Annotated in this window: 47 protein-coding genes and 1 pseudogene; 20 read left to right on the forward strand and 28 right to left on the reverse strand. The window is 66.4% G+C overall.

The annotated features are described in order from the left end of the window. The 4 genes and pseudogenes from glnA to Q0082_RS08575 all read left to right on the forward strand — a co-directional run. Nucleotides 1-269: pseudogene (glnA, locus tag Q0082_RS08560) on the forward strand (glutamine synthetase); the annotation flags it as partial. Nucleotides 270-463: 194 nt separating this feature from the next. After that, nucleotides 464-946, forward strand: coding sequence for a CHAP domain-containing protein (locus tag Q0082_RS08565; RefSeq protein WP_298191551.1), 483 nt, complete (start codon nucleotides 464-466; stop codon nucleotides 944-946). A 50-nt stretch (nucleotides 947-996) separates the two neighbouring features. After that, a complete protein-coding gene (locus Q0082_RS08570) occupies nucleotides 997-1,968 on the forward strand; it encodes a cupin domain-containing protein (RefSeq protein WP_298191553.1) in 972 nt (323 codons plus the stop codon). Beyond that, on the forward strand, nucleotides 1,965-2,699 hold the full coding sequence (locus Q0082_RS08575) for a class I SAM-dependent methyltransferase (RefSeq protein ID WP_298191554.1): 735 nt from the start codon (nucleotides 1,965-1,967) through the stop codon (nucleotides 2,697-2,699). Before Q0082_RS08570 ends, Q0082_RS08575 begins: the two co-directional genes overlap by 4 nt. A gap of 7 nt (nucleotides 2,700-2,706) precedes the next feature. On the opposite strand, the gene Q0082_RS08580 is transcribed toward Q0082_RS08575, so the two are convergent. Next, a complete protein-coding gene (locus Q0082_RS08580; RefSeq protein ID WP_298191556.1) occupies nucleotides 2,707-4,998 on the reverse strand; it encodes an EAL domain-containing protein in 2,292 nt (763 codons plus the stop codon). 239 nt (nucleotides 4,999-5,237) lie between these two features. On the opposite strand from Q0082_RS08580, the gene Q0082_RS08585 reads away from it, so the two are divergent. Beyond that, complete coding sequence (locus Q0082_RS08585; RefSeq protein WP_298191558.1) at nucleotides 5,238-6,662, forward strand: aldehyde dehydrogenase family protein; 1,425 nt, start codon at nucleotides 5,238-5,240, stop codon at nucleotides 6,660-6,662. A 70-nt stretch (nucleotides 6,663-6,732) separates the two neighbouring features. On the opposite strand, the gene Q0082_RS08590 is transcribed toward Q0082_RS08585, so the two are convergent. From Q0082_RS08590 to Q0082_RS08615, 6 genes are all read right to left on the reverse strand, one after another. Then, on the reverse strand, nucleotides 6,733-7,365 hold the full coding sequence (locus tag Q0082_RS08590; RefSeq protein ID WP_298191560.1) for a LysE family translocator: 633 nt from the start codon (nucleotides 7,363-7,365) through the stop codon (nucleotides 6,733-6,735). A gap of 102 nt (nucleotides 7,366-7,467) precedes the next feature. Further along, nucleotides 7,468-11,724, reverse strand: a complete 4,257-nt coding sequence (locus Q0082_RS08595; protein ID WP_298191562.1) for a translocation/assembly module TamB domain-containing protein — start codon at nucleotides 11,722-11,724, stop codon at nucleotides 7,468-7,470. Then, nucleotides 11,724-13,865 carry a BamA/TamA family outer membrane protein gene (locus Q0082_RS08600; RefSeq protein ID WP_298191563.1) on the reverse strand — a complete coding sequence of 714 codons (2,142 nt, stop codon included), beginning with the start codon at nucleotides 13,863-13,865 and terminating at the stop codon, nucleotides 11,724-11,726. The genes Q0082_RS08595 and Q0082_RS08600 overlap by 1 nt, the downstream gene beginning before the upstream one ends. Before the next feature lie 49 nt (nucleotides 13,866-13,914). Continuing rightward, the gene (locus Q0082_RS08605; RefSeq protein ID WP_298191564.1) at nucleotides 13,915-14,766 is read right to left on the reverse strand and encodes an arginyltransferase; all 852 of its coding nucleotides are present in this window, start codon (nucleotides 14,764-14,766) and stop codon (nucleotides 13,915-13,917) included. Between the two features lie 201 nt (nucleotides 14,767-14,967). Continuing rightward, a complete protein-coding gene (locus tag Q0082_RS08610; RefSeq protein WP_298191566.1) occupies nucleotides 14,968-16,218 on the reverse strand; it encodes a threonine ammonia-lyase in 1,251 nt (416 codons plus the stop codon). A 50-nt stretch (nucleotides 16,219-16,268) separates the two neighbouring features. Then, entirely contained in the window at nucleotides 16,269-16,628 is a 360-nt protein-coding gene (locus Q0082_RS08615; protein WP_298191568.1) for a hypothetical protein, read from the reverse strand. Nucleotides 16,629-16,736: 108 nt separating this feature from the next. Here Q0082_RS08615 and Q0082_RS08620 point away from each other — a divergent pair, with 108 nt between their 5' ends. Genes Q0082_RS08620 through Q0082_RS08630 form a run of 3 tightly spaced genes read left to right on the forward strand, consistent with a single transcriptional unit; the run spans nucleotide 16,737 to nucleotide 20,305 of the window. Beyond that, nucleotides 16,737-17,657 carry an NAD(P)-dependent oxidoreductase gene (locus Q0082_RS08620; RefSeq protein WP_298191570.1) on the forward strand — a complete coding sequence of 307 codons (921 nt, stop codon included), beginning with the start codon at nucleotides 16,737-16,739 and terminating at the stop codon, nucleotides 17,655-17,657. Continuing rightward, nucleotides 17,657-19,366 carry an amidohydrolase gene (locus Q0082_RS08625; RefSeq protein ID WP_298191572.1) on the forward strand — a complete coding sequence of 570 codons (1,710 nt, stop codon included), beginning with the start codon at nucleotides 17,657-17,659 and terminating at the stop codon, nucleotides 19,364-19,366. The genes Q0082_RS08620 and Q0082_RS08625 overlap by 1 nt, the downstream gene beginning before the upstream one ends. Before the next feature lie 9 nt (nucleotides 19,367-19,375). After that, nucleotides 19,376-20,305 carry a glutathione S-transferase family protein gene (locus Q0082_RS08630; protein ID WP_298191573.1) on the forward strand — a complete coding sequence of 310 codons (930 nt, stop codon included), beginning with the start codon at nucleotides 19,376-19,378 and terminating at the stop codon, nucleotides 20,303-20,305. Between the two features lie 165 nt (nucleotides 20,306-20,470). Here Q0082_RS08630 and Q0082_RS08635 read toward each other — a convergent pair whose 3' ends face one another. The 10 genes from Q0082_RS08635 to Q0082_RS08680 form a co-directional block, all read right to left on the reverse strand. After that, entirely contained in the window at nucleotides 20,471-22,552 is a 2,082-nt protein-coding gene (locus Q0082_RS08635; RefSeq protein ID WP_298191575.1) for an endo-1,4-beta-xylanase, read from the reverse strand. An 85-nt stretch (nucleotides 22,553-22,637) separates the two neighbouring features. Beyond that, nucleotides 22,638-23,420: a twin-arginine translocase subunit TatC gene (gene tatC, locus Q0082_RS08640; protein ID WP_298191618.1), complete on the reverse strand. Its 783-nt coding sequence runs from the start codon at nucleotides 23,418-23,420 to the stop codon at nucleotides 22,638-22,640. Continuing rightward, nucleotides 23,420-23,872: a Sec-independent protein translocase protein TatB gene (tatB, locus tag Q0082_RS08645; RefSeq protein ID WP_298191576.1), complete on the reverse strand. Its 453-nt coding sequence runs from the start codon at nucleotides 23,870-23,872 to the stop codon at nucleotides 23,420-23,422. The genes tatC and tatB overlap by 1 nt, the downstream gene beginning before the upstream one ends. 32 nt (nucleotides 23,873-23,904) lie before the next feature. Next, a complete protein-coding gene (gene tatA, locus Q0082_RS08650; RefSeq protein ID WP_298191578.1) occupies nucleotides 23,905-24,150 on the reverse strand; it encodes a twin-arginine translocase TatA/TatE family subunit in 246 nt (81 codons plus the stop codon). Between the two features lie 57 nt (nucleotides 24,151-24,207). Next, nucleotides 24,208-24,819 (reverse strand): SMC-Scp complex subunit ScpB, encoded by a 612-nt coding sequence (gene scpB, locus Q0082_RS08655; RefSeq protein ID WP_298191580.1) that lies wholly within the window; start codon nucleotides 24,817-24,819, stop codon nucleotides 24,208-24,210. Beyond that, on the reverse strand, nucleotides 24,816-25,625 hold the full coding sequence (locus tag Q0082_RS08660) for a ScpA family protein (protein WP_298191619.1): 810 nt from the start codon (nucleotides 25,623-25,625) through the stop codon (nucleotides 24,816-24,818). The genes scpB and Q0082_RS08660 overlap by 4 nt, the downstream gene beginning before the upstream one ends. Then, entirely contained in the window at nucleotides 25,625-26,644 is a 1,020-nt protein-coding gene (nagZ, locus tag Q0082_RS08665; protein WP_298191582.1) for a beta-N-acetylhexosaminidase, read from the reverse strand. Before nagZ ends, Q0082_RS08660 begins: the two co-directional genes overlap by 1 nt. 73 nt (nucleotides 26,645-26,717) lie before the next feature. Continuing rightward, nucleotides 26,718-27,521, reverse strand: coding sequence for an SPOR domain-containing protein (locus tag Q0082_RS08670; RefSeq protein ID WP_298191584.1), 804 nt, complete (start codon nucleotides 27,519-27,521; stop codon nucleotides 26,718-26,720). A 4-nt stretch (nucleotides 27,522-27,525) separates the two neighbouring features. Next, nucleotides 27,526-29,289, reverse strand: a complete 1,764-nt coding sequence (gene argS, locus Q0082_RS08675) for an arginine--tRNA ligase (protein WP_298191586.1) — start codon at nucleotides 29,287-29,289, stop codon at nucleotides 27,526-27,528. Nucleotides 29,290-29,376: 87 nt separating this feature from the next. After that, the gene (locus tag Q0082_RS08680; RefSeq protein WP_298191588.1) at nucleotides 29,377-30,063 is read right to left on the reverse strand and encodes a hypothetical protein; all 687 of its coding nucleotides are present in this window, start codon (nucleotides 30,061-30,063) and stop codon (nucleotides 29,377-29,379) included. Between the two features lie 164 nt (nucleotides 30,064-30,227). On the opposite strand from Q0082_RS08680, the gene ispH reads away from it, so the two are divergent. The 3 genes from ispH to rnhA are packed head-to-tail and all read left to right on the forward strand — an operon-like array spanning nucleotide 30,228 to nucleotide 32,645. Beyond that, on the forward strand, nucleotides 30,228-31,214 hold the full coding sequence (gene ispH, locus Q0082_RS08685; protein WP_298191620.1) for a 4-hydroxy-3-methylbut-2-enyl diphosphate reductase: 987 nt from the start codon (nucleotides 30,228-30,230) through the stop codon (nucleotides 31,212-31,214). A 10-nt stretch (nucleotides 31,215-31,224) separates the two neighbouring features. Beyond that, nucleotides 31,225-32,205 (forward strand): homoserine kinase, encoded by a 981-nt coding sequence (gene thrB / locus Q0082_RS08690; RefSeq protein ID WP_298191590.1) that lies wholly within the window; start codon nucleotides 31,225-31,227, stop codon nucleotides 32,203-32,205. Continuing rightward, nucleotides 32,202-32,645, forward strand: a complete 444-nt coding sequence (rnhA, locus tag Q0082_RS08695; RefSeq protein WP_298191592.1) for a ribonuclease HI — start codon at nucleotides 32,202-32,204, stop codon at nucleotides 32,643-32,645. Before thrB ends, rnhA begins: the two co-directional genes overlap by 4 nt. A gap of 24 nt (nucleotides 32,646-32,669) precedes the next feature. Here rnhA and Q0082_RS08700 read toward each other — a convergent pair whose 3' ends face one another. From Q0082_RS08700 to Q0082_RS08710, 3 genes are all read right to left on the reverse strand, one after another. After that, nucleotides 32,670-32,855 (reverse strand): DUF1508 domain-containing protein, encoded by a 186-nt coding sequence (locus Q0082_RS08700; RefSeq protein WP_298191593.1) that lies wholly within the window; start codon nucleotides 32,853-32,855, stop codon nucleotides 32,670-32,672. A 77-nt stretch (nucleotides 32,856-32,932) separates the two neighbouring features. Next, nucleotides 32,933-34,045 carry an FAD-dependent oxidoreductase gene (locus tag Q0082_RS08705; protein ID WP_298191594.1) on the reverse strand — a complete coding sequence of 371 codons (1,113 nt, stop codon included), beginning with the start codon at nucleotides 34,043-34,045 and terminating at the stop codon, nucleotides 32,933-32,935. A 4-nt stretch (nucleotides 34,046-34,049) separates the two neighbouring features. After that, on the reverse strand, nucleotides 34,050-35,021 hold the full coding sequence (locus Q0082_RS08710) for an alpha/beta hydrolase (protein WP_298191596.1): 972 nt from the start codon (nucleotides 35,019-35,021) through the stop codon (nucleotides 34,050-34,052). A 104-nt stretch (nucleotides 35,022-35,125) separates the two neighbouring features. Between Q0082_RS08710 and Q0082_RS08715 the strand changes: the two genes are divergently transcribed. The 7 genes from Q0082_RS08715 (at nucleotide 35,126) to Q0082_RS08745 (ending at nucleotide 42,492) form a co-directional block, all read left to right on the forward strand. Continuing rightward, on the forward strand, nucleotides 35,126-35,614 hold the full coding sequence (locus Q0082_RS08715; RefSeq protein WP_298191598.1) for a prepilin peptidase: 489 nt from the start codon (nucleotides 35,126-35,128) through the stop codon (nucleotides 35,612-35,614). A gap of 59 nt (nucleotides 35,615-35,673) precedes the next feature. Then, on the forward strand, nucleotides 35,674-36,732 hold the full coding sequence (gene cpaB / locus Q0082_RS08720) for a Flp pilus assembly protein CpaB (protein ID WP_298191600.1): 1,059 nt from the start codon (nucleotides 35,674-35,676) through the stop codon (nucleotides 36,730-36,732). A gap of 55 nt (nucleotides 36,733-36,787) precedes the next feature. Then, complete coding sequence (locus Q0082_RS08725; RefSeq protein WP_298191602.1) at nucleotides 36,788-38,404, forward strand: type II and III secretion system protein family protein; 1,617 nt, start codon at nucleotides 36,788-36,790, stop codon at nucleotides 38,402-38,404. 14 nt (nucleotides 38,405-38,418) lie between these two features. Then, nucleotides 38,419-39,090, forward strand: a complete 672-nt coding sequence (locus tag Q0082_RS08730) for a CpaD family pilus assembly protein (protein WP_298191604.1) — start codon at nucleotides 38,419-38,421, stop codon at nucleotides 39,088-39,090. Nucleotides 39,091-39,093: 3 nt separating this feature from the next. After that, nucleotides 39,094-40,422, forward strand: coding sequence for a pilus assembly protein CpaE (locus Q0082_RS08735; RefSeq protein ID WP_298191605.1), 1,329 nt, complete (start codon nucleotides 39,094-39,096; stop codon nucleotides 40,420-40,422). Nucleotides 40,423-40,501: 79 nt separating this feature from the next. Then, complete coding sequence (locus tag Q0082_RS08740; RefSeq protein ID WP_298191606.1) at nucleotides 40,502-41,473, forward strand: type II secretion system F family protein; 972 nt, start codon at nucleotides 40,502-40,504, stop codon at nucleotides 41,471-41,473. 8 nt (nucleotides 41,474-41,481) lie between these two features. Continuing rightward, nucleotides 41,482-42,492: a type II secretion system F family protein gene (locus Q0082_RS08745; RefSeq protein ID WP_298191607.1), complete on the forward strand. Its 1,011-nt coding sequence runs from the start codon at nucleotides 41,482-41,484 to the stop codon at nucleotides 42,490-42,492. Nucleotides 42,493-42,581: 89 nt separating this feature from the next. Here the strand turns inward: Q0082_RS08745 and Q0082_RS08750 are convergent, their stop codons facing one another. The 6 genes from Q0082_RS08750 to Q0082_RS08775 form a co-directional block, all read right to left on the reverse strand. Next, the gene (locus Q0082_RS08750; RefSeq protein ID WP_298191608.1) at nucleotides 42,582-43,601 is read right to left on the reverse strand and encodes a fumarylacetoacetate hydrolase family protein; all 1,020 of its coding nucleotides are present in this window, start codon (nucleotides 43,599-43,601) and stop codon (nucleotides 42,582-42,584) included. Continuing rightward, nucleotides 43,598-44,056, reverse strand: a complete 459-nt coding sequence (locus Q0082_RS08755) for a MarR family winged helix-turn-helix transcriptional regulator (RefSeq protein ID WP_298191609.1) — start codon at nucleotides 44,054-44,056, stop codon at nucleotides 43,598-43,600. Before Q0082_RS08755 ends, Q0082_RS08750 begins: the two co-directional genes overlap by 4 nt. 65 nt (nucleotides 44,057-44,121) lie before the next feature. Next, entirely contained in the window at nucleotides 44,122-44,772 is a 651-nt protein-coding gene (locus Q0082_RS08760) for a TetR family transcriptional regulator (protein ID WP_298191610.1), read from the reverse strand. Further along, nucleotides 44,769-45,638 carry a crotonase/enoyl-CoA hydratase family protein gene (locus Q0082_RS08765; RefSeq protein WP_298191611.1) on the reverse strand — a complete coding sequence of 290 codons (870 nt, stop codon included), beginning with the start codon at nucleotides 45,636-45,638 and terminating at the stop codon, nucleotides 44,769-44,771. The genes Q0082_RS08760 and Q0082_RS08765 overlap by 4 nt, the downstream gene beginning before the upstream one ends. Nucleotides 45,639-45,759: 121 nt before the next feature. Next, nucleotides 45,760-46,545 (reverse strand): SDR family NAD(P)-dependent oxidoreductase, encoded by a 786-nt coding sequence (locus tag Q0082_RS08770; RefSeq protein WP_298191612.1) that lies wholly within the window; start codon nucleotides 46,543-46,545, stop codon nucleotides 45,760-45,762. 124 nt (nucleotides 46,546-46,669) lie between these two features. Further along, nucleotides 46,670-47,842 (reverse strand): acetyl-CoA C-acetyltransferase, encoded by a 1,173-nt coding sequence (locus tag Q0082_RS08775; protein ID WP_298191613.1) that lies wholly within the window; start codon nucleotides 47,840-47,842, stop codon nucleotides 46,670-46,672. Between the two features lie 176 nt (nucleotides 47,843-48,018). Between Q0082_RS08775 and Q0082_RS08780 the strand changes: the two genes are divergently transcribed. Next, nucleotides 48,019-49,680: a DUF5597 domain-containing protein gene (locus Q0082_RS08780; RefSeq protein WP_298191614.1), complete on the forward strand. Its 1,662-nt coding sequence runs from the start codon at nucleotides 48,019-48,021 to the stop codon at nucleotides 49,678-49,680. 294 nt (nucleotides 49,681-49,974) lie between these two features. Continuing rightward, nucleotides 49,975-50,667, forward strand: coding sequence for a hypothetical protein (locus tag Q0082_RS08785; protein WP_298191615.1), 693 nt, complete (start codon nucleotides 49,975-49,977; stop codon nucleotides 50,665-50,667). Nucleotides 50,668-50,795: 128 nt separating this feature from the next. On the opposite strand, the gene Q0082_RS08790 is transcribed toward Q0082_RS08785, so the two are convergent. Further along, a complete protein-coding gene (locus tag Q0082_RS08790) occupies nucleotides 50,796-51,752 on the reverse strand; it encodes an acyl-CoA dehydrogenase family protein (RefSeq protein WP_298191616.1) in 957 nt (318 codons plus the stop codon). Beyond that, nucleotides 51,752-52,453, reverse strand: a 702-nt coding sequence (locus tag Q0082_RS08795; RefSeq protein ID WP_298191617.1) for an acyl-CoA dehydrogenase family protein, incomplete at its 5' end; no start/stop codon positions are given. The genes Q0082_RS08795 and Q0082_RS08790, both read right to left, overlap by 1 nt.

Below are 52,453 nucleotides of genomic sequence, written 5' to 3' on the forward strand. Positions count from 1 at the left end.
ACGGGATCAAGAACAAGATCCACCCGGGCGAAGCCATGGACAAGAACCTCTACGATCTGCCGCCGGCCGAACTCGCCGAAGTGCCGACCGTCTGCGGTTCGCTCCGCGAAGCGCTCGATGCCCTTGCCGCCGACCACGACTTCCTGCTCCAGGGCGGCGTGTTCACCAAGGACCAGATCGAAGCCTACATCGAACTCAAGTGGCCCGAAGTGATGCGCTGGGAAACCACGCCCTCGGCGGTCGAGTTCGACATGTACTACAGCGCCTGATCTTCAGATCAGCGTTGCCAGAAAGGGGCGTCCGGGAAACCGGGCGCCTTTTTCTTTGGCCCGCAAGCCGGTCGTCCTGTGCTGTGATTTTTTCCACAGCTCCACATGGACTCGGGATGAACGGTGATTGCTGCAGGATGAACGGAAGGCTCGCGGACTCCTCGAATCGCCGCTGATCCTTAGAGATGCTGCACATGCACAAGAACGTGGTCGCAGCCCTTCTCGCCCTCCTTTCGATGTTCGCCCTGCCCTCGGCAGCGCAGGCCCGCCTGCAGTGCGTGACCTATGCGCGGCAGGTTTCCGAGGTGCAGATCAGCGGCAACGCGCGCGATTGGTGGGGCAATGCTGAAGGCCGCTACGCGCGTGGCCATGCGCCCAAGGTCGGTGCCGTGCTCGCTTTCGCCGGTACGCGTGCGATGCCTTATGGCCATGTCGCAGTGGTCCACAAGGTTGTCGATGATCGCCACATCCTGATTGATCACGCCAACTGGTCGCGCCCCGGCATGGTCGAACGCGGCGTGATGGCAGTGGATGTGTCTGCCGCCGGCGACTGGAGCGAAGTACGCGTCTGGTACGCACCGACTCGCTCGCTGGGCCTGCGCCCGAGCGCGGCCAAGGGCTTCATTTATCCGCGCACCGTCACTGCGAGCGCCGAGACGGCTGCCAGCGCCGGCTGATACCGTTTCCGGGTAGGCAAGCCCCTCCCGATTTGCCAACACCTGCGCTCATGTTCAAACCGCTTCTTGCCGCAGCCGCGCTGCTGTGGTGCTCTGCCGCTGCTGCCGAGCCCGTCGCCACCGATCCGATGCCACCCGCCGCGCGCGCGATCATCGATCACTATCACATGCAGAACATTCCCCACGAAGGGCCGTGGTTCCTGCAGACCTTCAAGAGTGACGACGTGATCGAAGGCGCGCTGGCCGAACGCTATCCCGGCAAGCGCTGGGCCTATACCGCGATCTACGCCGTGTTCACCCGCAGCGATTTCTCCGCAATGCACCGGCTCGCGACCGACGAGCTCTGGCACTTCTACGGCGGCAGCGCGGCGCAGATCCTGCTGCTCTATCCCGATGGGCGCGGCGAGGTGAAGCTCTGGGGCAGCGATGTCCTGAAGGGCGAGGAGCCGCAGATCATGGTCCCACGCGGCACCTGGATGGGCGCGCGGCCGATCGGCGATCCCAAGACGGCGTGGAGCTTCGGCGCGAACACGCTTTCCCCCGGCTTTGAATATGCTGACTACGAGCCCGGCTACCGCGACGAACTGGTCAAGCTCTATCCGAAGTTTGCGGCGCAGATCACCGAGTTGACGCGCGACGAATCCGCCCGCCGGCCGGCAAGCGCAACCCCGAAGCCCGCGCTAGTGCCGCCGATAGCGGTCGAGGAACTCGTCGGCCGCACCGCGCCGCAGCGCTCCGAGGCGATCAGTGTCGCCCGCTTCACGCTGCAGAAGGGCGCGGCGATGCCGATGATGGTGACGCGCGAAGGCCACGAAGTCATGGTCGTGAGCGCGGGCAAAGGCCGGGTGACGATCGGCGACAAGGCGCAGGACGTGACGCAAGGTTCGGTGGTCCTGCTGCCGCCTGGCGTACCGCACAGCATCGCGGCCGAAACGCGGCTCGAATTCACGGTCAGCGTTGCCCCGGCCTGGCAGGCCTCGGACGTCACCGTGCTGCCCGAAGCAGAGGGCAATCGGCCATGAGCGCCCAGCAGCAGCATTACGACGCGCTGCTCGCCGAGCTTTATAGCTGGATGGCGGGCAGGCCCTTTGCCGAGACAGTCGCTGAACAGGAAGCGCTGCTGCGCGATCTCGGTGTTATTGCACCAGGGCGCTGTCTCGATCTCGGGTGCGGCTCAGGCTATCAGGCGCTGGCACTGGCGCGGCTCGGGGCGAGTGAGGTCCATGCGCTCGATACCAGCACAAGGCTCCTCGCCGAGCTTGAGGGCTACGCTGCGGGCCATCCGGTCACCGGCCACCTCGCCGATATCACCGCGTTCGAGACTGCAGCTCCCGGCCCTTTCGACACGATCGTTTGCATGGGCGATACCCTTCCGCATCTTGCCAGCACCGCGGATGTCGAACGCATGCTGCGTGCCGCTGCCGCACACCTTGCGCTTGGAGGCTTGCTCGTCCTGTCCTGGCGCGACATGGTGCAGCCGCCGCAGGGGCTCGACCGCTTCATCCCCGTGCGGATGACCGACGATCGGATCATGCTCTGCTTCGTCGAGGATACGGACGAGGGTGTGATGGTGCACGATCTCGTGTTCGAGAAAGGCGCGGCGAACTGGACCTTGGCGAAAAGTGCCTATCCCAAGCTCAAGCTGCCGGAAGGCGACGTCCGCAGGGTTCTGGTCGATGCTGGACTGGTTGTCGGCGAGAGGAGATCAGTCCGAGGGATGACAGTGCTGACAGCACACAAGCCAGCAAGCTGATGCGCAATCAGGACGCCCGCCGCAGCAGCGCTTCGGCATCGCGCAGCGCAAGCAGGCTGCGCGCTTCGGGGGCGGGCAGTGCGGCCCAGAACAGGTAGCCCTGCACCAGTTCGCAGCCCGCCGCCTGCACCAGCAGGCGCTGCACTTCGGTCTCGACACCTTCGGCCACGACCTTCATGCGCAGCGTCTTGCCCAGCGTCACGATGGCGCAGAGGATCGAGTGGGCATCGCGGTCACGCTCGATGTTCGAGACGAACGAGCGGTCGATCTTGATCCGGTCGAACTGGAACGAGCGCAAGTACGAGAGCGAGGAATACCCGATTCCGAAATCGTCGAGTGCGACGCGGATGCCCATGCGGTTGAGTTCGCGCAGCACGCCGATCACATGCGCGCTGCGATCGAGCATGACGCCTTCGGTCACCTCGAACACCAGCCTCTGCGGGTCCATGCCGGTTTCTTCGAGCAGCCCCGCCAGCATCGGCAGGAAATCGCCCGCCATGATCTGCAGCGGCGAGAGATTTACCGAGATGTCGCAGTCCGGCCAGTCGCGGCACTCGGTGAAGACATGGCGCAGCACCCAGGTGCCGAGCGGGATCATCAGGCCGCCCTGTTCGGCGATCGGCACGAAGAGATCCGGGCGGATCTCGCCGCGCTCGGGATGGTTCCACCGCAGCAGCGCCTCGAAGCCCAGAATCACGCCGGTGCCGGTATCGACCACCGGCTGATAGGCGACAGAGAGCTCGCCGCGGCTGATCGCGAGGCGCAGCTCCATTTCCATTTCCCGGCGCAGTTTGACGCTGGCGTCCATATCCGGCGTGAAGCGGCGATAACGGCCCCGCCCGCGCTGCTTGGCGCGGTAGAGCGCGATATCCGCGCGGCGCAGCAGTTCGCCAGGATCCTCGCTCTGCTCCGGCCCCCAGCTGAGCCCGCAGCTGACCGAGACTTCGAGCGTGTTGCCCGAGATGATGAAGGGCTGGCGCATGAGCTGGATAATCTTGCTGCCGAGCCGGTCAGCCGCACGCGCGCCATCCTCGCTGGCGTGGAGCAGCACGAATTCATCGCCGCCGAAGCGCGCGAGAAAGGCCTCGCGCGGGAGCGCCCCGCGCAGGCGGTGGGCGACCTGGCGCACGAGTTCGTCACCGACGTGGTGGCCCATCGTGTCGTTGACCAGCTTGAAGCCGTCGATATCGATATAGGCAACAAACAGATTGCCCTGTGCCTCGCCCTCGATGAATTCGCTGAGGAGGCTGCGCAGGCGCTGCATGTAGTAGACACGGTTAGGCAGGCCGGTCATCGCATCGTGCAGCGCATTGTGCTGGGCCTGTGCCTCGCTCGCCTTGAGCTCGTTCGCCGTGATGCGCATGCGCCGAACGATCACCGCGCCGCCTGCGACCACACCGAGGAAAAACAGGATGAACGTGGCGAGCACCGGCGCGGTGCGCTGGACGATCTTCGGGCCGGGCACCTTCGCGGTCCACGTGATCCAGCCGATGTGATCGCCGAAGGCGGTGCTCAGCGGAACGGCGTTGGCCACGCCGATCCGCGCCTCGTCCGGCACGTAGCTGATATCGCGCAGCACGAGGTCGCTGCCCATCTTGTTAAGAATCGACCCATCGAGATAGCGCAGCGTGGCGACATAGTTGGGCTCGCGCCGCAGCAGGCTGTAATCATTATCGGGCACGATCGCGATGACCGAGAGGAAGGCCGGGCGGCCATGGCGCAACACCGGGGTTGCCGCCCAGCGGTTGAGCGGCTGGCCCGACGCAGCGACTGGCCAGTCGATATCCGCGAGTTTCTTCATCCCGGCGATCCGCCCGCCGAGCGGCACGTTGTGCTTGGCGCGCCCGATCATGTCCTCGACATGCCAGCGCACTTCCTGATAGCCGACATCGCTGGTCGGCCTTCCCTGCGCCCAGCCGTGGATCAGCGAGCCATCCGGGCGGACAAGGAACATCGCGTCGGTTTCGAGGTTGTTCCACACGAAATCGCCGAGGAAATGGTTCGCCCACGCCTCGTTGTCCGCCAGCACGGCATTGCGCATGGCATCGTCCCAGGTCAGCTGCACCTTCTGCGCGGCCACGATCGAACTGCCGAGCTGATCGAGATAGCGAGTGACCAACACCCGCTCGTCCTCGCGCGCGAGTTCATCGGCAATGCGGGTGGATCGGGAGAAAACGGCGACCAGCAGCGCGGACAGGGCAATCAGCGCAAGGAACGTCGCGAGCGCGATCCATCCGGTGCGCAGATTGCGCACCGACGATCGCACCCCGAGGCCGCGGCTGAAGTGATCCAGACCCATCGGATCACGCTTAAGCGGAGGAAGGAAAGAAACGGTTAGCGCCGGTTACGCAATGCGGAGGCTAGTGCTTCGAATCTGGTGCAATTCCGGCACCCTTGAAGGGTTAGCATGGCCTTTCCGGCCAATCGTTGCCAGCCGAGCGGGGGATGCGCCAAATCCGTTGCAATTGCGTACCGGACCCGCCATCGTCTCCGGGATCCGCAAACCTTTTGCCTATCCAACATCTCGGGAGAACAACGATGCGCGAGCATCTGCAGCACTACATCAACGGCGCGTGGACCCCCAGCGAGGGCGGCAAGCGCCATGAAGTCATCAATCCGGCAACCGAAGAGCCCTGCGCTGTCATCACGCTCGGCAGCCAGGCGGACGTCGACAAGGCCGTCGCCGCTGCCAAGGCCGCCTTCCCCGCTTTCGCCGCCACGCCAGTGGAAGAGCGCAAGGCGCTGCTCGAGCGCATTCTTGCCGAATACAAGAAGCGAATTCCCGATTTCGCTGCCGTGATCAGTGAGGAAATGGGCGCGCCGATCAGTTTCGCAGGCACCGCGCAGGTAGGCGCCGGCATCGGCTACATTCTTGGCACGCTCGAGGCGCTCGAAGGCTTCGAGTGGGAATCGCCTGTCCCCGGCGCCAACGCGCGCTTCGTGCATGAGCCGATCGGCGTCGTCGCGGCGATCACGCCGTGGAACTGGCCGCTCAACCAGATCTGCGCCAAGATCGCGCCATGCATCGCCGCAGGCAATACGATCGTGCTCAAGCCTTCAGAGGAATGCCCTTCCAACGCGGTGATCATCGCCGAAGTGATGGATGCTGCAGGCGTCCCTGCCGGCGTGTTCAACCTCGTTCAGGGTGACGGCCCGGGTGTCGGCGTGGCGCTCACGGTCCACCCCGATGTCGATATGGTGAGCTTCACCGGCTCGACCCGCGCCGGCATCCAGATCGCCAAGAACGCGGCCGACACGGTCAAGCGCGTGCATCAGGAACTGGGTGGCAAGTCGCCCAACCTCATCCTCGAGGATGCCGACTTTGCCGCGACGCTGCCCGGCACGCTGCAGGGCGTGGTCGCCAACACCGGCCAGAGCTGCATCGCCCCCACCCGCCTGCTCGTCCCCAAGGCGCGCAAGGAAGAGGCCGAGACGTTCGTGAAGAACTACTTCGCGGCGGTGAAGGTCGGCAGTCCCGAAGAGGAAGGCATGCACATCGGTCCGGTCGTCAACAAGGCGCAGTGGACCAAGATCCAGTCGCTGATCGATACATCGATCGACGAGGGCGCCTCGCTGCTCGAAGGCGGCCCGGGCCTGCCCGACAACGTCAACCGCGGCTACTACGTGCGCCCCACGGTGTTTTCGGACGTGACGCCGGACATGACGATCTTCCGCGAGGAAACCTTTGGCCCCGTTGCTACGATCACCACCTATGACGGCATCGAAGACGGCATCGAACTGGCGAACCGCACCGCCTACGGGCTTTCGGCGGTCGTGACCGGCGACGTCGAAACCGCCAAAGGTATCGTTGGCCGTCTGCGCGCAGGTCTCGTTGCGGTCAACCAGTGGGGCGGCGTCAAGGGCGGCGCCTTCGGCGGCTACAAGCAGTCGGGCAACGGCCGCGAAGGCGGTGTCTACGGCCTCAAGGACTTCATGGAACTGAAGACCATCGCGGGGGCGTAAGGCGATCCTCCACTGACGCCATTCAGGGCCCATCCCCGCCGGACTGCGGGGATGGGCCTTGTGCTGTCTACTAACGGCGAGCCTCGGCCGCCATCCTCACCGCGAGGCCGGCCAGCACTGTCGCCATCACCCAGCGCTGAACCACGGCGAAAGTCGGCCGCTCGGTCAGGAACGTGGCAATCGAAGCCGCCGAGATGGCAATCACGCCGTTGACCGCAACGCTGATCACGATTTGGACCGAGCCCAGCACCAGGGCCTGTGCCAGCACGCTGCCCCGCGCCGGATCGATGAACTGGGGCAGCAGCGAAAGGTACATGACCGCGATCTTGGGATTGAGCAGGTTGGTCAGAAATCCCATCGCAAAGAGCTTTGCGGGGCTGTCGACTGGGAGGTCCTTGACTTCGAACGGGGAGCGCCCGCCGGGACGAACGGCCTGCCAGGCAAGCCAGAGCAAGTAGGCCGCGCCAACGATGCGGATCGTATCGTAGGCATAAGGCACGGCCAGCAAGAGCGCAGTGATGCCGAATGCGGCGCAAAGCATGTAGAATACGAAGCCCAGCGCAACGCCCGCAAGCGAGATCAGCCCGGCCGCGCGGCCCTGACAGATCGAGCGCGAAATCAGATAGACCATATTGGGACCGGGGGTCAGCACCATGCCCAGCGCGATGGCGGCAAAGGCAAGCAGGCTGGCAAGCTGAGGCATGTTCCGTCCCTTTTGCGTGGGTCGAGCTGGAGTGCCGGTTAGCCGGACTTCCCTGCTTGCGTAAAGCAAGCCCACCTTGGCCTGACAACAGATCCGCTTGCGTCAGTAATCCTTGCTGGCCTTGAGGTTGATGCTCTCGTCGCCGATCGTCGAGATCGTGCCGAGCAGCACCAGCCAGCGCGTGACGCGGAACTCCGCCGAGGTCGCGCTGTAGCCACGGCCGTCGGTGATCAGTTCGACGAAGATACGGCGGCCGATGTACTTGCCGACGGCAATCGAGGTGCTGCGGCCGACCGACGCGTCGGCGCTGATGATGCGCAGCCGGTCGAGCCCGATGGCATTGCGCACCTTGTTGATCGGATCGAGCCCACCGCCGCTGCGGAAGGCAGCCAGCGCGGAGGCGAGCTGCACCGCCTCGGGCGCGGAAATCTGCGTTATCGAGCTGCCGAACAGCATGCGGCTGAGCAGTTCTTCCTCGGGCAACGCCGGGACCGAGCTGAACGCGATCTGCGGTTTCAGCGCCGAGCCGCTGATCGCGATCTTGGCGCTCACCCCGTTGGCATCGCCTTCGGCCACGATATCGAGCCGCGGATCGACCGGCACTTCGCCGACGAAGCGGATGCGCCCGCGGGTCAGGTCAAAGCGCCGCCCGGCGAATTCATAGCCGCCGCGCACCAGATCGGCGCTGCCGAAGATCTGCGGATTGGCGGTATCGCCGCGCAGCCGCACATCTGCGCCCCATTCGCTTTCCAGGCCGAGGCCGCGCACATCGATACGATCCGCGCCGGCGGCATCGATCAGGTACTTCCACGGCGTGTAGGCCGCGCGCGGCGGGGCAATATCGGCGCGCAGGTTGGTTTCGTGCGTGGTGATCGCGGGGAGCTGCTCGATCACGTTGGCACGGCCAAGGTTCCAGCGCGCGCGGTCGATATGGACGCGGCCGGCAATGGTGCCGCCAATGCCGTCCGAGATCAGCCGCAGCGGGCCGGTGACGGTGGCCGCCATGTCGTCGCGGTTGATCAGCAGCGCGTTGCTTGCGGCGAGGCGCAGATCGAGCCCGACGCCGTGGGTCGCGATGTTGGAGAGGTCGACCGTTCCGCTGCCGCTCACCGTGCCGCCGCCGGGGGTCGTGCCGCTGAAATGCGCAAGGCTGAGCCGGGCATCGGCAAAGCTGCCGAGCGCCTCGACCTCGCGCACGTCGGAGCCTGTGAGGTTCGACTGCACCCGCAACGCGCGCGTGGCGACCGCGCCGGTGATCACCGGATGATCGATCGAACCGGTCACGCTCGCCGCTGCACCCAGCGGACCGGTGAGGTCGAAGACTTCGATCGCCGCAAGCCGCCAGAGCGCTTCGGCCGGGCCGCTGTAGCGCAGCTGGGCCCTGAGGCTGCCGCCGCGCAGCCGCTCAAGCATGGTGCCGCCGCGCGGCAGATCGGACACCAGTGCCTGCACCCGCCCGCGCATCGCCCCGCCTTCGCGCGCCACGGCGCGGACCTGCAGTGCGGCGGGATCGAGTTCCGCCACCAGCGCGAGGTCCAGCGGCCGCGATGTGAGGACGAGACCCGAACGGGTGAGGCCCTTCACTTCGACCGCGGCATGGCCGGCGGGGGCGCCGAGATGGTCGTTCTCGTAATCGATCACGCCCGAGGCGAGCCCGCCGAGCCCGAGGTCGGGTAGCAGGATATCGAGCACCGAGAGCGGCATGCGCGAGAGCATGATCTTGAGCTTGGTCGCGCCGCCCAGCACGTGGCCGCTGGCGATCACGCTGCCCCGGCCGAAATCGATCTGCGTCGGCTCAAGCCGCCAGCCGGCTGCCATGCCGCCGCCAGCCTCGTCCGGCTCGCGCTCCAACACCGCGCGGCGCGGCATCGAGATCGCCCGGCCGGCATAGTCCCCCGCAACGAAAGCGACGATCTTGTCGGGCGAGAAGGCGGCGGTGCCCTGCAGCGCAAAGCTCGTGCCGCGCCGCCCGGCAAGCGAGGCGGTGACGCTGCCCGAGCCATTGACGAGCGCGGCGTCTGCCGCGAGGCGGCCAATGAACAGCTTGCCCGCGCTGATCCCTTCGGCCTTGAGCGAGGCCTGCAGCGTAGTGTCGCCGCCTTCGATGCGGCCCTCGGCAGTGATCTCTGCATTGCCGACCGCGATGGGACTGTTACCCCCGAAACGCGCGCCCTTGGCCGTGATCGCGGCTTTGAGTGACTGCCCGGCGCCATCGGGCGCGAGATCGATGGTGCCGCTGACCCCGCCCCCTGCGAGCGCAAGGCTGCCGGTCACGCCGGCCTTGGCGATCTCGACAGCGCCGGTGATCCGGGTCTGATAGACGGTGAACTGCTCGATCGCGAGCCGGACCGGCCCGTCCTTCGGCGCGATGAGCATGAACTTGCCGTTGAACGCGCCGAGGCGGGAATCGCCCTCGGTTTCGATACGGAAGCCATCACCTTCGGGCGCCAGCGCGAGGCGCACGTCCTTGAGGCTGGCGGCTGGCAGGGGATTGGCGAGCACGAGCGTGGCGCGTGGGCCATCCTTGGCAAGCGCGGCTTCAAACGTGAACGGCCCATATTCGAGGTGGCGGCCCTGCCCCGCGAGTGTCGTCACGCCACTCGCCTTTGTCCAGCTGCGCAGTGCCATGGTGAGCTTGGCCGAAGTCAGTTCGCCCCGCCGCACCAGCAGAGGTTGGCTGCCACCAAGAACAAGCGCCCCGCGCGCGCGAACGTTCCCACCGGTGAGGTTGGCAAGCGTGGCATTGTCGATCCGCGCCATTCGCCCCGCGCCATCCGCGCTGAGCAGCCACGCCTGCCCTGCCCCGAAGGTGAGCAGGATCCGCGCCTCGCCGTCCGCCAGCCCCAGATCGGGCAACGCGATGCCGCGCGCAGTGACCGGACCTGACAGCGCAAAGCGGCTGCGCGCAAGATCGCCATCAAGCGCGAGGCGCGCCGAGGCACCCTTGAGCACGAGATCAAGCCGGTCCGACATCAGCTTGCTGCCTGCCAGCACGAGATCGCCCGAGAGCCGCGCACCCGGCAAGCGCGGATCGACCATGGCCTGCCCGGTCTTCAGCCGCTGCGCCGTGAGCGCGAGCGGCAGGCGCAGGCGCTTGCCATCCCAATACGCCGTGCCGGCAGTGCGCAGCCCTTCGGCGAGCACCGGCCCGCTGGCGAGCCGCGCGGCGCGCAGATCGTGGATGATCGCAAGCGCGGTGAAGCGCCCGTCGACCGTCGCATCGAGGTGCGCGCCTTTCAGCTCGACCCCGGAGCCTGCGAGCAGCAGGTCCGGCCGGGCGAGCACGGCATGGACCTTCACCGCTTCGGCGCGGTTGTTCACGAGATCGAGCGCGCCCCGCGCTGTGGCGGTGAGCGCCGCGCCGCCCGCAAAGGCCTGACCGCGCAGCACGCCGCCGCCAGCCGTGCCCTCGGCCATGATCGAGACCTTCTCGCCGATCGCCCGGCGCAGCGCCGCGCCGAAGAGATCGCCGGGGAACACTTGCCCTGCCAGCTTGTAGTGGCCCGCGCGGTTTTCGAGCGCGAGCGCGGCGAGCTTGCGGCCGTTATCGGTCGCCGCGCCCCAGCCGTGCCATTCCTGGAAGGTGCCCTTCCCGCCCGCGCGCGCGGAAATGTCGCGCTTCACGCCGGAGAGCGCGGCGAGCAGGCCGTCCTTCGGCGCGTTGTAGATGAAGTCGAGCGCGAATTTGTTGCGATCAGGCTCGCTGTCGAGCCGCAGCCGCAGCCGGTCACGCCCGCCCAGCCGCCCGCCGAGGCTCACCAGCGCGCGGCCGCGGCGGATGTCGGTGCGGGCGGCGAAATCGATCCGCCGGCGCTCGCCCATGATGGAACGGTCGACGACAAGGTTTTCCGCCGCCAGTCTGTCGATGCGGATATCGAAATCGGGGAGGATCGGCTCGTTCGGATTGCCGGGCCTCAGGCGCGGCGCGCGCAGCAAGGTGCCGCGCTTCAGGACCAGCGAGCGGATATCGAGGCCCTTGAACAGGGCCGAACGCGGATCGAGCCCGAACCAGGCGAGCGGACGCCAATCGAGCGCGGCCTCGGGCACCACCATGAAGCGGCCTTCGGAATCGCTCAGCACCACTTCGTGCAGGCTCATCGCGCCAAACAGCGTGCCGTCAATGCGCCCGATGCGGATCTTGAGGCCCGATGCGGCCTCGATCGCGGCGATGCGGTCTGCCACGAAGCGGTGGCCGAGCGAGGAATCGAGCACGACGACCGCGCCGCCCATCGCGAGCAGGAACAGCATCGCTGCGAGGAAGAGCCCGCGCCCCCAGCCGAGCAGACGCCGCAAGCGGCCCTTGCGAAGGGCGGCTGACGGTGCGGGCGCGGTGTCCTCGGGCGGCGGGGTGCTGGCCATCAGAACGCTTGCCCCAGCGAAACGTAGACGCCGATACGGCTATCGCCCTTGGCGGGATTGATCGGCGTGCCAAGGTCGATGCGGATCGGGCCGAAGCTGGTCTGATAGCGCACGCCAAGCCCGACGCCGACCTTGAGGCCATTGATCGTGGGCGAAGCCGTGGTGCCTACGGTGCCCGCGTCGACGAAGGGCACTACGCTCACCGCGCCGCCCATCAGCCCGGTCTTGACGCGCGCTTCGAGCGAGAACTCGGACAGGCTGCGCCCGCCGCTGGGATTGCCGAGCGCATCGCGCGGGCCCACCGCCTGATAGGCAAAGCCGCGCACCGAGGCACCGCCGCCGGCATAGAAGCGCCGCGAAGGCGCGATGCTGTTCACGTCAACGCCCGGAATCGTGCCCAGCCGCACGCGCTCCGCGATAACCACGCGGCTGCTGATGGGCTGGTATGCGCTCGCATCGAACTGCGCGCGCACATAGCTGGAGCGCATGCCGTTCTGGACCGAGATTTCCGGGCTGAGCCGCAGCGAGACACGCACGCCGCGGCTCGGATCAAGCAGATCGTTGCTGCCATCATAAGCCCCGCGCAGGGGCAGCGCGCCGATGAAGTAGGTGGTGCGGGTGGAACCGGCTGCAGCGGGGAGTTCGCTCGTCGCCAGCAGTTCGACACCGGCGGACCACACCCAGGCCTTTTGGAAAATCAGCGTCGTCTGCTTCTCGAACGTGGTCGAGAAGGAGAGCGTGCGCGCCTGATACGCATCCGTACGCCGGGTCTGCGCATAAAGATCGGCGGTCAGCACCTGATCGCGGCCGAAGAAGTTGTTGCGCCGATAGGTCGCGCCCGCCAGCTGCTCGCGCGTGCCGACCACGCCGCGGAAGCGAACGAGGCCTTCGGGCGGGAACATGTTGCGGTTTTCCCAGCTTGCCTCGACGCGCAGGCCCTCGCCGCTCGAGTAACCGATCAGCCCGGCGATCGTGCGCTGCGGCGCCTTGGCCAAGGTCACGTCGATATCGGCCACGCCCGGCTGCGGATCTGCCGCCGGCGTAACCTCGCGCGGGGTGACGGTCACCGCCGAGACAAGCCCCGTCGCGAGGATCGCCTGCCTCAGATCATCGACTCGCGACTTGCGGAAGGGATCGCCGGGCCGGAAGCGGGCAATCCGCGCGAGATGGCGCGAGGAGAGATAATCGGGCAGCGAGCTGTGGATCGCGCCTATCACATACTGGCCGCCGCTCGTGACCGGCACGCTGAGATCGCCGGTGCTGGTCGCGTGATCGATCGAGAGATCGGGCTCGCCGACCTTGGCAAAGGCATGGCCGCCCTCGCCCAGCGCGGTGATGAGATGATCGCGTTCGGCGATGATGCGGTCGGAATTGATCGGGTCGCCCGGCGCCAGCGCGAAAGCGCGCGTGAGCGCGGCTGCATCGCGGGCCGCCGTAATATCGCCAAGGCTGATGTGCGCAAAGGTGTAGCGCGGCCCCGGGCGCACATCGAAGCGTACGCCGACTTTCTTGAGATCGATGGCGGGGCCCGGACCGCTGCCTTCGGCCGGCGCAGCATAGCCAGTCGTGCTCTGGAAAACCTCGGCATCGTAGTACCCGTAGACCCTGAGTACCTGCTGGAGCAGTTCGGTATCCTGCCGCGCGCGCCGGGTCAGCTGCGCGAGATTGTCCTCCTCGTTGCCGAACTTGCGGAGCGCCGCCAGCGCGCCGAACCGTTCGGTGACGGCCTCGCGCTCGGGAAGGGTCTCGATCTCCGGCGGAAACGCAAGCGCAAGTTGCGGCGTGATCGAGATCAGGCTCCCGCCCGGGATCTGTCCGATGCCGCGTCCGCTGCCCGGATCGGCATCGGTGGCGAGCGCCTCACCTGCGGCCTTGGCCTGCTCGGCCGCCTCGCCGATATCGGGATCGGGGGTAAGCGGCGTGATGGCCGGGAGTTCGGCCGCATCGGGCCAGGCCAGCGTGATCGCGGGAATGCCGGTGAGCGGCGCGATTGCGTCGGGCGAAAGCAGCGTCGCGGGATCGGGCACGGCCACCTTGGCCGCTTCGGTCTCGTTGGCCCAGGCCTTGGGATCATCCATCGCGGAATCGGGGATCAGGTCTTCGAGTGCCTGATCCGCCTCACGCGATTGGGCGTGCGCCAATTGCGGCAGAAGGACGAGTAAAGCCGCCGGCAGCAGGGCCAGCAGGACGTCAGCTGTGGCGGTATTGCGCCTGCGCCGCGGCAAGCCCGTCCTTGCCGGTATCGTCCGCGATTCGCCGGTCCGCTCCCCTTGCGGTCGCAGCGCGGTCGATCGCGCGGGCCTGCTCATCGGGGTCAAAGCGTTCCCATCCTTCGCGGCCCAGCCGTTCGAGCGGCCGGTAGCGGACCTTGTACTGCATCCGCGCCGATCCTTCGACCCAATATCCAAGGTAGACATAGGGAAGACCGATGCGGGCGGCATGGAGGATGTGGTCCAGAATGATGAAGTTGCCAAGCCCCCGCCGCTCGGCATGATCGGGTTCGTAGAAGCTGTAGATCATCGACAGCCCATCACCCTGACGGTCGGTCAGGCAGGCGCCGACGAGCTTGCCGGGCTTCCCGTCAACGCCAGGCTCGCGATATTCGATCACGAAGCTCTGGACCGGGGTGTGCTCGACCATGTCGGCGAAATCCATCTCGTCCATCGAGGCCATGCCGCCACCGGGATGGCGAGCCGCCAAATAACGCTGCAGCAGCTCGAATTGTTCCGGCGTGGACCACGGCTTGCAGGCAGTGACGACGAGATCGCTGTTGCGCTTGAGGTTCTTGCGCTGGGTGGCGGACGGAACGAATTCGCCCGCGACCACGCGCACCGAGATGCAGGCCGAGCAATCGATGCAGCTCGGCCGATAGGCCACCGTCTGGCTGCGGCGAAAGCCGATGCGGCCCAGCGCGTCGTTGAGCTCGTCGGCGTTGGGGCCCTTGAGCTCCGTGAACACCTTCCGCTCCGTCTTGCCCGGCAAATAAGGGCAAGGGCTCGGGCTGGTCACGAAGAAGCGGGGAAAGCGGACGGGCGCAGTCACGGCCGGGGCGGTATCCTCTGTCGCGCTGCCAGACCATCTGGTCGCGCTGACAAGGGCAACATGCCTTACCCGAGCGATTGGTGAAAGAGCGATTAACCAACAAAGGTAGTTAATCGGCAGGGAATTCGCGCGCGCGGCGCAGGCAAGCCTCCCACCGTGCCGAAACGGGATGCGGCTGACCGCAAACGTGACGAAAGAGGCTTAACCCAGCTCCACCTGCTGCACGTCATAGCCCTTGGCACGCAGGCTCGCGACAAGCAGATCGATCTGCTCGCGGTCGCGCGCCTCGCATTCGATCTCGGCCGTAAGCCCCTTGGCGGGCAGCGAGGTAAAGATGCGGTTGTGCCAGACTTCCAGAATGTTGACCTGGTGGCGGTTGAAGTCCTCCACCACCTTGAACAGCGCACCCGGCCGGTCCTGCAGGGTGAGCCTTAGGCGGGCAAGGCGCCCCGAGCGGGCAAGGTCGCGCAGCAGCACGTTGGCAAGCAGACGCGTGTCGATATTGCCGCCGCACAGCACGAGGCCGATCTTGCGTCCGGCAAAGCGCTTGCGGTGCGTCATCACCGCGGCCAGGCCAGCTGCGCCGGCGCCTTCAACCACGGTCTTCTCGATCTGCAGCAGCAGCGCGACGGCGGTTTCCAGCGCTGGTTCGCTCACCAGCACGATATCGTCGGCAATCTTCTTGAGCACGGCCGAAGTGAACGTACCCGGCTCTTTCACCGCGATGCCTTCGGCGATGGTATCGCCGCCGCAGGGCAGGTCCAGGCCCTTGAGCTTGGCATACATCGAAGGGAACAGCGTGGCCTGCACGCCGACCAGCCCGATCGAGGGCTTGAGCCCGCGCGCGGCAGTGCCCATGCCGCTGAACAGTCCGCCACCGCCGATGGGGATGACAAGGGTCTCCAATTCCGGCACGTCCTCGAGCATTTCGAGCGCCACGGTGCCCTGTCCGGCCGCCACGTGCGGGTCATCGAAGGGATGGACGAAGGTCATGCCGCGCTCGGCCTCGAGCAGGCGGGCATGGGCATAGGCCTCGTCGAACGTCTCGCCTTCGAGCACGACCGTCCCGCCGACGCTTTCGGTCTGCATGATCTTCACGGTCGGCGTGGTGCGCGGCATCACGATGGTGACGGGCATGCCGAGCCGCGTACCATGATACGAAAGCCCCTGCGCATGGTTGCCTGCCGAGGCCGCGATCACGCCGCGCGCGCGCTGCTCATCCGAAAGCTGAAGCAGCGCATTGAGCGCGCCGCGCTCCTTGTAGGCAGCGGTGAATTGCAGGTTCTCGAACTTGAGCCAGATTTCCGCGCCGGTAATCTCGCTGAGCGTCTTGCTGTGGAGCGTGGGCGTGCGGACGACCTGCCCGGCAATTCGCGCGGCGGCCGCGCGCACATCGTCAAGGGTCAGTAGCGGGGCGCCGGTAGTAGGGGCGGTTCTGGTGGTCGTGCTCATTGGCTAAGGCCCCTAGTCGAAACCTGCCCTCAAGGGAACCTTCGTCACGCTCAGCGCGCGCCGCGCGGCAATTTCATTGCGTGAAGCAGCACGAGGACCGCAACGATCGCGATCGTATCCGCGATCCAGTCGCGGATATCGCAATCGCGGTGGAGCGCGGGGATGGCCTGCAGAACCTCGACCAGCGCGCCAAGGAAGGAGAGCCGCTCGGCGAGGTGCGCCTTCGGGAACCGGGGAAACGCGAAGGCACCGAGGAAGGCAAGCGTGCCGAACGCGAACATGTGCTGCGCCTTGTCGCTCAGCGCGCGCAGTTCAGGCGGATGGGGCAGCAGGGCCAGCGTCACCGCACCGGCGAGGCAGAGCCAAAAGGCCGCGGCGGCGGTGCCGGCGATTCTGTTGCGTTGCAGCATGAGGCGAGGAGCTAGACCCGCCACCTGCCGCAGCACAAGCGGCAAATGCATCCGCGCCCGCGCGATGGGGGCTGGCAGCGCGCGGCAAAGTGGCTAGAACCTGCGGCCATGACAGACGCATCGACCACTCCCCAATCCTCTGGGCTCAACGTATCCTTCCTTGGCCTTGGCGTGATGGGCGGGGCCATGGCCCGCCACCTCGGCACCGCGGGCCATACCCTCACCATATACAACCGCACGCTGGCCCGAGCCGAGGCGTGGCAGGCAGCGCATCCGGGGCTTGCCGCGCGCGTCGCGGCGAGCCCGGCAGAGGCGGCCGAAGGGGCGGACGTGGTGATCACCTGCGTCGGCAACGACGATGATCTTTCGGACGTCGTGCTGAGCCCGACCGGCGTGTTCAGCGCACTGAAGCGGGGTGCATTGTTCATCGATCATACCACCGTTTCGGCGCGGATTGCCCGCCAGATCGCGGTCGAGGGCCGCGACAAGGAACTGCTTTGCGTCGATGCGCCGGTCACCGGCGGGCAATCGGGTGCGGAAGCGGGGACGCTTTCAATCATGTGTGGCGGCAGCGAGAAGGCCGTCGATGCGGCGCGGCCGGTGCTGGCCGCCTATGCCAAGCGCGTGGTCCATGTCGGCAAGCCCGGCGCCGGGCAGACCGCCAAGATGGCCAACCAGATGTGCATCGCAGGCGCCATCGCGGGCCTTTCAGAGGCGATCCGCTTTGCGCAGGCGGCGCGGCTCGATCTCGACAAGGTGTTCGAGGCGATATCGGGCGGCGCCGCGCAATCCTGGCAGATGGACAACCGTTGGCACACGATGGCCAAGGACGAGTTCGATTTTGGCTTCGCGATCGACTGGATGCGCAAGGACCTCGGCCTCGCCATCGAGGAAGCGCGCAGCGTGGGCGCGAGCGTGCCCACCACGGCGCTGATCGACCAGTTCTACGCTGATGTGCAGGCATTGGGCGGCGGCCGGCAGGATACCAGTGCACTCATTCGCCGCTTGCCGCGCCGGGGGAATGCGTGATGGCGCGCCTCGGCCCCGGCCTCGCGGCGCTCGCGATCTGTCTCGCCACCCCCGCCTACGCCGACACCCTGATCGACAACGTGCAGGGCCAGACCATCGGCGCGGATGGCCATGTCGAGCGGTTCAAGGCCATGCTGATGGACGATGCCGGCGTGGTGAAGGCGCTGATCCACGAAGGCGAGAAGACGCCGAAGAAGGGCTTCCAGTACCGCGTGGACGGCAAGGGACGGATCATGCTGCCGGGCCTGATCGACGCGCATGTCCATGTGATGAGCACCGGCTTTGCCGCGCTGACGCTCGATCTTTCCGAAACCAATAGCCTCGGCGAAGCGCTGGAGAAGATCGCCGCTTACGCCAAAGCGCATCCGGACCGGCCATGGCTGATCGGGCGCGGATGGAATCAGGAGCGCTGGAAGCTGGGCCGCTTCCCCACTGCCGCCGAACTTGACAGCGTGGTGAGCGACCGCCCCGTCTGGCTCGAGCGCGCGGATGGACATGCGGGCTGGGGCAACACCGCCGCGCTGAAGGCGGGTGGTGTGACAGCGGCGACGCAGAACCCCTCGGGCGGCGAGGTCATCCGCCTGGCCGATGGCAGCCCGGCGGGCGTGCTGGTCGACAACGCCTCGAACATCGTCGCCGCCAAGGTGCCGCCGCCAACCGCGCGCGATTACGACGCCGCCTTTGCTCTTGCCCAACGCGATTTCTACCGGCGCGGCCTGACCGCCGTGGCCGACATGGGCACTGAAATGGCGGACTGGCAGGCCTTCCGTCGTGCCGGAGACGCCAACACGCTCTACGTCCGCATCATGGCCTATGGTTCGGGCATCGACAGCACGGTGCAGATTGGCGGCCCGGGCCCCTCACCCTGGCTCTATGCCGACCGGCTGCGGCTCAATGGCGTGAAGCTCTACATGGACGGCGCGCTGGGCTCGCGCGGGGCGTGGCTCAAGGCGCCTTATCACGACAAGCCCGACACGCGCGGCCTCCCGCGCCTCACCCAGACGCAGCTCGGTAACCTGATGAGCCGCGCGGCGATGGACAACTTCCAGATCGCCGTCCACGCCATCGGCGATGAAGCCAACGCCGTCCTTCTGGGCGCGATGGAAGACCTTTCGCAGACCTACAAGGGTGATCGCCGCTGGCGCATCGAACACGCGCAGGTGATCGACCCGGCCGATTGGCCGATTGCCGAGCGCGTGGCGAAGTCGGTCGGGCTGATCGCTTCGATGCAGCCCGTGCACCAGACCTCGGACCGCCTGATGGCCGAAGCCCGCCTCGGGCCGGAACGGCTTGCAGGCGCCTATGCCTGGGCCTCGGCCAAGGCACATGGCGCCGTGCTGGCGTTCGGGTCGGACAGCCCGGTCGAACTCCCCGATCCGTGGACCGGCTTTGCCGCCGCGATCAGCCGCGTCGATGAAGGCGGACAGCCGGCAGGCGGCTGGCAGCCGCAGGAGCGTGTCGGCCGCGAGACCGCGCTCGCCGGCTACACTGCTGATGCGGCCTATGCAGGCTTCGCCGAAAAGCATTTCGGCCGGCTCGCGCCGGGGCTGCGCGCCGATTTCATCTTCGTCGATACCGATCCGATGACCGCCACCCCCGAAGCGATCCGCAAGACCAAGGTGCTTGAGACCTGGGTGGGGGGCGGCAAGGTGTGGGATACGGCGACGCCCGAAGGCGGCGCCGCCGGTGCCGAGCCGGTGAAGAAATAGGGAGGCAAGATGATGGCCGAGCTGATCCTGCACCATTATCCGGAATCGCCATTCTCGGAGAAGGTGCGTGCGATTTTCGGCGCCAAAGGCCTTGCATGGCGCTCGCTGCAGGTCCCGATGGTCATGCCGCGCCCCGCGACGATTGCGCTCACGGGCGGCTATCGTCGCATTCCGGTGCTGCAAGTGGGCGCGGATGTCTATTGTGACACGGCACTGATCGCCGAGTATCTTGACGACAAGGGCACCGGCCCCACGCTCTATACAGCGGGGCAGGTGCTCGCCGCGCAGACGCTGGCGCGCTGGGTCGATACCGAGCTGTTCTGGGCTGCCGTAACCTTGCGCTTCCTGCCCGAGAACATGGGCAGCTTCTTCACCGATCCGGGGGCTGCGCAAGCTTTCGCAGAAGACCGCGCCAACTTCGCCGCTGGCGCGCAGGTGCGCCGCCCGCCGGTGGACGAGGCACAGGCCCGCTATGCCCGGTTCCTTGCCGAGATGGAGGCCCAGCTTAGCGATGGCCGCCCCTACCTGTTCGGCGCGGATCCGAGCATTGCCGACTTCGCGGTCTACCACATGCTGTGGTTCATCCACGCCGGCGGCGGCATGGCCGATTGGCTCGCCGCCCGGCACCATGCCGCCGGCTGGATGGAGCGGATGCGCGCCTTCGCGCAGCACTCCGGTGCGCCAATTTCGCCCGATGAAGCCCTCTCCGTGGCCCGCGAGGCCGAACCGCTCGCCATCGAACAGTTGAGCGACATCCCCGACCTTCCACCCGGCACCGAAGTGAACGTCGCGCCGGTGGATTACGGCGTGATGCCGAGCCACGGCACTCTGCTGCGCTGCGACACCCACACCATCGTGATCCGCCGCGACCATGCGCTGACCGGCGCGGTGAACGTGCACTTCCCGCGCCACGGCTTTGGCGTGACGCGGGGGGATTGAGCTCGCCCGTTAGAGCACTTTCCGACCAATCTGGCTCACCGTGATTGGTCGGAATGTGCTTTAAGGTGCCGTCACGAGCACCGGCGCTTCCGTGAGGTCCAGCGTGAAGCCGGCCACAGGGCTCGTCGCACCGTCGAGATCGGTCACTGTCCCGCCGCGACAGGCCTAGGGCAGGGTGAAGCGCGCCGAGCCCGACGGGTTCCACAGGACCAGCCCACGCTTGCCGCCCGGCAGATCGAGCGTGATCCGCCAGGAGCCCGCTGCATCGATCCGCGTGCCAGATAGCGCTGCGCCGAGCAGCCAGCCGCGCACGGTGAAGAACGCCTTGGCCGCCGGGGTCTGTTCGCGCGGATCGCCTTGCGGCACGGTGCCCACGGCATAGGGCGTATCGGGTCCCCAACCGTACCAGCCAAAATGCGATGCGCCGAACGCGAGGTCGACGAGATACTTGCGCGCCATGTAAGTGCGCGCCTTGGCGGGCAGTGTGGTGCCATCGCCGCTGCCGCCTTCGGTATCCCACAGCGGCTTGCCCGCCGGATTGCGGCGCGCCAGCACCAGCCGTACGTTGGCAAGCTGGCGCGCGGCTTCCTCGGGCGGTGTCGCATAGACGTGATAGCCGATGATGTCCGCATAGCTTGCGGCGCCGGCAGCAAGGTACTGCTCGAGATAACCCGGTGTGTAAGGGGGCGCGGTGACGATTCTGGCGGCGGGATCGATCTTGCGGATCACCTCGCTGGCGGTGCGGGTCAGCTCCATCAACTGGTCGAGCGTGCCGGCGTAGAAGGTCTTGTCGTTGGGCTCGTTCCAGATCTCATAGAACTGGATGCGACCCTTGTAGCGCGTCGCCACCTTGGTGACGTAGTTGATCCAGTCAGCGATGTTCTTTGGTGGGGCGGCAGCGCCCGCACCGTTGTAGGTCAGCCATGCGGGATCAGACGAAGCCCAGGTTGGCGACTGGCCCAGCGTGAGCATAACGGCCTGCCCCGGCTGGCGTGCCGCCATCCAGCGATCAAGCTGGGCCCACTGCCACTGGCCGGGCACGGGTTCGAGCACGGCCCAGGTCGTGCCGCTATCCCACAAGCGCAGCAGGCCAAAGCCCGGCGGCGGGAAACGAACTCCTGGCGGCACCGGCTTGCCCGCGTCCGTGGTGAAGGTGACGTCCGCGACGCTATAGCTACCGGGCTGGTCCGCGCCGAACATAAGATCGATCCGTCCACTTGGGCCGACTTTGCCGGTCACGCTGTAGCGTTTCCAGCCGCCGTCGAGATCGGTGATCGTGCGGCTTGCATGCGCGTTGTAGGGATCGTCGGCATTGCGGATCAGCATCTCGACCGCGAGGCCCAGCGTGCCGCGCAGCAGCGCTGTGAAGGTGTAGCTTCGGCCCGCCACCACCCGCACGCCCTGCCGCAGCTGCTGGCGCCCGCTGGTGACGCGCTCGATCGTGACGCCCTGCCCCGCGCCGCCGCCCGGTACCGGTGTCGGATCGGACGCATAGCGGACGGCTACGTCGGCCCATTCCGAATTGTCGTCCCAATCGTGCGCGATCTCGCCGCTGATCGCCGCCCCTTCTGCCCCGGCGCTACGCCGCGGTGGGGCAAAGGTGGGATTGCGCAGCCGGTTGAACTGGAAGTTGGAGACATGAATGCCGAAGAAGCTCTGTGCAATCGGCCCGAATGCCGCGATCGGCGCAGGCTTGCCGGGGCGCGTGGTCAGCCGCACATCGTCGATGCAGATGCGGCCCGGGGCGTTGAGACTGATGACGACCGCGGCCTGCTCGTCCGCCGTGACATAGCCCTGCGCCAGCACGCGCTGCCATTTCGGGCCGACTGCCAGCGCCGTTCCCGCGATCTGCGCATAGCCAGGCGGGCCGCCCTGCACGGCAAGATTGGCGACCGCACCCGGCTCGCCGCGCAACCATGCGGTGAGGGTCACGACCGTGCCGGCCTTGAGCGCGGCGCCCTGGATCAGCTGGAGATTGCCATCACGCACCGCGCTGACGGTGATCGCCTGACAGGCGCTGCCCGAATGCGGATTGGTGGTTTCGCGGCTGTAGAGCGTGGTCGTGTCACCATAGCCGCTGTTGTGATCCCAACCCGGCGCAGTCTCCCCGCTGACGGGGCCGCCGGTGGGCAGCGCGACATAGGTACCCTCGAAGCCGGGATTGGCGAGGGGCACGAGCGTTTCGGCAGCCAGTGCCGGAGCGGGCAGCAGCAACACGGCGGCAAGCAGGCAGCGAAGCATGGCCATCCCCCCTCGGCGCATCACGGGAAGGGTAGGCGCCATGACCGAACAGGGGCAAGCCCCTCCGCGCCGCCGCGCCCTGCCGCTGCGATCAGGCCCCTGCCACTTCCGCCTTGGCCTTCTCCTCGGCATCCTTCTTCTCGGCAAAGCGCATCACGACCAGCGTGCCTTCGAACAGGATCATCAAGGGAATCGCGAGCATGAGCTGGCTCAGCACATCAGGCGGCGTGATCACGGCCGCTAGCGCGGTGATGCCGACAATGACATAGCGCCGCGCCGCCACCAGCTGTCCGCGCGTCACGATCCCGGCACGGTTCAGCAGCATCAGCAGGACGGGGAGCAGGAAGCTGATCCCGAAAGCGAAGATGAACTGCATCACGAGGTTCAAGTATTCCTCGATCCCCGGCAGCGCTTCGAGCTGGAGACCACCGCGATCCCCCTGGAAGCCGATGAACCAGCGGAAGGCGGTCGGCATCACGATGAAGTAGGCAAGGCTCGCGCCCATCGTGAAGAGGATTGGCGTGGCGATCAGGAACGGCAGGAAGGCCTTCTTCTCACGCGCATAGAGCCCCGGCGCGATAAAGGCCCAGAGCTGGTTTGCGATCACCGGAAAGCTGACGAGGAACGCCGCGAAGAGCGAGACCTTGAGATCGACGAAGAACGCCGAATAGAGCTTGGTGTAGATGAGCTTGCCCTGCCCCGCCGGAAAGGCATGGACCAGTGGCTGCACCAGGATCGCGAGGATCTGGTTGGCGAAGTAGAAACAGACCACGAAAGCAATGGCGATGGCATAGACGCAGCGCAGCAGTCGCGTGCGCAGCTCGAGCAGGTGATCGAGCAGCGGGGCCTGGGTCTCGTCGATATCGCTGACCATCATGCTGGGCCGCCAGAAGTGCCGCGGGGCCGGGCGGGACGGTCCGAGATGGGGAGCATTTCGCCGACGGGCTCGGCCTGAGGTTCAGTAGGTGCCACAGCGGCAACTTCGGGATCGATCGGCGCAGCCACTGGCGCGGGCAGCGGGGTCATCACCGGCGGCGGATCGTTCTGGTCGGTCGCAGCCTCGCTGGTCTGTCCTGCAGCCGGATCAGGCGCGGGATGGGCGGCCATGATCGCGGCGTTCTGTTCCTTCCACTTGCGCTCCATCTCCTCCATCTCCGCCTCGCGGATCATGGTCTCGATCCCCGCGCGAAAGTGGCCGGAAACGCGGCGGATCTTACCGATCCAGCGCCCGGCCGTGCGCAGCGCCAGCGGCAGGTCCTTGGGACCGATGACGATGATCGCCACGATCACGACGAGGAGCATCTCGTCTGGCGCAATGCCGAACATCGTTTCAGGCCTGAGGTGCTGACTGGATCAGGTCAGGCGGCGGGGCCGGAGCCGGTCTGCTCCGGCTGGGCAGCGGGCTGAGCAGGCGCCACCGGCTGCTGCTGGATCTGCGCTGGCGGCTGTACGAGCGGCGTCTCTGCGCCCTCGCTCATACCCTGCTTGAAGCTTTTGATACCCTTGCCGAAATCACCCATCATCTCGGAAATACGGCCGCGGCCGAAGAGGATGAGGACAACCAGCGCCAGAATGATCAGATGCGGAAGGGACAGAGCGCCCATGGGAAATCTCCTTTATGCCCTCCAGATAGGACATCCTTGGCGAAACTGCCAGCAAGCTCATGCAGATTCGTCAAGCTCGGATGCACTAACAGCCCCCTCATCCCGTTCCGCGTCCGGTTCGTCGTCGGGTTCGCCGGCAAACACCGCCTCGACCGGATCGAGCAGGCCGGCGGCACGCAATTCCTCGATGCCCGGCAGATCGCGCCGCGATTCGAGGCCGAAGTGCGCGAGAAACTCGGGCGTTGTCGCATAGATCGTCGGGCGGCCGGGACCTTCGCGGCGGCCGGCGACCTTGATCCAGCCCGCCTCCATCAGCACATCGAGCGTGCCCTTGGCAGTCTGCACGCCGCGGATTGCCTCGATTTCAGCGCGGCTGACGGGTTCGTGATAGGCGATGATCGCGAGCGCCTCGGTCGCTGCACGGGACAGGCGGCGAACATCCTCGCGTTCGCGGCGCAGGAGATGGGCAAGGTCGGGCGCGGTCTGGAAGTGCCAGCGATCCCCGCGCCGGACGAGTTCGATCCCGCGCCCTTCATAGTGAGCGGCCAGCGCTTCAAGCGCAGCCTCCACGCCCTCCGCTCCGCCGAGATGGCGCGAAAGCTCGTCCGCCGTCATCGAGGCTTCGGCGGCGAACAGCGCTGCCTCTACCGCGCGTTCAACCTCGTTCATGCGCCGGCGCGCCTGAGCATAAGCGGGGCGAAGGTCTCGGCCTGCGCAATCTCCACCTTGCCCTGCTTGGCGAGTTCGAGCGCGGCGACGAAGCTGGAGGCGAGCGCCGACCGCGCGAGACGCGGATCGGTGCCCTCCTCGTGCGGGGGAAGGAAGAGCCTGAGTTCGGTCCAGTCAATCGCCATGCCGATCAGCGCCTCAACGCGCGCAATGGCGGCTTCCAGTGTCATCACCGCGCGCGCGTGGACCATGTGGACCACCGGGCGATTGCGGTGCTGGACGTGGCCATAAGCCTGCATCAGCGCGTAGAGATCGCAGTGCCAGCGCACCTGCCGATCAACCTTGAGGCCTTCGGGCGCGCCACGCGGGAACACATCGCGCCCCAGCCGGTCGCGGGCCATCAGCCGCGCGCCCGCCTCACGCATCGCGCCGAGGCGCTGAAGGCGCAGCTGCAGCCGCAGCGCGAGTTCTTCAGGGCTGGGCTGGACTTCAGGGTCGCGCGGGAGAAGCAGCAGCGATTTCAGCCAGGCCAGCCACGCCGCCATGACGAGGTAGTCCGCCGCCAGTTCGAGCCGCTGCGCGCCCGCGCGCTCGACAAATTCGAGGTATTGATCGACCAGCGCAAGGATCGAGATCTTGAGTAGATCGACCTTCTGCCGCCGCGCCAGATCGAGCAGGAGGTGGAGCGGCCCTTCCCAGCCATCGATGGCAAGCGTCAGGGTCTCGGTCGCCTCGGGCGGCACGTCGAGCGGGGTTTCGTCCCAATCATCGGCCGCGAGCGGTGGAGCGAGCGCGGCTTCTTCCATCACGCAGCCAGTTCCAGCAGCCGGTCGCGCGTGGCGGTGCGTTCGGCCTGCCGCGCAAGATCGACAGGCGCGGCAAAGTCGCCCGTTGCGGCGAGCGCCCGTTCGAGCCGCGCGGCGGTTTCAGCGGACATTGGTGCCAGCGCGCTTGCGATGCCGACCATATCGTCCATCTTCGCCCAGCAATTGAGCGCGATGTCGCAGCCCGCCGCCTGTGCCCGCGCAGCGCGATCGGGCACCGCGCCGCCCAACGCCTGCATGTCGAGATCATCGGTGAGGAGCAAGCCATCGAAGCCGATTCGGCCACGGATCACATCGCGGATCACAGTGGAAGAAAGCGTCGCCGGGTTCTCATCATCCCAAGCGGTGTAGCGCACGTGGGCGGTCATGCCGATCAGGCTGTCGCCCAGGCTGCGGAACGGCGCGAGGTCGGTTTCGAGGTCCGCTTCACTCGCGGTGACGGTCGGCAGTTCCTTGTGGCTGTCCACCCCGGCGCGGCCGTGCCCCGGGATATGCTTGATCACACCCGCAACGCCTGCGCGCGCGAGGCCTTCGAGCATGGCACGGCCCAATGCGGCAACGCGCAGCGGCTCGTGCCCCAGTGCCCGGTCGCCGATAACGTCGTGGGCACCTTCCTGCCGCACATCGAGCAGCGGCAGACAATCGACGCTGATCCCGGCCTCGGCCAGATCGAGCCCCAGCGCCTCGGCATGGGCGCGGGCGGCTTCAATCGCGCTGATCGGGGCGATCTCATAGAGCTTGTCGAACGCTGCACCGGGGGGATAGGCCGCCCAGACCGGCGGCTTCATCCGTGCGACGCGGCCACCTTCCTGATCGATACAGATGAAGGTGCGCTCCCGCCCGTGAAGGCTGCGCAGCTCATCGGTCAGCGCGCGCAGCTGGGTGCGGCTTTCGACATTGCGACCAAACAGGATGTAGCCCGCCGGATCACAATCGCGGAAGAAGGCGCGCTCGTCATCGCTGAGGGTGAGGCCCGATAAGCCAAAGATCGCCGGGAGCATGGCGAAGGGTTTGCGCAAAGCCCGCTCCGGCGCAAGGCCGGAGACTGTGGATCATGGGGGAAAAGCGCCTATGTCAGCGCTTCACCTGGCACTTGAGGCCGCCCGCCTGCAGCTTGGCGCAGAGTGCATTGGCGGTAGCGGCGTCACCGGCGATGGCCTGCAGGCGGAACACCGTCGCCATATCGGCCTTGCCTTCGACCACGCGGTGCGAAAGGCCCGAGAGCGCATTGTGCGCGGCGACCAGCTTTGACCACGCCGCCTCCGCCGAAGCGTTCGTCGAGAAAGCGCCAACCTGCACGCCGACGCCGCCCGACACCGGAGCGGGCGCAGCAGCGGAAGGCTTGGGCGCGGCGGCAGGCGTCGGAGCCGTAGCGGCGCTGCCAGCAAGGTTGGCAACGGGCTTTTCACCCTCGCTCACCTTGAAGCTGGCATCGCCGGTGCCCTCGAACGTCTTGCCGCCGGGGTCCTTGGGCGCGATCTTGTAGGGTTCCTTGTTCGCCGCGATCAGGCTGCCATCGGCGGCGGCATTGCCCGCGCCGCGGTGGGAGATCCAGTAGATCCCGCCAAGCAGCGCCGCCAGCAGCAGCACTGCCAGCACGCCAAAGCCGACCATCCGGCTGTTGTCTGCCGCCGGTTCGTCGAAATCGACATCGTCGGCGCTTTCAAGCCAGGGCAAGCGTTCTTCATCGCCAAGCGCGAGACGATCGGTCGCGGTGTCGAGGGCCTCATGTGCGCCGGCAGCGAGAACCTCGGCATGGCCCTGTGCGGTCGCCATGCCCTCTTCTGCGGCATGCTGTGCCGCTTCGCCCCAGGCTGCCGGATTGATCGGCATGCCCTGGTTCTCGCCCTCGTACTCGTCCCCAGCCCCGATAACCATTGCGTCAAAGCTCCTCGGCGGCCTCTACACCCAGCAAGGCCAACCCGTTCTTTACCACTTGCCCGATTTGTGAGGTGAGGAAAAGGCGTGCCGACGTCAGTGCGGCATCCTGTGCCACAATGAAGCGCTTGTCAGGCCGGTCATTCCCCACGTTCCAGTACGCGTGGAAGCCTGCGGCGAGGTCATAGAGGAAGAACGCAACCCGGTGCGGCTCGCGCGCTGCTGCCGCGCTTTCGACGACGCGCGGGAACTGTGCGGCGAGCTTGACGAGGCCAAGCTCTTCCGAGCCCAGCCGCGCGACATGCTCGGGCGAGGGCGCAAAGCCTTCCGCCGCGGCCTTGCGCAAGGTCGAGTGGATGCGCGCGTGGGCATACTGCACATAGAACACCGGATTGTCCTTCGAGGCTTCGACCACCTTGTCGAAATCGAAGTCCATCTGCGCATCGGGCTTGCGGGTCAGCATGGTGAAGCGCACCACGTCCTTGCCCACCATGTCGACCACATCGGCGAGCGTGACGAAATTGCCCGCGCGCTTCGACATCTTGAACGGCTGGCCGCCCTTCATCAGCTGAACCATCTGGACAAGCTTGATCTCGAACGGCTTGGGGTTCCGCCCATCCGCACTCGTCAGCGCGGCGACAGCGGCCTTGATCCGCTTGACCGTACCGGCATGGTCCGCGCCCCAGATATCGACAAGCGCATCGGCGGCCTGCGCCTTCTGGAAGTGGTAGGCAAGGTCGGCACCGAAGTACGTCCACGCACCGTTCGACTTCTTGATCGGGCGATCCTGATCGTCGCCGAACTTCGTCGAGCGGAACAGCGGCAGCGCGACCGGTTCCCAGTCCTCAGGCGTCTTGCCCTTGGGCGCTTCGAGTTCGCCATCGTAGACAAGATCGTGCGCGCGCAGCCACGCTTCGGCGGCATCGACCTTGCCGGATGCCTGAAGCTCGGCCTCGGACGAAAACAGGTCGTGATGGATGCCGAGCGTCGCGAGATCGTCGCGGATCATATCCATCATCGCTGCCACCGCACGGGTGCGGAAGACCACCAGCCAATCGGCTTCGGGCGCCTTGGCATAGGCATCACCGAATTCGGCCGCGAGCGCCTGCCCGACGGGCACGAGATAATCGCCGGGATAGAGCCCCTCGGGCACCGCGCCGACATCCTCACCCAGCGCCTCGCGGTAGCGCAGGTGGACAGAGCGGGCGAGCACATCGACCTGCGCGCCGGCATCGTTGACATAGTATTCGCGCGTCACGCGGTGGCCCGCAAACTCGAGCAGGCTGGCCAGCGCATCGCCCACCACCGCGCCGCGGCAGTGGCCCATGTGCATCGGCCCGGTCGGGTTGGCCGAGACGTACTCGACATTGACCATGCTGCCGCCGCCCACGCTCGAGCGGCCATAATCGCCCGCCTTGGCCGCGATCAGCGCGAGTTCGGCCAGCCACGCGCTATCGGCAAGGCGCAAGTTGATGAAGCCCGGCCCGGCGATCTCGGCCGAGGCGATGCGCGGCTCCTTCGACAGTTCTTCGACCAGCAGCGCAGCGAGCGCGCGGGGATTGGTGCCAGCGGGCTTGGCCAGCACCATCGCCGCGTTGGTCGAGATATCGCCGTGCGAAGCTTCACGCGGGGGCTCGCAGGTCACGCCGCTTCGCGAAAGACCCTCGGGCAGCGAACCAGCAGCGACGAGCGCATCGAGCGCGCGGTCGATCACGCCGGCAAAATCAGCGAAGAGGGGAAGAGCGGGAGCGGTTGCAGTCTCTGTCATGAGCGCGCCGTTAGCCCAAGCGCGCGCGTTCGCCAACAAACTAGCGCGCCAGTTTGTGCAACGTGCCCTTCCGCACGTTCTGCCAAATCAACGCGTGGCGTTGTACTTCAGCTGGGCATCGGTCAGTTGGAAGCCCACGAGCAATTCGAAGCTCGCTTTCGCCAGCGCCGTGCGCACTTCGGGGAGCGCAAGCGGATCGGTCGCTGCGTCCGCCTCGCCGGCCTTGCGCTTCTTGGTGAGGAGCTTGCGCACGTTTTCCGGCAAGGTCGCCTCGGCACGGTCGACGGTCGAACCGGCGCGGGCGGTGACCTGCGCGCGCTCCTGCCCGTCGGCGAAGTCGAGCGTGATCGATCCGAGGCGCTTCGCAATCACGACATTGCCGCCGCGCATCACCGCCGAGAAATAGGGAAGAACCACGCGGCGCGCTCCGCGTGTATCGGTGCGGCGGGCATAGACATCGAAGGTCGCTTCGGTGGAAAGCTGGGTCTGGCCCTTGGCATCATCGCAGGTGCTGCGCAGGTTGGTGATCGAGGCGGTCAGGTCAATCGCGCCGGCATCGGTCCGGCCGGGCGCGGAAAACAGCGTGACGTCGCCGGTCATGTCCGGAATTTCGACCAGCGGGCACGGGCTGCGCAGCGCGGTGACGCCCACGCTGTCGTCCACCACCAGTTCGCCGCCGCCGCTTTTGCAGGCGCCGAGCGTGCCGACGAGGGCCAGCGCGGCGAGCGGGGCCAGGCGCCGGAGAGCAACGGGGCGGAAAGCAGGCAGGGTCATTCAGGCATCCTTGGTGAGCGCCGCGATCAGAGGCACCGCGCATCCTCTAGCCACCGCATCCCGGCGGCGCAATGCTGCATGCCTGCCAACCGCGCAATGACGCCCCGCTGAACGCGGCGGGTTTGCGGGGGGCCTGCCCCCTGCTAAGGTCGCCCGCGATGACTATGACCACGACACCGCCGCCCGCCGCCGACCGCCCGGATACTGCGGCCGCCCTTGCCCCGCTCAAGCTGCTGATCGCCGCCCCGCGCGGCTTCTGTGCCGGGGTGGACCGCGCAATCGAGATCGTCGAGCGCGCGCTCGACCGCTTCGGCGAGCCGGTCTACGTGCGCCACGAAATCGTCCACAACCGCTTCGTGGTCGATGGGCTCAAGGCCAAGGGCGCGGTCTTCGTCGAAGAACTCGATGAAGTGCCCGATGGCAAGCCAGTGGTCTTTTCCGCGCACGGCGTGCCCAAGGTGGTGCCCGCCGCCGCGACGGAGCGCGGGCTCGACTGGCTCGATGCGACCTGCCCGCTGGTGAGCAAGGTCCACCGCCAGGCCGAGCGGCAGGTTGAAGCCGGACGGCATATCCTGTTCGTCGGCCACAAAGGCCACCCCGAGGTCATCGGCACGATGGGCCAGGTGCCCGAAGGCTCGATCACGCTGGTCGAGACGCTGGAGGATGTCGCCTCGCTCGACTTCCCGCCCGGGACAGCGCTTTCGTTCCTCACGCAGACGACGCTCTCGGTCGACGACACGCGCGAGATCGTGGCAGCGCTGCGGACACGTTTCCCCGAGATCAGCGGGCCGCGTGCCGAGGACATCTGCTACGCCACGTCCAACCGGCAGACTGCGGTCAAGTCCATCGCGGCGCGCTGCCAGCTCCTGCTCGTGATCGGTGCGCCCAACAGCTCCAATTCGCTGCGCCTTGTCGAAGTGGCCGAACGCGAGGGCACCCCGGCCCGCCTGATCCAGCGCGGGAGCGAGATCGACCCCGCATGGCTTGATGGCGTCGAGACGCTGGGCCTTACCGCAGGCGCCTCCGCGCCGGAAGTGCTGGTGCGCGAAGTGGTCGATGCCTTGCGCGCATGGCGCACCGTGGAGGAAGAGACCGTGACCACCACGGTCGAAAACATGGTGTTCAAGCTGCCCCGCCAGCTCGCGGACTGACCCGGGCACCATGGCGGTTTACACCCACCTCGGCGCGGAGGAGATGGCCGCGCTGATCGCCCGTTTCGATGTCGGCACGCTGGTTTCCGCAAAGGGCATCGCCGAAGGCGTTTCCAACAGCAACTGGCTGCTCGAAACCACCGGCAGCGATGGAGCTGGTGCTCGTTTCATCCTGACGATGTACGAGTTCCGCATCGAGCTTGAAGATCTGCCCTATTTCCTCTCGCTGCTCGACCATCTTGCCGCGAAGGGCTGCCCGGTGCCGCGCACGATCCACGACCGCGAGGGGAACCTCTATGTCACTCGCCCCGGCCCGAGCGGAGACAAGGCGCTCGCACTGATCGAGTATCTCCCGGGCGTTTCGGTCAGCACGCCGACGGCCGGTCAGGCCCGCGCGGTGGGCGCGGAGCTGGCGCGGCTGCACCTCGCGGCAGGCGATTTTCCGGCCAGCCGCGCCAATGGCATGGGCGTGGCGGAATGGCAGCGCCTCGCCAGTGCCTGCGGAGCGGAAGGCCTTGCCCGGATCAATCCGGAGCTCGCCGCAATCGTCGCGCACGAATTGCCGCGCCTTATTTCCAGCTGGCCAACTGGCCTCCCCACCGGCGTGATCCACGCCGACCTCTTCCCGGACAACGTACTGATGCTGGGCGACAAGGTCACAGGCCTCATCGACTTCTACTTCGCCTGCAACGACATCCTTGCCTACGATCTGGCGGTCACCCACGTCGCGTGGTGCTTCGACAAGCGCGACTCGTTTCGCGCCGACGTTTCCGCTGCACTGATCGAAGGCTACGAAGGCGTGCGTCTGCTCGGCGCCGAGGAGCGTGCTGCGCTGCCGCTGCTGGGCCAGGGTGCGGCGATGCGCTTTGCGATGAGCCGCGCGTGGGACTGGCTCAACACGCCCGCCGATGCGCTCGTCACGCCCAAAGACCCGATGAGCCCAGCGCGGCGGCTGGGGTTCTACAAGGCCAATCCGGAGGTCTTCGCGTGAAGCACGTAGCAATCTTCACCGACGGGGCCTGCAAGGGCAATCCCGGCAAGGGCGGCTGGGGCGCGCTGCTGCGCATGGGCGAGGTCGAGAAAGAGCTCTCGGGCAGCGAGCGCGAGACAACCAACAACCGCATGGAGCTGATGGCCGCGATCAAGGGGCTCGAAGCCCTCAAAGCCCCCTGCCAGGTCACGCTCCACACCGACAGCCGCTACGTGCTCGACGGAATCACCAAATGGGTGTTCGGCTGGCAGAAGAAGGGCTGGAAGACCGCCGACAACAAGCCGGTCAAGAACGAGGACTTGTGGCGGGCGCTGATCGCGGCGACGCGCCCGCACAAGATCGAATGGGTCTGGGTCAAAGGCCACGATGGCCACCCGGAAAACGAGCGTGTGGACAAGCTCGCCAGCGATGCTGCCACCAATGCGATGGGCGCGGCCTGACCGGTTGGGCGGCTTTCCGAGGGATCAGTCGCCGGTGGTGGTGTCGACCACTTCGGCGCCCGGTCCGTTCTTCAGCACCGACTCGATGGCGTTCTTCGCACTGGCCTTCGATTTGTAGCCTTCGGTCCAGAAGATCGTCTCGGCATTGTGGCAGAAATAGGCGACAAATTCGCCGGCCTTGTTCTTCCGAATCTCGAAACGGTGCGCCATTGCGTTAACCCTCTCACGTAATTTTACCTAAACGCTCTTTACCACGCGGTAAGCTGGTTGGGAGTCCGAAATGCCGCCTAGTCGGTGAAACGAGCGGGCGTGTAGAACGATGCGTCGAGCGCGTGGGTCATCTCATCGCGGGGGAGGCCGAGCAGGAGCTGCGCGCCGAGCCGCGCGGCGGCCGGCGCGGTCTGGATGCCGATGCCGCCTTGCCCGACAAACCAGAACAGGCCTTCGCGCAGAGGATCGAAGCCATAGACCGGCAGCCGGTCTGGCGCGAAGGACCGCAGACCTGCCCAGCGCCGTTCCAGTGCCAGCACCTTCCATTCGACCGCCTGCTCCATCCGGTCGATCGCCATCGCGATGTCGAGCTCTTCGGGCGCCGCATCGCGCGGCACGTCGGGGGTCTCGTCGTGCGGGGAAAGCCAGAGCCGGTCACCCTGCGGCCGGAAGTAGAAATCCTCGTCGAAGCTCAGCGTGAGCGGGAGTGTCGGTGGTGGCGCCGGATCGATGCGCAGCTGGACCATCGAGCGGCGCAGCGGCTGGATGCCAATCGGCGCAGCCCCGGCCAGCTCAGCCACCGGATCGGCCCAGGCGCCCGCCGCATTCACCAGCAGCGCGGCGCGAGCCTCGCCCTGTCCGGCGGCGCCGCTCCACGCCAGCGACCAGCCCCCGCCCACATGTTCGGCATGATCAAGCCGCGCGCGCACGCGCAGCACGCTGCCGGCCTTGCGCGCCGCGGCAAGGTAGTGCTGGTGCATCGCGGCAACGTCGATATCGGCGCATTCCGGTTCCCACGCACCGATGATCCATTCTGGCCGCAGACCGGGCACGATCTCTTCGAGCCGTGCGCGACCGATGAGTTCGACCCGCGCGCCGGCGGCTTCGAACTCTGCGAGGAAGCTTTCCGCCTTGTCGCGGTGATCCTCGCGCCCGAAATGCAAGCCGCCGCGCGGGCTGAGGAAGCCGCGTTCGGCAAGCCAAGGCCCCGACGCGGAAGTCAGCGGATAGACCTTCGGCCCGCCCAGCGTCTCGTGCCAGAACGCGGCGGAGCGACCGGTGGTGTGATAACCCGGCGTATCCTCTGCCTCGATCAGCAGCACCCGCGCATGGGGCGCGCATTCGGCAGCGAGGCTGGAGCCGGCCATGCCCGCGCCGACGATGGCGATGTCGAAATGCTCGGCATTCATGGCTTCAGGCCGTCCGTGCCGGGAGCGCGCGGTTGAGGAAGCTGGAAATAGCGGCCATGACCTGTGCGCGCACCGGATCGGCCTCACGCAGCAGTTCGTGGCGCGCCTCGGGGCCCCAGGCGACGAGTTCGCTGCGGGGCAGGCGCGCCGCCGCCGCGTCAAGCGACGGCCATGAAACAAGCGCATCGTGCTTGGCTGCCAGCAACAGCACAGGGGCCATTACGGCTTCCAGCAGACCGCGCGCGCGCAGGGCCTCGATCGAGGCGGCTGCGCGCTCGACCCAGCGCCAGCTGGCCGGTCCGATCTCGAGCTCGGGCCGGGCCGCGCGCCACCACAGCTCGTCGGAGTAACGGTCCGCATCGTGCGTGAGCAGGGTCATGCGGTCATCGCTGGCGGAGCCGGGCTTCTCGCTTGATTTCCAGGCCATCCGCTCCGGGTTGCCGATCAGGCACATCAACTTTGCATAAACATGCTGAACAAACTGGGGAATCGCCGTCACGAATCCGAGCATGGGGGCACTCAGCACGACCGCCTCGGGGCTTGCCACACCTTCCGCCACCGCGCGCAAAACAAGGTGTCCGCCCATTGAATGCCCCACCAGAACATGGGGTCCCGGAGTGGTGCGCACCCAATCACGCCAGAGCGCGCCAAGGTCGGAAATCCAGATCGAGAAGTCCTCGATATGGCCCACCAGAGGGTCTGCCGTCATGCGCCCCGAAGCCCCCTGCCCGCGCCAGTCCGCCGAGCTGACATGCCAGCCGGCGCCCGCCCATTCCACCAATGTTTCCAGATACTTCTCATAGAAGTCGGCACGTCCCGGCATAAACAGGATCGAGCCGCGTGGCAGCGCGCCGGCAGGCGGATCAAGGCTGATGCGGCGGATCTGGTGCCCATCGGGCAGCGCCCATCGCCATTCCCGTGCGAAGGCGGGAATGGCCCGCCTGACATCGCCAGAACCGTCCAACCTTGCGCTCACTTCAGCACTCCCGTGACAAAGCCTTGGCCGCATCCGCAACTCCCCGGAACTGCGGCGCCTTTTTGGTTACCGTTTGGTAAGTGATTGTCCCGTATGAGACCCCCATGCAGGGAACTCACATCGTTTACGGACTGGTCGGGGCCTTGGCAATCGCACTGCTGGTTGCTGCCTTCACCGATATCCGCCGCCGCCAGATCGACAACTGGCTGAATGCCGCCATTGCCGCGGGCGCGCCACTGTTCTGGTGGGCATCGGGTCTGGCGTTGTGGCCGGGTGTGGCGCTGCAGCTGGGGCTTGCGGTCATGACGTTCTTCGTTCTCGCCGGCCTCTTCGCGCTGAAGGCGATGGGTGGCGGCGATGTGAAGCTGCTGACGGCACTCGCCTTGTGGATGCCGGCGCTGCTGTTTCTCAAGCTGCTGGTCATCATGGCGCTCGCGGGCGGTGTGCTGACCATCACGATGGGCATGTGGCACATCGCGCGGCGGCAAAAGGACAAGCTCAAGATTCCCTACGGAATCGCCATCGCGACGGCGGGTCTGTGGATCATCACGACAACCGACTGGAGCGCTCTCAACGCCGTTTCGGCGGGCTGACGCTATCTTAACCATTTTGCCCGAAGGATGCGGGCGGAACTAACGGCAGGATTGTAGCCATGGACAGGAAGAAGCTGTTGCTGCTGGTGGGGGCGCTGATCGTGGCGATCGGCACGGCCTTTGCTGCCAGGAGCCTGTTTGCAGGCGCCGCATCGCCGCAGGCAGCGGCCGCCGCGAAGGTGCCGATGGGCGCCAAGGTGCTCGTCGCCAACCGCGCGCTCCCCGCCGGCACGATCATCACGGCCGATGCCATGGGCTATCAGCCCTGGCCGAAAGACCTCGTCCAGGACGTCTACTTCACCGAAGACAAGACCGACATGTCGAAGCTTCTCGGCACCGTCGTGCGCCATCCGATCACGGCAGGCGAACCGGTGACTCAGGGCAGCCTCGTATCCCCCGGCGACCGCGGCTTCCTTGCCGCCGCCCTCGGGCCGGGCATGCGCGCTGTCACCATTCCGGTGAGCGCACGTACCGCTGTGGCGGGCTTCGTCTTCCCGGGTGACCATATCGACCTCGTACTCACCCAGACGGTGAAGGGCGGCATCCAGCCGCTCAAGACCGCCGAGACCATCCTCAAGAACCTGCGCGTGCTCGCTACCGACCAGTCGACCGAGCAGGAGCAGATCGAGGGCAAGACCCGCGTGCGCACCTTCAGCACGGTGACCGTGGAAGCTACCCCGAAGATCGCCGAGAAGATCGCGGTCGCGCAGACCATCGGCACGATCAGCCTCTCGCTGCGCTCGCTGGCCGACAACTCGAGCGAGCTCGACCAGGCGATCGCGCTGGGGCAGATCAAGATCCCCGCTGGCGCCAGCAAGGCGGAAGAGGAGCGCATCCTCAAGCAGGCGATGTCGAAGCCCATCGAGGCCGACGGCAACAGCTATGCGACCGGCGGTGACGTCTCGCGCTTCCAGCCCAAAAAGGCCACCGATCCGATGGCTGCCGCGCAGGCAATGGCCAAGGCGATCACCACGATGATCCCCCGTTCGATGCCCATGTCGGGCCCCGGCACCGGCGGATCGATGACGGATGCCGCCCGCGCCCTGTTCTCGCCCGGCCCGGTGGTCCGCGTGACCCGTGGCAAGGACACCACCGAAGTCAAGGTCGGGACGCACTGAGATGCCGACAGTCACTCACCCCCAGGCCACAACTGCGCCCGCGAAAGGCAAGACCATGAAGGCCAGTATCGCAACCAAGCTGCTCTCGCTTGCCTCCCTTTCTGTGCCGCTGGCGCTCGCCTCGGCCCCCGCGCCGGCCGCAGCCCAGACCGTGACGAGCCCGGCTCGCAGCATCGCGATTTCGATCGGCCGCGGCCAGCTCGTGACGCTGCCCGGCAAGATGACCGACGTGTTCGTCGCCAACGACACGGTTGCGGATGTCCAGGTCAAGTCGACCAACCAGCTCTACGTCTTCGGCAAGGCGGGCGGCGAGACCACGGTCTACGCCAGCAACGCGGCCGGTGACGTGGTGTGGTCGGCCAATGTCCGCGTCGGCACAAACCTCGACAGCATCGACCAGATGCTCAAGCTCGCGATGCCCGAGGCGCACATCGTCACCTCGACGATGAACAACACGGTGCTCCTCACCGGCACGATCGCCGCGCCGGAGGATGCCGCCGAGGCCGAGCGCCTCGTCAAGGCTTTCGTTGACGGCAAGACCAACGTGATCAGCCGCCTCAAGATGGCGACGCCGCTGCAGGTGAACCTCCATGTAAAGTTCGCTGAAGTGAACCGTTCGCTGATCCGCCAGATCGGCTCCAACTTCACGACCATCGACGGTTCGAGCGGCTTCAAGTTCGGCCTGAACCAGGGCCGCTCGCCGGCGACGACGATCACCACCGATCCCAATCTGCCGCTCGGCATCGGTACGACGGTGAAGGGCTACGGCCTCGATCCCACGACCGGCAAGCCCGTGCTGATGGACGGCACCAACGTGACCCCGCTGCAGGGCCAGTCCACACTGGCGGGCCTTACCAAGCTGTTCGGCGTGAACGTGCTGGGCGCGCTGGATCTTGGCGAAACCATCGGTCTCGTCACCAGCCTCGCCGAACCCAATCTGACGGCGCTTTCAGGCGAAACCGCGACATTCCTCGCCGGCGGTGAATACCCGATCCCGGTTTCGACCGGCCTCGGCAACACCTCGATCGAGTTCAAGAAGTACGGCATCAGCCTCGCCTACACCCCCACCGTGCTCGCCAACGGGCGCATCTCGCTGCGGGTGAAGCCGGAAGTGTCCGAACTCTCGTCCGACGGCGCGATCATCAGCAACAGCTTCTCGGTCTCCGCGCTCACCGTGCGCAGCGCCGAGACGACGATCGAGCTGGGTTCGGGCCAGAGCTTCATGATTGCCGGCCTGCTGCGCAACAACGCGCAGAACACGATCACCAAGATGCCCGGCGCCGGTGACATCCCGATCCTCGGCTCGCTGTTCCGCTCCACCTCGTTCCGCAAGGGCGAGACAGAGCTGGTCATCGTGGTCACGCCCTATCTCGTGAACCCGGTTGATGCGAGCGAGATCAAGCTGCCCACCGACGGCTTCAAGACCTCGACCGCGCTCCAGCAGTTCCTCGGCCACATCGAAGCCGACGGCGTGACCGGCGGCGAGCGGCCCAAGCCGACCGAAGCGCCCGGCACGGTCCAGTCGAACGGCCCCAAGGTCGGTGCCCTCGACGCGCCTGTGTCCGGTACGGCACCCGCACCGGCCGCTGCACCAGCGCCGCAGAAGGCGCCGCGCAGCGCACGCAACCGTCAGGCCAGCGCCGATGTCGCGCCTGGCTTCAGCATCCAGTGAGAAAGGGCTACCCCATGTCCATTCATCTGCCCCGCATGAAGGGCGCCGCCCGGGTCCTTCTCCTCGCCGGCGTGCTGAGTCTGCCGCTTGCCGCGTGCAACAGCCCCTCGGCCGACATGAACCGCAGCCTCGACAGCATTCGTCAGCCTGTGGTGCAGCGCACCAGCTTCGTGTTCGACGTTTCGACGCTCCCCGGCGGCGGCCTTGCCGTTTCCGAACAGCGCCGCCTCGCTGGCTGGCTCGAAGCGCTCGACCTTGGTTACGGCGACCGTGTCTCGGTCGATGATCCGGTCGATTCGGACCAGACCCGCAATTCGGTCGATCAGGTCGCGGGCCGTTTCGGCGTGCTCCTCGCCGATGTTGCCCCGGTTACCGAAGGCCCGATCGCGCCCGGCACTGCCCGGATCGTCGTTTCGCGCACCGAAGCCAGCGTGCCCGGCTGCCCGGACTGGTCGAACAAGATCGACAACCGCACCAACAACGCCACCGCGCCCAACTACGGCTGCGCGGTGAACAGCAACATGGCCGCGATGGTCGCCAACAAGGAAGACCTTGTCCACGGTGCCAAGACGCGCAGCACCACGCTCGTGCAGAGCAACACCAAGGCGATCGATGCCTATCGCCAGATGCCGGCGACGGGTGCGGGCGGCCTGAAGTCCGTGTCCAGCAAGTCCGGGGGTAACTGATCCATGAGCGCGACCTGGAAAAACGCCAACCGCGATATGTTCGCGTCCTTCATGTGCGACGACGCGTCACTCGACGTGCTTCGTCCGGTCACGGTCGACATGGGCTGGCAGCCGGAAAAGTGCAACAAGGGCGGCCTGCGCAACGCGATCCAGTCCCTCTCGATCGCTGCCTCGCCGGCTATCCTGATGGTGGACCTCTCCGAAAGCGGCGACCCGCTGAGCGACATCAACGCGCTTGCCGAAGTCTGCGAGCCGGGGACCGTGGTGATCGCGGTCGGTCAGGTCAACGATGTGCGGCTCTACCGCGACCTGCTCGCCTCGGGCATCCAGGACTATCTCCTGAAGCCGCTGACGCCGGGTCAGGTGCGCGACGCGCTGGTGCAGGCGCAGGCGATTTTCGCCGCCCCCAAATCGTCTGATGGCTCGACCGCCAAGCGCCATGTCTCGACCGCTGTGGTCGGCACGCGCGGCGGTGTCGGCGCCTCGACCGTGGCGACGTCGCTCGCATGGCTGTTCAGCAGCGACCACCACCTGCCGACGGCTCTTCTTGACCTCGACGTCCACTTCGGCACGGGGGCGCTGACGCTCGATCTCGAGCCCGGCCGCGGCCTTACCGACGCGATCGACAACCCCAGCCGCATCGACGGCCTGTTCATCGAACGCGCCATGATCCGCGCCAACGACAACCTCGCGATTCTTTCGGCCGAGGCGCCGATCAGCGCCCCGCTGATGACCGACGGCAGCGCTTTCGTCCAGCTGGAGGAGGAATTCCGCCACGCGTTCGAAATGACGATGATCGATCTGCCGCGCAACATGCTGATCAACTTCCCGCACCTCCTCGCGGACGTGAACGTGGTGGTCGTGGTGACCGAGCTCACGCTTGCCGGCGCGCGCGATGCGATCCGCCTGCTTTCTTGGCTCAAGACCAATGCCAAGCATGCCGAGACGATCGTGCTCGCCAACAAGGTCCATTCGGGCGTCGGCGAGATCAGCCGTTCGGACTTCGAAGCCTCGATCGAGCGCAAGATCAACTACGTCGTGCCCTACGACATCAAGGCTGCCGCCAACGCGGCCAAGCTGGGCCAGACTTTCGTTGCCGCCAACCGCGCGAGCAAGGCGGGTGCAGCGCTGCGCGATCTGGGCAGCGCGATCATCGCCACCGGCACCGATGGCGAAGTGGTCGAGGTGAAGGGCAAGGGCAAGGTCAAGGCTGCGGACAAGAACAGCGACAAGAACGGCGGCGCACCTGCGGCCAAGACTTCGCTGCTCGGCAAGTTCGATTTCAAGAAGATCCTTCCCTCCGGCAAGGCCAAGGCCGGAACCCCCGCATGATCCGCAGCCGGCGCCTGGCCCCGTCGCGGGACTTGCGCGCCGGCCCCGCACGTAATGAGAGAACTGGCAGGACACGGCCATGAACATGATGCAACTCGTGATCCTTGGCGTCGGGGCTGCGCTGGTTCTGGTGCTGATGGCGCTCGCGCTCAGCGGCCCCTCGGCCAGCCGCGAAGCCTCGCGCCGCCTGCAGTCCGTGCGCTTCCGCCATTCGGAAAGCGCGGTTGACAAGGTCGAGGCGCAGTACCGCAAGGCCGTCGCCAGCCGCAAGCCGGCGACCTTCAAGAAGGCTGGTTCGGGCTCGCGCATCGAGGCCCTGGCGCTGCGCCTGCACAAGACCGGCAAGGGCTGGACGCTCAGCCAGTATCTCTACGTCTCGATCGGGCTCGCCATCGGCGTCGCGCTCCTCGTGTTCGTCAAGTCGGGCGCGCTGCTGCTGGGCCTTGGTGCGGGCGTCGCCGTGGGCGCGGGCATTCCGCACTGGATGGTCGGCCGCGCGATCAACAAGCGCAAAGCCAACTTCGTCGCCAAGTTTCCCGATGCGCTCGAACTGCTCGTGCGCGGCCTGCGTTCGGGTCTGCCGATCACCGAGACGCTCGGCGTCGTCGCGCACGAACTGCCGGGGCCGGTGGGCGAGGAATTCAAGCTCGTCACCGATCGCATCAAGGTTGGCCGCACCATGGAGGAATCGCTCCAGGAGACCGCCAACCGGCTCGACATGGCCGAATTCAGCTTCTTCTGCATCACGCTGGCGATCCAGCGCGAGACCGGCGGCAACCTCGCCGAAACACTCGCCAACCTGGCCGACGTGCTGCGCAAGCGCGCGCAGATGAAGCTCAAGATCGCGGCGATGAGCTCGGAATCGAAGGCCTCGGCCTACATCGTCGGCTCGCTGCCGTTCATCGTGTTTGCGCTCATCTATTCGATCAACCCCCGCTACCTCGGGCAGTTCTTCGTTGACGAGCGCCTCATCATCGCCGGCCTCGGTGGCCTTGTCTGGCTCAGCCTCGGCGCCTGGATCATGGCGCAGATGGTTAACTTCGAGATCTGAGAACCATCATGGCAGTCACCCCTCCCCCGCACGGCCCCACGCTCCTCGGCGTCGATGTCATCTACGTCGGCTCGATCCTCGTCGGGATTGCCGCCGCTGCGATGCTGCTGGCGATCTATGCCGCAGTCACGGTGCGCGATCCGATGGCCAAGCGCGTCAAGGCGCTCAACGACCGGCGCGACCAGCTCAAGGCCGGCATCGTCACGGTCAACGCCAAGAAGCGCCAGAGCATCGTCCGCCGCAACGAGACGACCGACAACATCAAGTCGTTCCTCGAATCGCTGAAGGTGCTGCAGGACAGCCAGCTGCACGACATCCAGCAGCGGCTGGCGCAGGCCGGCATCCGCAAGAAGGAATGGGCCGTCGCGGTCGTGCTCGCCCGGATGATCGGCCCGATCGTGCTGGGCCTGCTGTTCGGCGTGCTGATCTACGGCGTGGATTATTTCCCGACGTGGTCGGCCTTCAAGAAGTTCGGCCTGTTCGCGGGCGCGGTGGGGTTCGGCTACAAGGGCCCGGACATCTGGATCAAGAACCTGATCAACAAGCGCACCAAGGAAATCCGCAAGGGCCTTCCCGATGCGCTCGACCTTCTCGTGATCTGCGCCGAAGCCGGCCTTACCGTCGATGCTGCCTTCGGCCGCGTCGCGCGCGAACTGGGCCGCGCGTACCCGGAACTCGGCGATGAATTCGCGCTCACCGCGATCGAGCTTTCGTTCCTCACCGAACGCCGGCTCGCGTTCGAAAACCTTGCCTACCGCGTCAATCTCGAATCCGTGAAGGGCGTGGTCACCACGATGATCCAGACCGAGCGCTACGGTACGCCGCTCGCCTCCGCGCTGCGCGTGCTCTCGGCCGAATTCCGCAACGAACGCATGATGCGCGCCGAGGAAAAGGCCGCGCGCCTGCCGGCGATCATGACGATCCCGCTGATCCTGTTCATCCTGCCGACGCTGTTCATCGTGATCCTTGGCCCTGCGGCCTGCTCGATCAGCGACAACTTCCTCAACCGGAAGACGTAACGGTCCGGACACCGCAAACAGTAAGGGGCGCAGCGAAAGCTGCGCCCCTTCTTGCTTGGCCTGCCTGATGGAGCGCGGCGCCTGGCGGCTCAGGCCGCAACCACTTGCTGTTCAATTGCACCGAACACGGCGTGGCCCTTGGCGTCCTTCGCCGCGATCCGCACGCTATCGCCGTGCTTGAGGAACGGCGTCACCGCCGCCCCGCTGCGAATGGTCTCGACCATGCGCTGTTCGGCGATGCAAGCATAGCCGCGCCCGCCTTCGCGCACCGGACGACCCGCCGTGTAGCCGGCCTTGCCATCGGAATCGCGGTTGGACACCGTGCCCGAGCCGATGATCGTGCCCGCCCCGATGCGGCGCGTCTTGGCAAGATGTGCGATCAGCTGGCCAAAATCGAAGGTCATGTCCTCGCCCGTCGCCAGTCGGCCGAAGGGCCTCCCGTTGACGTCGACATGCAATGGCAGGTGGAGCTTGCCCCCGGCCCATGCCGCGCCGAGCCGCTCGGGCGTCACGAACACTGGCGAGAAATGGCTGGCAGGCTTCGATTGCACGAAGCCGAATCCCTTGGCGAGCTCGTCCGGGATCAGTCCGCGCAGCGAGACGTCGTTCACCAGCCCGACCAGCCGGATATGCCCGAGTGCTTCCTCCGGAGAAACGCCCTGCGGGACATCGCCCGTCACCACCACCACCTCGGCTTCCAGATCGCAGCCCCAGCTCTCGTCCGCAAGCATGATCGGCTCGCGCGCGCCGCGCAGGTCGTCGCTGCCGCCCTGGTACATCAGCGGATCGGTCCAGAAACTCGCCGGCAGCTCGCTCCCTCGCGCCTTGCGCACAAGTTCGACGTGGTTGACGTAGGCGCTGCCGTCCGCCCACTGGAACGCGCGCGGCAGCGGGGCCGCCGCCTCGCGTTCATGGAAGCGCTTCTGCGGGATTGCGCCGTGCTGAAGCTCGATCGCCAGCGCCTCGAGATAGGGGGCATAGCGATCCCACTCGTCGAGCAGGCCCTGCATGGTCGGCACGATATGGTCGGCATCGGCATACCACGCCAGATCATCCGAAACGACGATCAGGCGGCCGTCGCGCCGCTGCGGCAAGCTAGCCAGTTTCATGGGCGTTCCCCTTCGATGGTGCGCACCGCATTGAGCAATTTGTCGAGCAGCGCTCGCAGCTTGGCCGTTTCGGCCGGCGAGAGCGCGGCAAAGATCTTCTCGTAGGTGGAGAGGGCGTTCGGCCAGATGCGATCATACATCGCCCGGCCCTCATCAGTCAGCCACAAGTGGTGCGAACGCCCGTCCGCCTCGTTGGGGCTACGCGCGACAAGCCCGCGCTCGCCCAGCATCTTGCACGCCCGGTTGACCGCCACCTTGTCCATCAGCGTCGCCCGCACAAGGTCGCGCTGCGTCAACTGGCCGGCGTCACCCAGCACCGCCATGATCCGCCATTCGGGAATCTTTAGGCCGAATTCGCTGTGATACTCGCCCGAAATCAGGCTGCTGACCGCGTTCGATGTGATCGCGAGGCGGTACGGGATAAAGTCGGACAGCCTGGTCTGCGTGTCAGCCATGCTCCGGTTCTAGGCCAGCCGCCGCGCTGCGCAAGCAAAAGCGCATCCGCTTCTCACCGGATTGGTCATCGGGCGAGAATACCGGCCATGATGAAATCGACCGTATGCTCACGGTAGCGGTCGCGCAGCTCCTCGGTCAGCGTGTCCTGATCGAAGCAATGCCGCAACACCAGCCGCGCCGAAAAGAACCTGTCTGCTGCGCCCGTCACCGTGAAATAGAACAGCTGCGGATCGATCGGGCGAAACACGCCTGCCTTCACGCCGTCGTTGATCAGCCGGTCATAGGCCTTGTTGAGCGGCATGAGGTACTTGTCGGCAATCCGCTTCGCCTCGGCAGGATCGCTATCACGCACGAGCCGCATCAGCAGGCGGTTGAGATAGGGAAACGCGAAATAGGTATCGACGCAGCGCGCGATATGCTGCCTGAGCTTGGCCTCCGGGCTCATGTGATCCTTGGCGAGCAGCGCCTCGACCGACTTGATGATCGCCACCATGTCGCGGTCGAGCAATTCGCCCAGCATCCCGGCCTTGTTGCCGAAGTAGTACTTCACCAGCGCGGAATTGAGCCCCGAGCGCAGCGAGAGCTCGGACAGCGAAATATCGACCTGGTCGCCCTCTCGCATGATCTGCGAGGCGGTTTCCAGCAACAACTCACGCGCGCCCGGCTGTTCCCCGCCGGTTTCCCCCACTGATGCCACGTTCGTCTGCTCTTTCATTCCCAGCCCGGTTCTTCCCACCACGGGTAAAATCCCGGCATATCCGAAGAAACGCGTCCCGGGTAGGCCGGTGCGCGCTTTTCCAGAAAGCTGGCCACACCTTCTTTCGCATCAGCCCCGCGCGAAAGCTGGTAGATCGCGCGGCTATCGACGCGGTGCGCATACATCGGGTGCGGCGTCGCCGCGTTGCGCCACAGCATCGCGCGCGTCATCGCGACCGACACGGCACTCGTGTTATCGGCGATCTCGCGCGCCAGGGCGTGGGCGGCGGGCATCAGGTCCTCGGGCGCATGAAGCGAGCGCACGAGCCCCCCTGCCAGCGCTTCCTCTGCGCCGAACACACGGCCCGTCATGCACCATTCGAGCGCCTGGCTCATGCCTACGATGCGCGGGAGGAACCAGCTTGAGGCTGCCTCGGGCACGATCCCGCGCCGCGCGAACACGAAGCCGAAGCGCGCCGACGTGCTGGCAAGGCGGAAGTCCATCGGCAGCTGCATCGTCGCGCCGATGCCGACTGCCGCGCCGTTGATCGCGCCGATCACCGGCTTCTTCGAATTGAAGATGCGCAAGGTGCAATAGCCGCCGCCATCACGCACTTTCACATCATTCAGCGGCACCTCGGTCGGATCGGAGAACGGCCGCGCGCCATCGTCCGGCGTCAGGTCCGCACCGGCGCAGAACGCCCGGTCGCCCGCGCCCGTCACGATCACCGCGCGCACGCTGTCGTCGGCATCGGTCCGGTCGAACGCGTCGATGATCTCGGTCATCATCGTGCGCGTGTACGCGTTCATCTTGTGCGGACGGTTGAGCGTCAGCGTCGCGACGCCATCGGCCACATCGAGCAGGATCTGCGTGTATTCGGCCATTCTCGGCTCTTCCTCTCCAGTAGTCCCTCCCCTTCAGGGGAGGGTTGGGGTGGGGCATGTTCGGTTCTTGGCCAACATGCCCTCCCCCGGCCCCTCCCGCTCGCGGGAGGGGCGATTCAGTTTACCGCGGCGCCATGCGGATCGCGCCGTCGAGGCGCACGTCTTCGCCGTTGAAGTAGCCGCATTCGATCATCGTCAGCGCCAGCTGCGCATATTCCGCCGGAACGCCGAGGCGCTTGGGGAACGGCACCGAGGCCGAGAGCGCATCGCGCACGTTCTGCGGCGCGCCCGCGAGCAGCGGGGTATCGAAGATGCCCGGCAGGATGGTGTTGACGCGGATGCCCTCGCTCATCAGGTCGCGCGCGATGGGAAGCGTCATGCCAACCACGCCGCCCTTCGAGGCGGAGTATGCCGCCTGGCCGATCTGGCCGTCCTCGGCCGCGACCGAGGCGGTGTTGACGATCGCGCCGCGCTCACCGAATTCGTCCACTGGATCGAGCGTCATCATGCCCGCGGCGGACTTCGCGATGCAGCGGAAGGTGCCGACGAGGTTGATCTGGATCAGCCAGTTGAAAGCCTCCAGCGGGAAGTGCTTGATCGAGCCATCTTCCTTGCTGCGGCTGGCGGTCTTGATCGCGTTGCCGGTGCCCGCGCAGTTCACGAGGATGCGCTCCTGCCCGATCGCCGCACGCGCCTTGGCAAAGCCGGCGTCCACGCTCTCGTCCGAGGTCACGTTCACTTCGCAGAACACGCCGCCGATCTCGGCCGCGACGGCCTCGCCCTTTTCCTTCTGCATGTCGAAGATGGCGACCTTCACGCCTTTCGCGGCGAGCGCGCGCGCGGTAGCGGCACCAAGGCCGGAGGCGCCGCCGGTGACGACTGCGGAAATCGAACTATCAAGCTTCATGGCAATTCTCTCCTGAAATCAAAGACTAGCCCCTCCCCTACAGGGGAGGGGTTGGGGTGGGGCGTGTTCGGTTCTTGGCCAACACACCCTCCCCCGGCCCCTCCCGCAAGCGGGAGGGGAGGGATCACATCATCTCGACAATCGTCACGTTGGCGACACCGCCGCCTTCGCACATCGTCTGCAGGCCATACTTGAGGCCGCGCGCCTTCAGCGCATAAAGCAGTGTCGACATCAGCTTGGTGCCCGAAGCGCCAAGCGGGTGGCCCAGCGCGATCGCGCCGCCGTTCACATTGAGCTTCTCCGGGTCAGCACCGGTGTGCTTCAGCCAGGCCATCGGCACCGAAGCGAACGCCTCGTTCACTTCGTACAGGTCGATATCGCTGATCTTCATGCCGGCCCGCTGCAGCGCGCGGTCGGTAGCGAAGAGCGGTTCTTCGAGCATGATCACCGGATCGCCCGCGGTCACCGTCAGGTTGTGGATCCGCGCGAGCGGGGTGAGGCCATGCGCCTTCAGGGCCGCTTCCGAAACGATCAGCGCCGCGCTCGCGCCGTCACAGATCTGGCTGGAACTCGCCGCGGTCAGCGAGCCATCGGGCGAAAGCAGCTTGACGCCCGAAATCGATTCCAGGCTCGCATCGAAGCGGATGCCTTCGTCCACGGTGTGCATCGCGGGGCCGTCCGCCGTCTCGATAGCAATGGGCACGATCTCGTTCGCGAAGGCATTCGCCTGCGTCGCGGCAATCGCCTTGAGGTGGCTGGAGAGCGCGAACTGATCGAGCTGATCCTTGGTGAAGCCGTGCTTCTTCACGATCATTTCCGCGCCCATGAACTGCGAGAACATGATGCCCGGATATTTCTCTTCAAGCTGCGGCGACTTGTAGTTGCCCAGCCCCTCTTTCATGTGAAAGATCGCGGTAGAGCCCATCGGCACGCGGGTCATGCTCTCGACGCCCGCGGCGATCACCATGTCCTGCACGCCCGACATCACCGCCTGCGCGGCAAACTGGATCGCCTGCTGCGAGGAGCCGCACTGGCGGTCAATCGTCACGGCCGGCACCGAATCCGGCAGGCGCTTCGCGGCAAGCACGGCATTACGCCCCACCTGCCCCGCCTGCTGCCCGCCCTGCGAGACGCAGCCCATGACGACATCGTCCACCGCCGCACCATCGATGCCCGTGCGCTCGACAATGGCATCCAAGGTCGCCGCCGAAAGATCGACCGGATGAACCCCCGCAAGCCGCCCATTCCGCCGCCCGCCAGCGGTGCGCACTGCATCAACGATATAGGCAACAGCCATGGCATTCGACTCCCGTATCCGTTCGTTTAACTGAACGATTAAGGGGTGTCGGGGATGGGGTCAAGGGATTGGGGTGGAGGAGGTAAAGGACCGCAGCACTTGCCGAAACAGAATATAGGTTCTAATTTCGGAATCGACAAGAATGGGAGACCAATGTGCGAAACATGATCTGCAGCATGATGCTCGCCATCGCCGCCGCGAGTGCCGTCCCAGATCGAGTTTCGGCCGCGCCCATTCCCGCGATCCGGGAAGGTCAGTTGCTAGTCGATGGAAAGCCTTATCTGGCCCTCGGCGGCGAGTTGCACAATTCCAGTGCATCCAGCGCGGAATACATGCAGCCGGTTTGGGACAAGCTCCAGGCCATGCACGTGCGCACGGTGGTCACCACAGCCTCATGGGAGGATACAGAGCCCACCGAAGGCCGGTTCGATTTCACGCTCGTCGACACGCAAATTGCCGAGGCGAAGCAGCGCGACATGCGCTTGGTCCTGATCTGGTTCGGCGCCTTCAAGAACGCCGCCTCGACTTATGCCCCGTCTTGGGTCCGCAGCGATACGAGGCGCTTTCCCCGTGCAGTCGCGACTTCCACTCAGAAGGAAGCCTTTACTTACAAGGAGGCGATGCCGAAGCCCGTGCTTTCGGTGTTTTCTCCGGAGTTGATGAAGGCCGATGCCAAAGCGTTCGCGGCATTGATGCAGCATCTCGCGCAGGTTGACCCAGATCACCGGTTGATCATGGTGCAGGTGAATAACGAGACGGGTCTGCTGCGCGATAGCCGGGACCGGTCTGCGCTGGCGCAAGCTGCCTGGAACGGCCGCGTACCTGCGCAACTGCTCAAGTTTCTAGCGGCTAACCGCAAACGGCTGAAGCCAGAGCTCGACGCCGTGTGGAGCCGACAGGGCCGCAAGACGGCCGGCACATGGGCCGAGGTCTTCGGCACGGACTGGCAGGCGGACGAGATTTTCATTGCCTGGCACTTTGCGCGCTACATGGAGACGCTCGCCGCGGCCGGGAAACGACAGCTGCCGTTGCCGATGTACACCAATGCCTGGCTGGGCCCTCAGGAAGGCCAGCCGATGGCCGGCCAATACCCCAGCGGCGGCCCCGCGCGGCGCGTTCTCGATATCTGGCAGGCTGCAGCTCCCTCGCTCGATCTGCTGGCGCCGGATATCTATGTGCCCGATGCCAAGCAGGTTCTGGCGGACTACGATCATGCAGGTAACACCCTGTTCGTGCCTGAGGCGCAGTTTCGCACCGGCGACATTTTCTGGGCGCTCGGCCAGCACCGCACGATTGGGTATTCCGTGTTCGGCATCGAGGACGGACGGATCGACAGCCAACTTGCGCAGGCGTTCTTTGCCCTCTCCGGGATGGACGGAGTGATCGCTGAAGCGCAAGCGGAAGGCCGCATTGCGGGCATCCTGCTCGACGATGACAAGCCCTCCGCAATCAAACTGGGCGGATACACCATCACGGTGCAACAAACGACGATCCTGCTCCGCCAGATGCTGCTCGATGTCGGCCTGCAAGCTCCGCCCCCGCCTCCGCCGTTGCCAAGCGAGACCGAAGGACCGACTGCGCGGCCCGCGCCAGGCGACAGCCGCGCGTTCGGTCTTGTCATTGCCGAGAAGGATGGCTCGTTTCTGTTGATCGGCAAGGGGTTCACCGCCGACTTCAGCAACGGCTCCGTACCTGTCGAGGTGGATCGGGCCGAGGAAGGGCGGTTCACTGCTACGGGCTGGAAGGCCGGACGCTCTCTCAACGGAGACGAGCGGCTCAGCCTCATACCGACGGATCGGGTGGGTATCGTCCGGATCAGATTGCTCTCACCGCGCTGACGCGCGCCGTCAGCCCCTCACCCCACAAACAGGGCCGCCCGCGCCGCCATCTCGCGCCACACGCCGTGGCCGCCCAGCCCGCCATGCGGCGGCCCAGCCGCTCGGCCAAGAATGTATCGCCGCCGAACTCGCTGCGCCAGCCCAGCAGACGGCGAGTCAGGTGGTTCGGGGCCTGTCCGGTGGCAGGCGCAGCGCCCCAAGCAGTCCGATGCGGACATATCAAAACATGTCGCGACCGCGCGCTAAACCCATCGTAACCACTCCCATGGCAGGTCTCCCCTACGGAGACCGACGATGACGACACTCTACTACAGCCGCGGCAAGCTCATCTTCAGCGGGGCGTTTCTGCTGATTCTTGCGCCGGTGCTGGGGCTGTTCAGCTTGTTTGCCGGCCCCGTCGGCATGATCATCGGGGTGATCCTGATCGTGGGCGGGCCGCTCATGTCGATCGGGCGGCTCGGGCGGGTGTTCAGCGATCTCAAGGCGATCGAGTATGACGAGCGGCAGATCCATCTTCATCCGATCGGCGCATCGCGGCGGCTGAACTGGCGCGAAGTTACCGGGATCGAGGTGCACACGCTGACGCAGTATATCTATGGCTTCATCCCGGTGAGCCGGCAGCATTCGATCCGCATCACCCATACTGGCGGCGTGCTCGGCAAGGCGAAGATCACCATTCCCTTCAATCTGCTCGCCATGGACAAGGCCACCGTGATCGCGCGGCTGACGGACATGGAAAAGCTGCGCGGGGGCGACGGGTTTGTCGGCGGCGCGGCGCGCGTCTCCAAGGCGGCGCTCACCCGCGCGATGAACGCCCCGCGCGAGGAGATTGAATCGGCGAGCGACTTCGATGCCGATGCGGTGATGGCGCGCTATCTGGCGCAGCGCGAGGCGAACCTGAAGGCCGAGGCAGAGGCACAAGCGCAGACCCCCGCCACGCCGCAAATGCCCCCGCGCGTCGCCGGGTTTGGCCGCAAGCGCGCCTGAACAAACGTATGCCACTTCTGCCCCTCCCCCGTTCGGGGGAGGCCGGGTGGGGGTGCGCTGTGCTTGTCGGAAAGGCCGAACACCTTCGCCAAACCCCTCCCTCCGGGAGGGGGGGCAAGCATCGGAGCCTAACCGACGAGCCGATCCGTCCGCGCCGCCATTTCGCGCCACAGGCCGTGGCCGCCAAGGCCCGCCACGCGGCGGCCCAGCCGTTCTGCCCAGAAGGCATCGCCGCCGAATTCGCTGCGCCAGCCCATCAGGCGGCGGGTCAGGTGGTTGAGCGCGTATTCGATGGTAAAGCCGATAGCGCCGTGCATGCGATGCGCGATCGGTACCGCGCGGTCCACGGCGATCCCCATGCGCAGCTTGGCCGCCGCGATCTCGAAGCTGGCGTGCCCGTAATCGAGCGCCGCCGCGCAGGCCGCGGCTGAGGCGTCGACGGCAGCGGCTTCCTCGGAAAACTCCGCCATCGCCTGCTGCACGGCCTGAAACTTCGCCAGCGCGCGGCCGAACTGCACGCGGGTGTTCACATGATCGATGGCGAGCGTGAACGCCGCCTCCAGCGCGCCCGAGGCCTGCGCGACCCGGGCAAACGCGCCCAGCGCCAGCAGATCGACGTCGCAAGCAGCCGTTGCCGCCGCCGCGCCGGTAAAGCTCACGGCATCCCACGGCTCACCCGCAGGCGAGAGGCTTTCCTCGAAGCTCAGGGCATCGGCGTGGTAGAGCGAGAGCGTGCCGCCCTCCACATGCACCACCGCCGCAGCATGACGGCCATAGGGCACGCGGCTGCCGGGCGCGGCGATGGAAATCAGCCCCTCCGGCGCAGCGATCCCCACCTTCGCCAGCAAGTAATGCGCGATCACCGGCTCGGCTAGCGGCGCGGCGAGCGCGTTGAGGCCCGCCAGCCGCAGCACGGCCAGCACATCGCCCCAGTCCCCGCCGAAGCCGCCCGCATCCTCGGGCACCAGCAGCGTCGAAAAGCCAGCCTCGGCCACCTGCGGCCAGGCCACATCGAAAGGCTTGCCCGCCAGATCGGCGAACAGGCCGGCTGCCATGTCGGTCAGCAAAGTGCGATTGTCGCTCATCAGCGCAGCCCCAATCCCTTGGCAATGATCCCGCGCAGCACTTCCGGCGTGCCGCCGCGCAGCGAGAAGCTTGGGCTCGCGACGAGGATCCACGTCAGCAGGCGCGAGAGGTCGCTCTTCCCCGCAAGGTCCGCGTTCACCGCCGCTTGCACCGCGCGCGGCAGCGCCTGTTCGTAGGCATTGCCGAGGTCCTTGACGATGGCCGCCTCGACGACCGGGTCCTCGCCCGCCGCCAGCTTGGCAATGGTCGACATCGACATCTGCCGCAGCGTCCACATCTCGGCGGTGAGGCGGCCGATCAGCTGCGCGGTCGGCGCATCGGGCTCGGGCCCCATCGCATCGATCAGCGCTACGAGCAGCATGTGGCTGGAGAGATAGCGCTCCGGCCCCGAGCGTTCGAGCGCGAGTTCGGCGACGACCTGCTTCCAGCCGTTGCCCTCGACGCCGACGAGCGCGTCGTGCGGGAGGAGGACGTCCTCGAAGAAGATCTCGTTGAAGTGATGCGTGCCCGTCATGTCGATGATCGGGCGGATGGTGATCCCCGGCGTATCGAGGTCGATCATCATCTGCGAAAGGCCAGTGTGGCGCTCGCTGCCTTCCTCGGTGCGCAGCAGGGTGAGCGCGGCGTGGCTCTTGTGCGCGCCGCTGGTCCACACCTTCTGGCCGTTGATGCGCCAGCCTTCGTTGGTCTTCTTCGCCGA

The sequence above is a fragment of the Novosphingobium sp. genome (genome assembly GCF_027489515.1).
Lineage (GTDB): Bacteria > Pseudomonadota > Alphaproteobacteria > Sphingomonadales > Sphingomonadaceae > Novosphingobium.

Coding starts and splice junctions, on each gene's coding strand:
- Q0082_RS08565 (WP_298191551.1), top strand. CDS start 464: ATGCACAAGAACGTGGTCGCAGCCCTTCTCGCCCTCCTTTCGATGTTC.
- Q0082_RS08570 (WP_298191553.1), top strand. CDS start 997: ATGTTCAAACCGCTTCTTGCCGCAGCCGCGCTGCTGTGGTGCTCTGCC.
- Q0082_RS08575 (WP_298191554.1), top strand. CDS start 1,965: ATGAGCGCCCAGCAGCAGCATTACGACGCGCTGCTCGCCGAGCTTTAT.
- Q0082_RS08580 (WP_298191556.1), bottom strand. CDS start 4,998: ATGGGTCTGGATCACTTCAGCCGCGGCCTCGGGGTGCGATCGTCGGTG.
- Q0082_RS08585 (WP_298191558.1), top strand. CDS start 5,238: ATGCGCGAGCATCTGCAGCACTACATCAACGGCGCGTGGACCCCCAGC.
- Q0082_RS08590 (WP_298191560.1), bottom strand. CDS start 7,365: ATGCCTCAGCTTGCCAGCCTGCTTGCCTTTGCCGCCATCGCGCTGGGC.
- Q0082_RS08595 (WP_298191562.1), bottom strand. CDS start 11,724: ATGGCCAGCACCCCGCCGCCCGAGGACACCGCGCCCGCACCGTCAGCC.
- Q0082_RS08610 (WP_298191566.1), bottom strand. CDS start 16,218: ATGAGCACGACCACCAGAACCGCCCCTACTACCGGCGCCCCGCTACTG.
- Q0082_RS08615 (WP_298191568.1), bottom strand. CDS start 16,628: ATGCTGCAACGCAACAGAATCGCCGGCACCGCCGCCGCGGCCTTTTGG.
- Q0082_RS08620 (WP_298191570.1), top strand. CDS start 16,737: ATGACAGACGCATCGACCACTCCCCAATCCTCTGGGCTCAACGTATCC.
- Q0082_RS08625 (WP_298191572.1), top strand. CDS start 17,657: ATGGCGCGCCTCGGCCCCGGCCTCGCGGCGCTCGCGATCTGTCTCGCC.
- Q0082_RS08630 (WP_298191573.1), top strand. CDS start 19,376: ATGATGGCCGAGCTGATCCTGCACCATTATCCGGAATCGCCATTCTCG.
- Q0082_RS08635 (WP_298191575.1), bottom strand. CDS start 22,552: ATGGCCATGCTTCGCTGCCTGCTTGCCGCCGTGTTGCTGCTGCCCGCT.
- tatC (WP_298191618.1), bottom strand. CDS start 23,420: ATGGTCAGCGATATCGACGAGACCCAGGCCCCGCTGCTCGATCACCTG.
- tatB (WP_298191576.1), bottom strand. CDS start 23,872: ATGTTCGGCATTGCGCCAGACGAGATGCTCCTCGTCGTGATCGTGGCG.
- tatA (WP_298191578.1), bottom strand. CDS start 24,150: ATGGGCGCTCTGTCCCTTCCGCATCTGATCATTCTGGCGCTGGTTGTC.
- scpB (WP_298191580.1), bottom strand. CDS start 24,819: ATGAACGAGGTTGAACGCGCGGTAGAGGCAGCGCTGTTCGCCGCCGAA.
- Q0082_RS08660 (WP_298191619.1), bottom strand. CDS start 25,625: ATGGAAGAAGCCGCGCTCGCTCCACCGCTCGCGGCCGATGATTGGGAC.
- nagZ (WP_298191582.1), bottom strand. CDS start 26,644: ATGCTCCCGGCGATCTTTGGCTTATCGGGCCTCACCCTCAGCGATGAC.
- Q0082_RS08670 (WP_298191584.1), bottom strand. CDS start 27,521: ATGGTTATCGGGGCTGGGGACGAGTACGAGGGCGAGAACCAGGGCATG.
- argS (WP_298191586.1), bottom strand. CDS start 29,289: ATGACAGAGACTGCAACCGCTCCCGCTCTTCCCCTCTTCGCTGATTTT.
- Q0082_RS08680 (WP_298191588.1), bottom strand. CDS start 30,063: ATGACCCTGCCTGCTTTCCGCCCCGTTGCTCTCCGGCGCCTGGCCCCG.
- ispH (WP_298191620.1), top strand. CDS start 30,228: ATGACCACGACACCGCCGCCCGCCGCCGACCGCCCGGATACTGCGGCC.
- thrB (WP_298191590.1), top strand. CDS start 31,225: ATGGCGGTTTACACCCACCTCGGCGCGGAGGAGATGGCCGCGCTGATC.
- Q0082_RS08700 (WP_298191593.1), bottom strand. CDS start 32,855: ATGGCGCACCGTTTCGAGATTCGGAAGAACAAGGCCGGCGAATTTGTC.
- Q0082_RS08705 (WP_298191594.1), bottom strand. CDS start 34,045: ATGAATGCCGAGCATTTCGACATCGCCATCGTCGGCGCGGGCATGGCC.
- Q0082_RS08715 (WP_298191598.1), top strand. CDS start 35,126: ATGCAGGGAACTCACATCGTTTACGGACTGGTCGGGGCCTTGGCAATC.
- cpaB (WP_298191600.1), top strand. CDS start 35,674: ATGGACAGGAAGAAGCTGTTGCTGCTGGTGGGGGCGCTGATCGTGGCG.
- Q0082_RS08725 (WP_298191602.1), top strand. CDS start 36,788: ATGAAGGCCAGTATCGCAACCAAGCTGCTCTCGCTTGCCTCCCTTTCT.
- Q0082_RS08730 (WP_298191604.1), top strand. CDS start 38,419: ATGTCCATTCATCTGCCCCGCATGAAGGGCGCCGCCCGGGTCCTTCTC.
- Q0082_RS08735 (WP_298191605.1), top strand. CDS start 39,094: ATGAGCGCGACCTGGAAAAACGCCAACCGCGATATGTTCGCGTCCTTC.
- Q0082_RS08740 (WP_298191606.1), top strand. CDS start 40,502: ATGAACATGATGCAACTCGTGATCCTTGGCGTCGGGGCTGCGCTGGTT.
- Q0082_RS08745 (WP_298191607.1), top strand. CDS start 41,482: ATGGCAGTCACCCCTCCCCCGCACGGCCCCACGCTCCTCGGCGTCGAT.
- Q0082_RS08750 (WP_298191608.1), bottom strand. CDS start 43,601: ATGAAACTGGCTAGCTTGCCGCAGCGGCGCGACGGCCGCCTGATCGTC.
- Q0082_RS08755 (WP_298191609.1), bottom strand. CDS start 44,056: ATGGCTGACACGCAGACCAGGCTGTCCGACTTTATCCCGTACCGCCTC.
- Q0082_RS08760 (WP_298191610.1), bottom strand. CDS start 44,772: ATGAAAGAGCAGACGAACGTGGCATCAGTGGGGGAAACCGGCGGGGAA.
- Q0082_RS08765 (WP_298191611.1), bottom strand. CDS start 45,638: ATGGCCGAATACACGCAGATCCTGCTCGATGTGGCCGATGGCGTCGCG.
- Q0082_RS08770 (WP_298191612.1), bottom strand. CDS start 46,545: ATGAAGCTTGATAGTTCGATTTCCGCAGTCGTCACCGGCGGCGCCTCC.
- Q0082_RS08775 (WP_298191613.1), bottom strand. CDS start 47,842: ATGGCTGTTGCCTATATCGTTGATGCAGTGCGCACCGCTGGCGGGCGG.
- Q0082_RS08780 (WP_298191614.1), top strand. CDS start 48,019: ATGATGCTCGCCATCGCCGCCGCGAGTGCCGTCCCAGATCGAGTTTCG.
- Q0082_RS08785 (WP_298191615.1), top strand. CDS start 49,975: ATGACGACACTCTACTACAGCCGCGGCAAGCTCATCTTCAGCGGGGCG.
- Q0082_RS08790 (WP_298191616.1), bottom strand. CDS start 51,752: ATGAGCGACAATCGCACTTTGCTGACCGACATGGCAGCCGGCCTGTTC.